This is a genomic window from Micromonospora sp. 050-3 (assembly GCF_046549335.1).
Taxonomy (GTDB): Bacteria; Actinomycetota; Actinomycetes; order Mycobacteriales; family Micromonosporaceae; genus Micromonospora; species Micromonospora trifolii.
Map to the genome: position 1 here is coordinate 2,102,372 of NZ_JAJPVX010000002.1, position 54,609 is coordinate 2,156,980.

57 protein-coding genes, 1 tRNA gene and 3 pseudogenes (1 of these 61 running past the window's edge) are annotated in these 54,609 nt (G+C 70.1%); 34 read left to right on the forward strand and 27 right to left on the reverse strand.

Annotation, left to right across the window (positions count from 1 at the left end; translation table 11 throughout):
* Window positions 1-28 precede the first annotated feature (28 nt).
* Window positions 29-991: a TIGR03557 family F420-dependent LLM class oxidoreductase gene (locus tag ACLJOK_RS24740; protein ID WP_410820985.1), complete on the reverse strand. Its 963-nt coding sequence runs from the start codon at window positions 989-991 to the stop codon at window positions 29-31.
* 375 nt (window positions 992-1,366) lie between these two features.
* Between ACLJOK_RS24740 and ACLJOK_RS24745 the strand changes: the two genes are divergently transcribed.
* Window positions 1,367-2,728, forward strand: a complete 1,362-nt coding sequence (locus ACLJOK_RS24745; RefSeq protein ID WP_410820986.1) for a cellulase family glycosylhydrolase — start codon at window positions 1,367-1,369, stop codon at window positions 2,726-2,728.
* A gap of 55 nt (window positions 2,729-2,783) precedes the next feature.
* Here ACLJOK_RS24745 and ACLJOK_RS24750 read toward each other — a convergent pair whose 3' ends face one another.
* The 7 genes from ACLJOK_RS24750 to ACLJOK_RS24780 all read right to left on the reverse strand — a co-directional run bounded on the left by ACLJOK_RS24750 (window position 2,784) and on the right by ACLJOK_RS24780 (window position 10,312).
* Complete coding sequence (locus ACLJOK_RS24750; RefSeq protein WP_112620797.1) at window positions 2,784-3,104, reverse strand: DMT family transporter; 321 nt, start codon at window positions 3,102-3,104, stop codon at window positions 2,784-2,786.
* A gap of 86 nt (window positions 3,105-3,190) precedes the next feature.
* The gene (locus ACLJOK_RS24755) at window positions 3,191-4,393 is read right to left on the reverse strand and encodes an RNA polymerase sigma factor (protein WP_410820987.1); all 1,203 of its coding nucleotides are present in this window, start codon (window positions 4,391-4,393) and stop codon (window positions 3,191-3,193) included.
* Window positions 4,394-4,456: 63 nt separating this feature from the next.
* Window positions 4,457-4,858 carry a YciI family protein gene (locus ACLJOK_RS24760; RefSeq protein ID WP_410820988.1) on the reverse strand — a complete coding sequence of 134 codons (402 nt, stop codon included), beginning with the start codon at window positions 4,856-4,858 and terminating at the stop codon, window positions 4,457-4,459.
* 104 nt (window positions 4,859-4,962) lie between these two features.
* Entirely contained in the window at window positions 4,963-7,098 is a 2,136-nt protein-coding gene (locus ACLJOK_RS24765) for an alpha-galactosidase (RefSeq protein ID WP_410820989.1), read from the reverse strand.
* Complete coding sequence (locus ACLJOK_RS24770; protein WP_410820990.1) at window positions 7,095-8,009, reverse strand: carbohydrate ABC transporter permease; 915 nt, start codon at window positions 8,007-8,009, stop codon at window positions 7,095-7,097. The genes ACLJOK_RS24765 and ACLJOK_RS24770 overlap by 4 nt, the downstream gene beginning before the upstream one ends.
* Window positions 8,006-8,962: a carbohydrate ABC transporter permease gene (locus ACLJOK_RS24775; protein ID WP_410820991.1), complete on the reverse strand. Its 957-nt coding sequence runs from the start codon at window positions 8,960-8,962 to the stop codon at window positions 8,006-8,008. Before ACLJOK_RS24775 ends, ACLJOK_RS24770 begins: the two co-directional genes overlap by 4 nt.
* Window positions 8,963-8,983: 21 nt before the next feature.
* Window positions 8,984-10,312 (reverse strand): ABC transporter substrate-binding protein, encoded by a 1,329-nt coding sequence (locus ACLJOK_RS24780; protein ID WP_410820992.1) that lies wholly within the window; start codon window positions 10,310-10,312, stop codon window positions 8,984-8,986.
* A 282-nt stretch (window positions 10,313-10,594) separates the two neighbouring features.
* On the opposite strand from ACLJOK_RS24780, the gene ACLJOK_RS24785 reads away from it, so the two are divergent.
* The 4 genes from ACLJOK_RS24785 (at window position 10,595) to ACLJOK_RS24800 (ending at window position 15,169) form a co-directional block, all read left to right on the forward strand.
* Complete coding sequence (locus ACLJOK_RS24785) at window positions 10,595-12,586, forward strand: beta-galactosidase (protein ID WP_410820993.1); 1,992 nt, start codon at window positions 10,595-10,597, stop codon at window positions 12,584-12,586.
* Between the two features lie 37 nt (window positions 12,587-12,623).
* Window positions 12,624-13,400, forward strand: coding sequence for a DeoR/GlpR family DNA-binding transcription regulator (locus ACLJOK_RS24790; RefSeq protein ID WP_112603873.1), 777 nt, complete (start codon window positions 12,624-12,626; stop codon window positions 13,398-13,400).
* Between the two features lie 73 nt (window positions 13,401-13,473).
* Window positions 13,474-13,962, forward strand: coding sequence for a hypothetical protein (locus ACLJOK_RS24795; RefSeq protein ID WP_410820994.1), 489 nt, complete (start codon window positions 13,474-13,476; stop codon window positions 13,960-13,962).
* Window positions 13,963-14,224: 262 nt separating this feature from the next.
* A complete protein-coding gene (locus ACLJOK_RS24800; RefSeq protein WP_410820995.1) occupies window positions 14,225-15,169 on the forward strand; it encodes a sporulation protein in 945 nt (314 codons plus the stop codon).
* A 64-nt stretch (window positions 15,170-15,233) separates the two neighbouring features.
* On the opposite strand, the gene ACLJOK_RS24805 is transcribed toward ACLJOK_RS24800, so the two are convergent.
* Window positions 15,234-15,611 carry a hypothetical protein gene (locus tag ACLJOK_RS24805; RefSeq protein ID WP_112603907.1) on the reverse strand — a complete coding sequence of 126 codons (378 nt, stop codon included), beginning with the start codon at window positions 15,609-15,611 and terminating at the stop codon, window positions 15,234-15,236.
* Window positions 15,612-15,789: 178 nt separating this feature from the next.
* Window positions 15,790-17,832 (reverse strand): glycerophosphodiester phosphodiesterase family protein, encoded by a 2,043-nt coding sequence (locus tag ACLJOK_RS24810; protein WP_410820996.1) that lies wholly within the window; start codon window positions 17,830-17,832, stop codon window positions 15,790-15,792.
* A 191-nt stretch (window positions 17,833-18,023) separates the two neighbouring features.
* On the opposite strand from ACLJOK_RS24810, the gene ACLJOK_RS24815 reads away from it, so the two are divergent.
* Window positions 18,024-18,443: a hypothetical protein gene (locus tag ACLJOK_RS24815; RefSeq protein WP_210787040.1), complete on the forward strand. Its 420-nt coding sequence runs from the start codon at window positions 18,024-18,026 to the stop codon at window positions 18,441-18,443.
* Window positions 18,444-18,498: 55 nt separating this feature from the next.
* Here the strand turns inward: ACLJOK_RS24815 and ACLJOK_RS24820 are convergent, their stop codons facing one another.
* Window positions 18,499-20,793, reverse strand: coding sequence for a HelD family protein (locus ACLJOK_RS24820; RefSeq protein WP_410820997.1), 2,295 nt, complete (start codon window positions 20,791-20,793; stop codon window positions 18,499-18,501).
* Between the two features lie 146 nt (window positions 20,794-20,939).
* Between ACLJOK_RS24820 and ACLJOK_RS24825 the strand changes: the two genes are divergently transcribed.
* Window positions 20,940-21,566 carry an SGNH/GDSL hydrolase family protein gene (locus ACLJOK_RS24825; protein ID WP_410820998.1) on the forward strand — a complete coding sequence of 209 codons (627 nt, stop codon included), beginning with the start codon at window positions 20,940-20,942 and terminating at the stop codon, window positions 21,564-21,566.
* Window positions 21,567-21,634: 68 nt separating this feature from the next.
* Here the strand turns inward: ACLJOK_RS24825 and ACLJOK_RS24830 are convergent, their stop codons facing one another.
* The gene (locus ACLJOK_RS24830) at window positions 21,635-22,762 is read right to left on the reverse strand and encodes a LolA family protein (RefSeq protein WP_410820999.1); all 1,128 of its coding nucleotides are present in this window, start codon (window positions 22,760-22,762) and stop codon (window positions 21,635-21,637) included.
* Between the two features lie 95 nt (window positions 22,763-22,857).
* Between ACLJOK_RS24830 and ACLJOK_RS24835 the strand changes: the two genes are divergently transcribed.
* Together ACLJOK_RS24835 and ACLJOK_RS24840 are read left to right on the forward strand one after the other, a co-directional pair.
* Window positions 22,858-23,514 carry a response regulator transcription factor gene (locus ACLJOK_RS24835; protein ID WP_410821000.1) on the forward strand — a complete coding sequence of 219 codons (657 nt, stop codon included), beginning with the start codon at window positions 22,858-22,860 and terminating at the stop codon, window positions 23,512-23,514.
* Between the two features lie 74 nt (window positions 23,515-23,588).
* Entirely contained in the window at window positions 23,589-24,956 is a 1,368-nt protein-coding gene (locus ACLJOK_RS24840) for an ATP-binding protein (RefSeq protein ID WP_410821586.1), read from the forward strand.
* 42 nt (window positions 24,957-24,998) lie between these two features.
* On the opposite strand, the gene ACLJOK_RS24845 is transcribed toward ACLJOK_RS24840, so the two are convergent.
* Window positions 24,999-26,591: a tetratricopeptide repeat protein gene (locus tag ACLJOK_RS24845; protein ID WP_410821001.1), complete on the reverse strand. Its 1,593-nt coding sequence runs from the start codon at window positions 26,589-26,591 to the stop codon at window positions 24,999-25,001.
* Window positions 26,592-26,648: 57 nt separating this feature from the next.
* Complete coding sequence (locus tag ACLJOK_RS24850) at window positions 26,649-27,110, reverse strand: MarR family winged helix-turn-helix transcriptional regulator (RefSeq protein WP_410821587.1); 462 nt, start codon at window positions 27,108-27,110, stop codon at window positions 26,649-26,651.
* A 49-nt stretch (window positions 27,111-27,159) separates the two neighbouring features.
* Here ACLJOK_RS24850 and ACLJOK_RS24855 point away from each other — a divergent pair, with 49 nt between their 5' ends.
* Both ACLJOK_RS24855 and ACLJOK_RS24860 read left to right on the forward strand, forming a co-directional pair.
* Window positions 27,160-27,681, forward strand: coding sequence for a VOC family protein (locus ACLJOK_RS24855; protein WP_196927721.1), 522 nt, complete (start codon window positions 27,160-27,162; stop codon window positions 27,679-27,681).
* Between the two features lie 24 nt (window positions 27,682-27,705).
* Complete coding sequence (locus ACLJOK_RS24860; RefSeq protein ID WP_410821002.1) at window positions 27,706-28,590, forward strand: hypothetical protein; 885 nt, start codon at window positions 27,706-27,708, stop codon at window positions 28,588-28,590.
* 66 nt (window positions 28,591-28,656) lie between these two features.
* Here the strand turns inward: ACLJOK_RS24860 and ACLJOK_RS24865 are convergent, their stop codons facing one another.
* Window positions 28,657-28,836 (reverse strand): DUF4236 domain-containing protein, encoded by a 180-nt coding sequence (locus ACLJOK_RS24865; protein ID WP_030333600.1) that lies wholly within the window; start codon window positions 28,834-28,836, stop codon window positions 28,657-28,659.
* A 248-nt stretch (window positions 28,837-29,084) separates the two neighbouring features.
* Here ACLJOK_RS24865 and ACLJOK_RS24870 point away from each other — a divergent pair, with 248 nt between their 5' ends.
* From ACLJOK_RS24870 to ACLJOK_RS24900, 7 genes are all read left to right on the forward strand, one after another.
* Window positions 29,085-29,162 (forward strand): putative leader peptide, encoded by a 78-nt coding sequence (locus ACLJOK_RS24870; RefSeq protein WP_349881247.1) that lies wholly within the window; start codon window positions 29,085-29,087, stop codon window positions 29,160-29,162.
* A gap of 131 nt (window positions 29,163-29,293) precedes the next feature.
* Window positions 29,294-30,325 carry an ABC transporter substrate-binding protein gene (locus tag ACLJOK_RS24875; protein ID WP_410821003.1) on the forward strand — a complete coding sequence of 344 codons (1,032 nt, stop codon included), beginning with the start codon at window positions 29,294-29,296 and terminating at the stop codon, window positions 30,323-30,325.
* Window positions 30,322-31,167 (forward strand): ABC transporter ATP-binding protein, encoded by an 846-nt coding sequence (locus tag ACLJOK_RS24880; RefSeq protein ID WP_410821004.1) that lies wholly within the window; start codon window positions 30,322-30,324, stop codon window positions 31,165-31,167. The genes ACLJOK_RS24875 and ACLJOK_RS24880 overlap by 4 nt, the downstream gene beginning before the upstream one ends.
* Window positions 31,160-32,026, forward strand: a complete 867-nt coding sequence (locus tag ACLJOK_RS24885) for an ABC transporter permease (protein ID WP_410821005.1) — start codon at window positions 31,160-31,162, stop codon at window positions 32,024-32,026. The genes ACLJOK_RS24880 and ACLJOK_RS24885 overlap by 8 nt, the downstream gene beginning before the upstream one ends.
* 11 nt (window positions 32,027-32,037) lie before the next feature.
* On the forward strand, window positions 32,038-33,372 hold the full coding sequence (locus ACLJOK_RS24890; protein WP_410821006.1) for an LLM class flavin-dependent oxidoreductase: 1,335 nt from the start codon (window positions 32,038-32,040) through the stop codon (window positions 33,370-33,372).
* Complete coding sequence (locus ACLJOK_RS24895) at window positions 33,369-33,929, forward strand: flavin reductase family protein (RefSeq protein WP_410821007.1); 561 nt, start codon at window positions 33,369-33,371, stop codon at window positions 33,927-33,929. Before ACLJOK_RS24890 ends, ACLJOK_RS24895 begins: the two co-directional genes overlap by 4 nt.
* A gap of 70 nt (window positions 33,930-33,999) precedes the next feature.
* A complete protein-coding gene (locus ACLJOK_RS24900; RefSeq protein ID WP_410821008.1) occupies window positions 34,000-34,614 on the forward strand; it encodes a malonic semialdehyde reductase in 615 nt (204 codons plus the stop codon).
* A gap of 12 nt (window positions 34,615-34,626) precedes the next feature.
* Here ACLJOK_RS24900 and ACLJOK_RS24905 read toward each other — a convergent pair whose 3' ends face one another.
* On the reverse strand, window positions 34,627-35,082 hold the full coding sequence (locus ACLJOK_RS24905) for an RrF2 family transcriptional regulator (RefSeq protein WP_030333674.1): 456 nt from the start codon (window positions 35,080-35,082) through the stop codon (window positions 34,627-34,629).
* A 7-nt stretch (window positions 35,083-35,089) separates the two neighbouring features.
* Window positions 35,090-36,082, reverse strand: a complete 993-nt coding sequence (locus ACLJOK_RS24910; RefSeq protein ID WP_410821009.1) for a helix-turn-helix transcriptional regulator — start codon at window positions 36,080-36,082, stop codon at window positions 35,090-35,092.
* Between the two features lie 202 nt (window positions 36,083-36,284).
* Here ACLJOK_RS24910 and ACLJOK_RS24915 point away from each other — a divergent pair, with 202 nt between their 5' ends.
* Complete coding sequence (locus ACLJOK_RS24915; protein ID WP_410821010.1) at window positions 36,285-37,061, forward strand: glucose 1-dehydrogenase; 777 nt, start codon at window positions 36,285-36,287, stop codon at window positions 37,059-37,061.
* A 114-nt stretch (window positions 37,062-37,175) separates the two neighbouring features.
* Here the strand turns inward: ACLJOK_RS24915 and ACLJOK_RS24920 are convergent, their stop codons facing one another.
* Window positions 37,176-37,607: an SsgA family sporulation/cell division regulator gene (locus ACLJOK_RS24920; RefSeq protein ID WP_053653619.1), complete on the reverse strand. Its 432-nt coding sequence runs from the start codon at window positions 37,605-37,607 to the stop codon at window positions 37,176-37,178.
* Window positions 37,608-37,901: 294 nt separating this feature from the next.
* Between ACLJOK_RS24920 and ACLJOK_RS24925 the strand changes: the two genes are divergently transcribed.
* Complete coding sequence (locus ACLJOK_RS24925; RefSeq protein WP_410821588.1) at window positions 37,902-38,528, forward strand: TIGR02611 family protein; 627 nt, start codon at window positions 37,902-37,904, stop codon at window positions 38,526-38,528.
* A gap of 50 nt (window positions 38,529-38,578) precedes the next feature.
* Window positions 38,579-38,650 (forward strand) — tRNA-Val (locus ACLJOK_RS24930).
* A gap of 87 nt (window positions 38,651-38,737) precedes the next feature.
* Here the strand turns inward: ACLJOK_RS24930 and ACLJOK_RS24935 are convergent.
* Window positions 38,738-38,890: pseudogene (locus ACLJOK_RS24935) on the reverse strand (site-specific integrase); the annotation flags it as partial.
* Between the two features lie 70 nt (window positions 38,891-38,960).
* Here ACLJOK_RS24935 and ACLJOK_RS24940 point away from each other — a divergent pair.
* Window positions 38,961-39,074 (forward strand): annotated as a pseudogene (locus ACLJOK_RS24940) (IS3 family transposase); the annotation flags it as partial.
* A gap of 48 nt (window positions 39,075-39,122) precedes the next feature.
* On the opposite strand, the gene ACLJOK_RS24945 reads toward ACLJOK_RS24940, so the two are convergent.
* Genes ACLJOK_RS24945 through ACLJOK_RS24965 form a run of 5 tightly spaced genes read right to left on the reverse strand, consistent with a single transcriptional unit; the run spans window position 39,123 to window position 41,491 of the window.
* Complete coding sequence (locus ACLJOK_RS24945; RefSeq protein ID WP_410821617.1) at window positions 39,123-39,380, reverse strand: hypothetical protein; 258 nt, start codon at window positions 39,378-39,380, stop codon at window positions 39,123-39,125.
* A gap of 22 nt (window positions 39,381-39,402) precedes the next feature.
* Complete coding sequence (locus ACLJOK_RS24950) at window positions 39,403-40,029, reverse strand: EndoU domain-containing protein (RefSeq protein WP_410821011.1); 627 nt, start codon at window positions 40,027-40,029, stop codon at window positions 39,403-39,405.
* A 10-nt stretch (window positions 40,030-40,039) separates the two neighbouring features.
* Window positions 40,040-40,765: a WXG100 family type VII secretion target gene (locus ACLJOK_RS24955; RefSeq protein WP_410821012.1), complete on the reverse strand. Its 726-nt coding sequence runs from the start codon at window positions 40,763-40,765 to the stop codon at window positions 40,040-40,042.
* Window positions 40,766-40,784: 19 nt separating this feature from the next.
* Window positions 40,785-41,099, reverse strand: a complete 315-nt coding sequence (locus tag ACLJOK_RS24960) for a hypothetical protein (RefSeq protein ID WP_410821013.1) — start codon at window positions 41,097-41,099, stop codon at window positions 40,785-40,787.
* Entirely contained in the window at window positions 41,099-41,491 is a 393-nt protein-coding gene (locus tag ACLJOK_RS24965) for a YbaB/EbfC family nucleoid-associated protein (RefSeq protein WP_112601591.1), read from the reverse strand. The genes ACLJOK_RS24960 and ACLJOK_RS24965 overlap by 1 nt, the downstream gene beginning before the upstream one ends.
* Before the next feature lie 482 nt (window positions 41,492-41,973).
* On the opposite strand from ACLJOK_RS24965, the gene ACLJOK_RS24970 reads away from it, so the two are divergent.
* From ACLJOK_RS24970 to ACLJOK_RS24980, 3 genes and pseudogenes are all read left to right on the forward strand, one after another.
* Entirely contained in the window at window positions 41,974-42,519 is a 546-nt protein-coding gene (locus tag ACLJOK_RS24970) for a DinB family protein (protein ID WP_410821589.1), read from the forward strand.
* Window positions 42,520-42,587: 68 nt separating this feature from the next.
* On the forward strand, window positions 42,588-43,304 hold the full coding sequence (locus ACLJOK_RS24975) for an HAD family hydrolase (RefSeq protein ID WP_410821014.1): 717 nt from the start codon (window positions 42,588-42,590) through the stop codon (window positions 43,302-43,304).
* 339 nt (window positions 43,305-43,643) lie between these two features.
* A pseudogene (locus ACLJOK_RS24980) lies at window positions 43,644-43,794 on the forward strand (helix-turn-helix domain-containing protein); the annotation flags it as partial.
* On the opposite strand, the gene ACLJOK_RS24985 reads toward ACLJOK_RS24980, so the two are convergent.
* A complete protein-coding gene (locus tag ACLJOK_RS24985) occupies window positions 43,790-44,242 on the reverse strand; it encodes a PH domain-containing protein (protein ID WP_410821015.1) in 453 nt (150 codons plus the stop codon). The pseudogene ACLJOK_RS24980 and the gene ACLJOK_RS24985 overlap by 5 nt on opposite strands.
* A gap of 86 nt (window positions 44,243-44,328) precedes the next feature.
* Between ACLJOK_RS24985 and ACLJOK_RS24990 the strand changes: the two genes are divergently transcribed.
* From ACLJOK_RS24990 to ACLJOK_RS25000, 3 genes are all read left to right on the forward strand, one after another.
* Entirely contained in the window at window positions 44,329-45,000 is a 672-nt protein-coding gene (locus ACLJOK_RS24990) for a DNA polymerase beta superfamily protein (protein WP_410821016.1), read from the forward strand.
* Window positions 45,000-45,803: a DNA polymerase beta superfamily protein gene (locus tag ACLJOK_RS24995; protein WP_410821017.1), complete on the forward strand. Its 804-nt coding sequence runs from the start codon at window positions 45,000-45,002 to the stop codon at window positions 45,801-45,803. Before ACLJOK_RS24990 ends, ACLJOK_RS24995 begins: the two co-directional genes overlap by 1 nt.
* Window positions 45,804-45,911: 108 nt before the next feature.
* Complete coding sequence (locus ACLJOK_RS25000; protein WP_410821018.1) at window positions 45,912-46,622, forward strand: SDR family oxidoreductase; 711 nt, start codon at window positions 45,912-45,914, stop codon at window positions 46,620-46,622.
* A 141-nt stretch (window positions 46,623-46,763) separates the two neighbouring features.
* Here the strand turns inward: ACLJOK_RS25000 and ACLJOK_RS25005 are convergent, their stop codons facing one another.
* Window positions 46,764-47,750, reverse strand: a complete 987-nt coding sequence (locus ACLJOK_RS25005) for a hypothetical protein (protein ID WP_410821019.1) — start codon at window positions 47,748-47,750, stop codon at window positions 46,764-46,766.
* Window positions 47,751-47,820: 70 nt separating this feature from the next.
* On the opposite strand from ACLJOK_RS25005, the gene ACLJOK_RS25010 reads away from it, so the two are divergent.
* The 3 genes from ACLJOK_RS25010 to ACLJOK_RS25020 all read left to right on the forward strand — a co-directional run bounded on the left by ACLJOK_RS25010 (window position 47,821) and on the right by ACLJOK_RS25020 (window position 51,150).
* On the forward strand, window positions 47,821-48,429 hold the full coding sequence (locus tag ACLJOK_RS25010; RefSeq protein WP_410821020.1) for a TetR/AcrR family transcriptional regulator: 609 nt from the start codon (window positions 47,821-47,823) through the stop codon (window positions 48,427-48,429).
* An 834-nt stretch (window positions 48,430-49,263) separates the two neighbouring features.
* The gene (locus ACLJOK_RS25015) at window positions 49,264-50,475 is read left to right on the forward strand and encodes a helix-turn-helix domain-containing protein (protein WP_410821021.1); all 1,212 of its coding nucleotides are present in this window, start codon (window positions 49,264-49,266) and stop codon (window positions 50,473-50,475) included.
* Between the two features lie 387 nt (window positions 50,476-50,862).
* Window positions 50,863-51,150: a hypothetical protein gene (locus ACLJOK_RS25020; RefSeq protein ID WP_410821590.1), complete on the forward strand. Its 288-nt coding sequence runs from the start codon at window positions 50,863-50,865 to the stop codon at window positions 51,148-51,150.
* Window positions 51,151-51,235: 85 nt separating this feature from the next.
* Here ACLJOK_RS25020 and ACLJOK_RS25025 read toward each other — a convergent pair whose 3' ends face one another.
* Window positions 51,236-51,664, reverse strand: coding sequence for a DUF4279 domain-containing protein (locus tag ACLJOK_RS25025; protein ID WP_410821022.1), 429 nt, complete (start codon window positions 51,662-51,664; stop codon window positions 51,236-51,238).
* A 157-nt stretch (window positions 51,665-51,821) separates the two neighbouring features.
* Between ACLJOK_RS25025 and ACLJOK_RS25030 the strand changes: the two genes are divergently transcribed.
* The 3 genes from ACLJOK_RS25030 to ACLJOK_RS25040 form a co-directional block, all read left to right on the forward strand.
* Window positions 51,822-53,822 carry an NACHT domain-containing protein gene (locus ACLJOK_RS25030; RefSeq protein WP_410821023.1) on the forward strand — a complete coding sequence of 667 codons (2,001 nt, stop codon included), beginning with the start codon at window positions 51,822-51,824 and terminating at the stop codon, window positions 53,820-53,822.
* Between the two features lie 230 nt (window positions 53,823-54,052).
* Window positions 54,053-54,355, forward strand: coding sequence for a hypothetical protein (locus tag ACLJOK_RS25035; RefSeq protein ID WP_410821024.1), 303 nt, complete (start codon window positions 54,053-54,055; stop codon window positions 54,353-54,355).
* A 67-nt stretch (window positions 54,356-54,422) separates the two neighbouring features.
* On the forward strand, window positions 54,423-54,609 hold the 5' portion of the coding sequence (locus tag ACLJOK_RS25040; protein WP_410821025.1) for a nitroreductase family deazaflavin-dependent oxidoreductase. It continues 221 nt past the right edge of the window; 187 of the gene's 408 nt are visible here — the first part of the coding sequence; it begins with the start codon at window positions 54,423-54,425; its stop codon lies off the right edge, out of view.

Consider the following 54,609-nt stretch of genomic DNA (forward strand, 5'->3'; position numbering starts at 1 on the left):
CGGTGCCTCGGATGGGTCGCGGTTCGTTTCACAGTTGGCGCAGTCGGGGCAGCAGCTGCTCCTGCGCCCAGTCCAGGAACATCGGCTGGGTCTCCCCACCGACCTGGATGATCGCCACGTGGGTGAAGCCGGCGTCGACGAACTTGCGGAACGCCTCGACGTGCGCGTCCAGGTCCGGACCGCAGGGGATGCCCTCGGCGACGTCCTCCTCGCGGACGAACTGGGTGGCGGCGGCGAAGGACTCCGGGCCGGGCAGGTCGGCGTTGACCTTCCAACCCATTCCGAACCAGCGGAACTGGTCGTGCACGATCTTGCGGCACTCCGCCTCGTCGGGGCCGTAGCAGATGGCCACCTGGCCGTAGCGGGGCTGGCCGACGCCCCCGGCGTCGTCGTACATCTCGATGATGTGCCGGTCGGGTTCGGTGGAGATGAGGCCGTTGCCGTACTCGGCGGCCAGCGTCGCGGACTGTCGACCGGACGCGGCGATCGCCATCGGCACCGGCCGTTCCGGGCGGTCCCAGACGTAGGCGTCGGGCACGTCGAAGTGATTGCCGGAGAAGGTCAGCGTCTCCCCGTTGAGCAACGGCCGGATGATCTGCAACGCCTCCTCGAACATCTCGTGCCGCTGCTGGACGTGCGGCCAGCCGCCGACCACGTGCTCGTTCAGGTTCTCCCCGGCGCCCAGGCCCAGGGTGAACCGGCCGTCCGAGAGCGCCCCGATGGTGCTGGCCTTCTGCGCGACCACGGCCGGGTGGTAGCGGCGGATCGGGCAGGTCACGAAGGACATCAGCTGCGCGCGGGAGGTGGCGTGGGCGACCGCGCCGAGCACCGACCAGGCGTACGGAGAGTGGCCCTGGGAGTCCAGCCAGGGGTAGTAGTGGTCGGACATCACCAGCTGGTCGAAACCAGCCGCCTCGGCGCGTACCGCATGGTCCACCAGCTGTTTGGGCCCGGCCTGCTCGCTCATCAGGGTGTAGCCGACGCTGACCATCCTGGTATCCCCTCTCGCTGACGGATCGTTCCCGGGATACCCCGGTGCACGGCGGTCAACCCTCCCGTCCGGTTCGGCCGCCGCGGTGCTTGACGGATCCCCGCCGCCTGCCTACCGTCGCTCTTAACCGGTTAAGAGCCGGGTGTGGCGCACATCCTGTGGTGGGGATGACCGCCCCGCGACGGCCCGCGTCCGCGCGGGCCGTTGCGGCTGTCTGGGCTGCGGGCCCGTCAACTGAACCGGTTGCGAAGACCAATCCATCGTCCTACGCTGATGCCTGCGCCGAGAGCCGGGCGCGGCTGCCGGGCTGCAGCCGCCTTCCCCTGTTACATCCCCACCCCTGTCGGGCACCGGGGGTCCTCCCTGAGGAAGGCCATGAAGACTCGACTCTCCGCCGCCGGCGCGACTCTGCTCGCGTTGCTCGTCACCGTCTTGGCGTTCGGCCAGCCGGCACACGCCGCGGCTGGTTTCTCCGTCGCAGGCGGCAAGTTGTACGACGCCAACGGCGCCGAATTCATCATGCGCGGCGTCAACCACGCGCACACCTGGTACCCGCAGCAGACCAGCTCGTTCGTCGACGTGAAGGCGCTCGGCGCGAACACCGTGCGGGTGGTGCTCTCCAGCGGCGACCGGTGGACCCGCAACACCAACGCCGACGTCGCCAACGTCATCTCGCTCTGCAAGGCCAACCGGCTGATCTGCGTGCTGGAGGTGCACGACACCACCGGGTACGGCGAGCAGAGCGGCGCGATCACCCTCGACCGTGCGGTCGACTACTGGCTCAGCCTCGCCGACGTCCTCGCCGGCCAGGAGAGGTACGTCATCGTCAACATCGGCAACGAGCCGTACGGCAACCAGAACTACGCCTCGTGGGCCACCGACAACGCCAATGCGATCAAGCGCCTGCGGGCCGGCGGGTTGACCCACACGATCATGGTGGACGCCCCGAACTGGGGGCAGGACTGGTCGTTCACCATGCGCGACAACGCCGCTTCGGTCTTCGCCGCCGACCCGGCCCGCAACACGGTGTTCTCCATCCACATGTACGGGGTGTTCGACACCGCCGCGGAGATCAGCGACTACCTGGGCCGGTTCCGCACCGCCGGGCTGCCCATCGTGGTCGGTGAGTTCGGCTTCAACCACTCCGATGGGAACCCGGACGAGGACGCCATCCTCGCGTACAGCCAGGCCAACGGGATCGGCTGGCTGGGCTGGTCGTGGAGCGGCAACGGCGGCGGCGTCGAGTATCTCGACCTGGCCACCAACTTCAACCCGGCGAGCCTCACCGACTGGGGTCAGCGCCTCTTCAACGGCGTCAACGGCATCCGGCAGACCGCCCGCGAGGCCAGCGTCTTCAGCGGCACCCCACCGCCGACCACGCCGCCGCCGACCACCCCACCCCCGACGACGCCTCCGCCCACCACGCCCCCGCCGAACGGTGGCTGCACGGCGACGTACACGGTGACCAACCAGTGGCAGGGCGGCTTCCAGGGTGAGGTACGGGTGACCGCCGGCGCGAGGGCGATCACCGGCTGGACAGCCGGGTGGACCTTCGCCAACGGCCAGCGCGTCACCCAGTCCTGGAATGTGGCCCTCACCAGCAGCGGAACCACCGTGACCGCCCGCAACACCGACTACAACGGACGGCTGGCCGCCGGGGCCAGCGCCAGCTTCGGCTTCCTCGGCAGTTGGACCGGCACCAACAGCCTGCCGGTGGTGAGCTGCACGGCGAGCTGATCGTCGGACCGGTGGCCGGGTCCGCGCCGGACCCGGCCACCGGAAACCGTCCCGGTCAGTGCTCCCCGGCCAGGTTCACGACGACCACCCCGGCGATGATCAATGCGATGCCGGTGAGCTTGGCGAGCCCCACCGACTCGCCCAGGAACACCGCCCCGATCGCCACGATGGCCGCGGTGCCCAGACCCGACCAGAGGGCGTACGCCACCCCCACTGGGATCTCCTTCACGGCCTGGGCCAGCAGGAGGAACGCCAGCGCGTAGCCGCCGAGGCACGCCACCGTCGGCCAGAGCCGACTGAACCCGGCGGTGCTCTTGATCAGGCTGGTCGCCACCACCTCGGCGAGGATGGCGATCCCCAGCAGCACGTACGCCATGGTTCCTTTGCTCCTTCGTGGTCGATGAAGCCCGTCGCAGCAGTTGCCGGGGTCGAGCCGCGCCGGAAGACCAGTGACCCCTGTTGTTACGAAAGATCGACGGACTGGGCGGCCAGTCGGGCAGCCCGCATGGTCAGGTAGAGCTGCTCGGGGCGGCTGCTCGTGCGGGCGGCGGCGATCCGGTAGTCGGCGATCGCCTGGGCCTGATCGCCGGCCATCTCGTGCAGGTGGGCGCGGGCGGCGGCGAGCCGGTGGTTTCCGGCCAACTGCGGGTCGTGGGTCAACGCGTCGAGGGCGGCCAGGCCGGCGGCCGGCCCGTGCACCATGGCCGTCGCCACGGCCCGGTTGAGGGCCACCACCGGGCTGCCGGCCATGCGTTCCAGCACCTCGTACAGTGCCTGGATCTGCGGCCAGTCGGTCTGCTCGGTGCTCGACGCCTCGTCGTGCAGGGCGGCGATGGCGGCCTGCACCTGGTACGGACCGACCGGCCCGCGCGGCAAGGCCCGGGTCACCAGTGCGACGCCCTCGGCGATCGCCGTCGCGTCCCAGCGGCTGCGGTCCTGATCGGCCAGTGAGATCAGCTCGCCGGAGGGCCCGGTCCGCGCCGGGCCGCGTGCCTCGGTGAGCAGCATCAGCGCCAGCAGCCCGGCCGACTCGCTGTCGTTCGGCAGCAGCGTGTGCAGCGCGCGGGTCAGCCGGATCGCCTCCGCCGCGAGGTCGACGCGGCGCAGGTCCGGGCCGGTGGTGCTGGTGTGCCCCTCGGTGAAGACCAGGTAGAGCACCTGCCGTACGGCGATCAACCGGTCCGCCCGCTCCGCCGGCTCGGGCATTCGGAACGGAAGCCCGGATGCCCGGATGCGCTGCTTGGCCCGGCTGATCCGCTGCGCCATCGTCGCCTCGGGCACCAGGAACGCGCGGGCGATCTCGGCGGTGCTCAACCCACCGACGGCGCGCAGGGTCAGCGCCACCGCCGACGTCGGCGCGAGCGCCGGGTGGCAGCAGAGGAAGAGCAGCACCAGCGTGTCGTCCCGCTCGGCGGTCAACTCCTCGTCCGAGGCTGGCGCGTACCGCTGGTCGTCCGGGTCCCGGCGGGCGACCAGGTCCTCCCGGCGGCGTCGGGCCTGCTCGCCGCGGACCAGCTCGATCATCCGCCGGTAACCGACCTGGATCAGCCAGCCCCTGGGGTTCGCCGGCAGCCCCTCGGTCGGCCACTGGGTGGCGGCGGCCAGCAGCGCCTCCTGCACCGCGTCCTCCGCCGTGGCGAAGTCACCGAAGCGGCGGCTGAGCACGCCGAGGACCTGCGGCGCCAGCTCGCGCAGCAGGTCCTCGAGGCGGGGATCGGTGTTCAGCCCTCACAGCTCCTGCGGTGGGGCGGACATCACCGGGTGCACCTCGATCGGCATGTTCAACGGCCGGCCGCCGGGGCCGGGCGCCGTGGAGATGTGGGCGGCCAACTCCACGGCCCGCTGCGGGCTCTCGCAGTCGACGATCCAGAAGCCGGCCAGGAACTCCTTCGTCTCGGCGAACGGCCCCTCGGTGACCACCGGCGCCCCGCCCTCACCGGCGCGGACGATCCGGGCCTGCTGCGGGCCGCCGAGGCCCTGCCCGTCGACCCACTCGCCGGCGGCGGTGAGCTTGGCGTTGACCTCGCCCATGAACGCGATGTGCGCCCGGACCTCGTCCTGGGTCCAGGTGTCGACGCTCGGGAAGTCGGTCCCGGCGGCGCTGAACTGCATCAGCAGCATGTACTTCATGGTTGGCTCCTCACACCCGTGCACCGTCGTCGATGCTCTCACCCTGAGGTAGAAGCAGGCCCCGCCGTTCTCGACACCCCGGCCGAAGATTCTCCAGAATCTTTTCAGTCGACGGCGTCGACCTCCAACACCAGGCTCTGCTCCGGGTGCAGGGCGGGCAGCTGCACACCCACCCGGGCCAGCGCCGCCCCGCTGAGGGTGAGACCACTCGAGAGCCAGGCGGGCGGGGACCTGTCGATGCTCGCCGGGGCCGGTACGCCGGACACCTGTCGCACCCGGTACCGCCGGCCCGGGTCGAGGCCGGGCAGCCGCACCGCGCCGGGCACCTGCGTCACCGAGGTGGTCAGCCGGGCCACCGCGTACACCGCTCGGGTGTTGTCGTGGTCGACCACGCCGTGCGCCCAGACGGCCGGGTCCGGGTGGTCGACCCGGACCACCCGCCCAGCGTGCAGCAGCGGGCGCAGCCGCTTGTGCAGTGCCACCCAGGCGGCCAGCTCGGTCTGCTCGGCGGCGCTGATCGACGCGATGTCCCACTCGATGCCGTGGTGGCCGAAGAGCGCGGTCGCCGCCCGGAAACCCAGGTCGTGCACGCGGTTGGTGGTGTGCGAGCGTTCCGGGCCGACGTGGGTGCCGATCAGCTCCGGTGGCAGCAGCAGCCCCGTCCAGCGTTGGATGCTGAGGCGCTCCAGTGCGTCGTTGCAGTCGCTGGCCCAGACCCGGTCGGTGCGCGCCAGGATGGCCAGGTCAACCCGGGCCCCGCCGGACGAGCAGCTCTCGATCTCCAGCCCCGGGTGCCGATCGCGCAGCTCGTCGAAGAGCCGGTAGACCGCCACTGTCTGCCCGTGCACCCCGGGGCGGCCGTGGTGACCGGCCTCGGTGAGGTCCCGGTTCTGGTCCCACTTGAGGTACCGGATGCCGGGGTGGTCGGTGAGCAGCGTGTCGAGGCGTTCCAGCACATGGTCGTACGCCTCGGGGCGACCCAGGTCGAGCACCTGCTGGTGACGCCAGGCCGGCGGCAGCCGCCCCGGCACGGCGAGCACCCAGTCCGGGTGCGCGCGGAACAGGTCCGAGTCGGGGTTGACCATCTCCGGCTCGACCCAGAGGCCGAACTGGAGGCCCTGGCCGGTGACGTGCTCGATCAGCGGTTGCAGGCCGTCCGGCCAGACGCCCTCGTCGACGTACCAGTCGCCGAGCCCGGCGGTGTCGTCGCGCCGGCCGCGGAACCAGCCGTCGTCGAGCACGAACCGCTCCACGCCGATCTGCGCGGCCCGGTCGGCGAGCGCCCGCAGCCGGTCCAGGTCGTGGTCGAAGTAGACCGCCTCCCAGACGTTGAGGGTGACCGGGCGGGGGGAGCGTGGGTGTCCGGGGCGGGCCCGGAGGTGGGTGTGCAGCACGTCGCTGAGCCCGTCCAGCCCGACGTCGGACCAGACCGCGTAGAGCAGTGGAGTTTCGTACGCCTCGCCGGGGCCGAGCCGGACCTCCCCGGGGGCCAGCAGCTCGCCGCCACCGAGGGTGGACTCGCCGGTGGGCCGACGCTCGGCGAACGTGACGTGGTCGCCGCTCCAGGCGGTGTGCACCGCCCAGACCTCACCGTGGCCGAAGCCGAACCCGGCGGTGCCGGCCACCAGCAGCAGCGTGGCGTCGTGCCCGGTACGGCCGTGTCGGCCCTCGCGGACCCAGGCGCCGTGCTGCCACGGATGCCGCTGCGGGGACCGTTCCCGACACCACCGGCCGGTCAGGTCGAGCAGTTCGGTGGCGACCGCCGGCACCGGCAGCACCGGCGTCAGCTCCCGCAGCTCGTACGCGCTGTCGCCGTCGTTGCGCAGCCGGTGCCGAACGGTCAGCAGGCCGTACGGGTCGAGTGTGATCTCGATGGTCAGGGCCAGCCCGGCGGCCGGGTCCGACGCCCGGACGGTCACCCGCGCCGGTCCGTCGGCGGGCTGGTCGACGTCGAGACCGTCCAGCCGGAACGCTGTGGACCAGTCGGCCCTGTCGCGGTGCCCGGCCAGACCGGGCCGTCCACTCCAGCCGGCGCTGGCCTCCGGCAGCACTGACAGCACTGTCGGCTCGTCGAAGCTGCTCGGCACCACCGGCGGTACTGTCGCGTCGGTGAGCTGGCGCAGGCCGTCGTCGTCGAGGTCGCCGACGTCGCCGCCCCAGTGCACGACCCGGGGCAGCCCCGGGCCGCGCGCGTCGAGCACCAGGCTGGTCCGCGCGCGGCGCAGGTGCAGGATCGTCATCCTTTGGAGGCTCCCAAGGTCAGGCCCCGAACGAAGTGCCGCTGGAGCATAAAGAAGATCACCAGGGTGGGGATCGCGACGAGCACGCTGCCCGCCGAGACCAGGTTGTTGTCGGTGAAGAACTCACCGCGCAGGTTGTTCAGCGAGCTGGTCACCGGGAACTTGTCGCCGGTGCGCATGAGGACGGTGGCCCAGAAGAACTCGTTGTAGATCCAGGTCACCTCCAGCGTCGCCAGCGCGGCCAGAGCCGGCCGGCACAGCGGCATGGTGACCTGCCAGTACTGCCGCCAGATACTCGCCCCGTCGACCATCGCCGCCTCGTACAGGTCACGGGGCAGCGCCTTCATGTAGTTGCTGAGCACGAAGACACAGAACCCACACTGGAAGGCCACGTTGATCAGAATCAGGCCCCAGTAGCTGTCGTAGAGCAACTCCGAGTCGCTCATGAACTCCGGCAGCGGCACCTCGGTGAAGAGCCGGAACAGCGGGATGAGCAGCGCCTGCTGGGGCAGCAGGTTGGCAGCGGTGAAGATCCCGAGCAGCACGAGGTTGAGCTTCCAACTGAACCGGGCGATGACGAACGCCACGCAGGAGGCGAGGAAGAGCGTCAACAGCACCGCCGGCACGGTGATGTACACCGAGTTGAGGAAGTGCTGCCCGAACTCCGCCGTCCGCCAGGCGGTGACGTAGTTGTCGAAGGTCCAGCCGCCGAAGGAGACGTAGCCGTTCGCGGCGGTGTAGTCGTACGAGCGCAGCGAGGTCAGCACCGCCCAGGCGATAGGAAAGAGCCAGGCCAGCGAGACGACGATGAGGAAGCCGTGCAGCAGGATCCGTAACGGGGTGAGTTTTTTGCGGCGCGGCGGCGCGTCGGGCCCGCCCTCGGTACGCCGGGTGATGGTCGTGGTGCTCATTCCCGGTTCTCCCTCATCACGGTCGCCAGGTAGATGGTGATGAAGACCAGCGAGACGACCAGCATGATCGTCGCCAGCGCCGAGCCGAAGCCGATCCGGCTCGCCTCACCCACCACGTTCTGGGTGACCAGCGCGGAGATCAGCTCCAGCCCGTTGCGGCCCTTGTTGACCACCCAGACCAGGTCGAACGCGCGCAGCGACTCGATCACGGTCACCACCAGCACGATGATGTTGATGGGCCGTATGACCGGGAACACGACCCGGAAGAACGTCCGGCTCTCCGAGGCGCCGTCGACCGCCGCCGCCTCACGCAGCGACGGGTCGACGCCCTTCAGGCCGGCCAGGTAGAGCAGCATGATGTACCCGACGTGCCGCCACCCGGAGGCGACCATGACCGCCCAGATGTTGACGCTGGAGTCGCCGTACCAGTCGATGCTGCTGCCGAAGACGGCGTTGATCAGGCCCTGGTCCCGGGAGTAGAGCAGCTGCCAGACGAAGCCGATGAGCGCCAGCGAGAGCACCACCGGCAGGTAGAGCGCGGTCTGGTAGAAGCGGCTGCCGCGCAGCTCCTTGTCCAACAGCACGGCCAGGAACATGCCGAACGGGGTGGCGACCACGAAGAGCGCCGCGAGCCAGAGCAGGTTGTGCTGGACCGCCGGCACGAACGGCGGGTAGATGTTCACGACGTCGCTGTAGTTGCGCGCGCCGACGAACTCGATCTCGTTGAGTGGGCCGATGCCGTCCCAGTTGGTGGCGGAGAGCAGCACGGTGGCCGCCGCCGGCAACCAGACGAACCCGGTGACGAGCAGCAGTGGGACGAGCACCATCAGCGTGATGACCACGCGGTCGGTGCGGGACAGGAGCCGTAGCCGCCGGCGACGACCACCAGTGGAGGTGGTCGCGGCCGGCGGCGGCACGGCGCGATCCGCTTGGATCAGGGGCAGGTCGGACACGATGTCCTCCCCCTTCCGCCGTCAGTCAGTGAAGATCGACTTTTTCTGGTTCTCGATGGACGAGGTGAGCCCGCCGATGTCCTTGGGGTCCTTGATGAACTGCTGGAGCGCCGGGATGATCACCGTCGAGGCGAAGTCCGGCCGGGTGTCCCGGTCGAGGAACTGGGCGATCTCGGTGGCCGACCCGACCAGTTCGGCCGCCTTCTTCTGCAGCGCTGTGTAGCCGCTGACGTCGGCGCTGCCGTTGGCAACCAGGGTGGCCGGGTCGTTCTTGACCGTGATGTTCGCAGCGTCCTTGCCACCGAAGTACTCCAGCAGCTTGCGCGCGTTGTCCTCGCTCTTGGGCTTGCGGGCCATCATGTAGCCGTCGATCGGGGCGTCCAGCGCCTTGGCGCCGATGGCCGGGTCGATCTCGGGGAAGGTGAAGAAGTCGAGGTCGCTCTGCTCCTCGTTGCTGAACTGCTGACCGACGAAGAGGCCGAGCAGGTACATGCCGCTCTTCTTCTGCTGCAACGACTGCGCGGCCTCCTGCCAGGTGCGGCCGAGGCTGTCCGGCTGGTGCAGGGGGAGCAGGCCGGCCCAGGTGTCGAAGACCTTCTTGACCTTGTCGGAGGTCCAGGTCTCCTTGCCGGCCATCAGGTCGATGTGGAACTGGTAGCCGTTGATGCGCAGGTTGAGGATGTCGAAGGTGCCCATCGCCGGCCAGCCGTCCTTGTCGGCGAAGGCGATGGGGGTGAGGCCGTCCTTCTTCATCTGTGCGCTGAGCGCGGTGAGCTGGTCCAGGGTGGTGGGCACCTGGTAGCCGTGCTGCTGCCACACCGACTTGCGGTAGAAGACCGCCCACGGGTAGTAGGACGCCGGTACGAAGTACTGTTTGCCGTCGTCGCCGGTGGATGCCTTCTTGAAGGCGTCGGAGTAGCCGGAGAGCTTGCCCCACACGTCGCTGATGTCGCTGGCCAGGCCCTTCTGCGCGAAGAAGCGCATCCGGTAGCCGGCGAACCAGGTGAACACGTCGTCCGGCTTGCCCTGTAGGTAATTGTTGATGTTCTCCTGGAACGTGTTGTGGTCGACCGTATTGACGGCGACCTGCACCCCTGACGAGGTCTTGAAGCCGTCGGTGACCTTGACCAGGACGTCCTTCGGCTTCGGGTCGGACTGGTTCGAGCCGAGCGACACGTCCTTGCTGGACCCGCCGGAGCCGGAGTCGTCGCCGCAGCCGGCGAGCAGGCCGGTGCCGAGCAGCGCGCCCGTGCCGGCCGCGCCGGCCAGCAGCGATCGTCGGTTGATGCCGGCGACTGAGGGCGGTACGAGCCGAGCCAGGTACTCGGCTTGGGATTGGGGACGGGACATCTGTGCCTCCTGCGGATGAGAAGGAGCTACGCCCAAGGGCCTCAGGGTGGTGAGGGCAGGTCCGGCGTCGTGATCACACATTGAGATCCACCGAGAATCCACATTGGCGAACACGAACGGCCATTGGGGCCTCAAGCTACCCTGCGGTCGGGCGCTGTCAAGAGGGCAGTTCGCCTCTGATAACCCAGTCGTGACACGGCCGTTACCTGGTAAACGTTGGAAAGAAGCTCGATGTTGGAACCTGTTGACTTCCCTGGGCCAGCGGGTGCACCCTCAGCTGTCATGCGGCGATGGCAGGGTGACAGCATCTATTTCGGCGGCGACTACAACCCCGAACAGTGGCCCGAGGAAACCTGGTCCGAGGACGTCGACCTGATGCGCCAGGCCGGGGTCAACCTGGTCTCCGTCGGCATCTTCTCCTGGGCGTTGCTGGAGCCCACCCAGGGGCGGTTCGAGTTCGGCTGGCTGGACCGCGTGCTGGATCTGCTGCACGACGGCGGCATCCAGGTCGACCTGGCCACCGCCACGGCCAGCCCTCCACCGTGGTTGACCCGCGCGCACCCGGAGACCCTGCCCCGCCGGGCCGACGGCGCGATCCTCTGGCCGGGCGGACGACAGGCGTACTGCCCCAGCTCACCGGTGTTCCGCGAACGGTCGCTGGAGCTGGTACGCGCGGTCGCCAGCCGATACGCCGAGCACCCCGCCGTGGTCATGTGGCACATCTCCAACGAGCTGGGCTGCCACAACGCGCACTGCTACTGCGACGTCAGCGCCGAGGCGTTCCGTGGCTGGCTGCGGGAGCGCTACGGCGACCTGAACCGGCTCAACGACGCCTGGGGCACCGCGTTCTGGAGTCAGCGCTACGGCGACTGGGCCGAGATCAACCCGCCGCGCGCCGCGCTGGCCTTCGCCAACCCCACCCAGCAGCTGGACTTCCTGCGCTTCTCCTCCGACGAGCTGCGCGCCCAACTGCGCGCCGAACGCGAGGTGCTGAAGACCCTGGTCGGTCAGCCGATCACCACCAACTTCATGATCGGCATGGGCGTCAAGCACATGGACTACCAGTCCTGGGCGTCCGACGTGGACCTGGTGTCCAACGACCACTACCTGACCGCCGCCGACCCGCAGGCGCACCTCGGGCTGGCGCTCGCCGCCGATCACACCCGAGGCGTCGCCGGCGGCGATCCGTGGCTGCTGATGGAGCACTCCACCAGCGCCGTCCAATGGCAGCCGCGCAACGTGGCCAAGCTGCCCGGGCAGCTGCGCCGCAACAGTCTGGCGCACGTCGCCCGCGGGGCCGACGGCGTGCTGTTCTTCCAGTGGCGCGCGTCCCGGGCCGGCGCGGAGAAGTTCCACTCCGCGCTGGTGCCGCACGCCGGGCCGGACACCAAGGTGTTCCGCGAGGTCTGCCAGCTCGGCGCGGACCTCAAGGCCCTCGCGGAGGTACGCGGCAGCCGGGTGGACGCCGACGTGGCGATCCTGTTCGACTGGGAGGCGTGGTGGGGTGTCGAGCTGGATTCGCACCCCAGCGTCGACGTCACCTACGCCGACCGGCTGAACGCCCTGTACGGCTCGCTCTGGCGGGCCGGCGTGACCGCCGACATCGTCCACCCGTCGACCGACCTCAGCGGCTACCGACTGGTCCTGGTGCCGACCCTCTACCTGGTCCGGGACGCCGACGTCGACGCGCTGCACGCGTACGTCGCGGCCGGTGGCACGGCGGCGATCACCTACTTCAGCGGCATCGTCGACGCCGACGACCACATCCGGCTGGGCGGCTACCCGGGCGCGTTCCGGGAGTTGCTCGGCGTCCGGACCGAGGAGTTCTTCCCGCTGCGCGAGGGCGAGCAGGTCCACCTCGACGACGGCAGCACCGCCGACGTGTGGACCGAGTGGGTGCACCCCGACGGCGCCGAGGTGCTCGCGTCGTACACCGATGGGCCCTTGCCGGGCGTGCCGGCGCTGACCCGCCACCGGGTGGGCGACGGCGCCGCCTGGTATGTCGGCACCCGGCTGGACGAACCGGCCACCGATCGGCTGGTGGCCCGACTGCTCGCCGAGGCCGGCGTCCGCCCGGCGGTGTCGGCGCCGTCCGGGGTGGAGGTGGTCCGCCGCCGCGACGGCGACCGGACCTGGCTGTTCGCGATCAACCACACCGACACCGAGGTACGCCTGCCGGCGCACGGCGTCGAGCTGCTCACCGGAGGACACTGCGCCGGTGAGCTGGCACTGCCGGCCGGTGAGGTGGCGGTCGTCCGTGAGGATCGGACCTGATTCCGACGGCAGTCACGGCGCGAAGGAGGTTCCCCCCATGCTCGCCCAGCAGCGGCAGACCGCCATCCTCGATCTGATCCGCCAACGTGGCGGGGTACGGGTGAGTCACCTGGTCAGTCGGTTCGGCGTCTCCGACATGACGATCCGACGTGACCTGGAGGTGTTGGCCGAACGTGGCCTGGTCGACAAGGTGCACGGCGGCGCGACCCTCGCCGGACCAGGCTCGGCCGAGGAACCCGGCTTCGCCGCGAAGTCGATCCGCCAGCAGGCGGAGAAGCGGGCCATCGCCGAGCGGGCCGCGACGATGGTGGAGCCGGGGATGGCCATCGCGCTCTCCGCCGGCACCACCACCGCCGCGCTGGCCACGCTGCTCTCCGACGTACGCGGGCTGACCGTGGTGACCAACTCGATCCCGGTGGCCGACGCGCTCTACCAGAACCCGCGCGCCGACCAGACCGTCGTGTTGACCGGTGGCATCCGCACCCCGTCGGACGCGTTGACCGGGCCGGTGGCCGAGGCGGCGATCAGCGCGCTCAACGTCGACCTGCTCTTCCTCGGCGTGCACGGCCTCAGCCCACGGACCGGCTTCACCACGCCCAACCTGCTGGAGGCCGGCGTCAACCGCTGCCTCATCGGGGCTGCCCGCCGGTTGGTGGTGCTCGCCGACCACACCAAGTGGGAGACGATCGGCATCGCCACCATCGCCCCACTGGAGGCCGCCGACGTGCTGATCACCGACCGAGGGCTGCCGCCCGAGGCACGTACCACGATCGGCGAACAGGTAGGCGAGCTGGTGATCGTGGAGCCCGACTGACAATGCATCCTCGCCGGACGGCCCGCACGCCCACCCGTCCGGCAGACCAGGACTCGAACAAGGGAGCACGGCCATGAGCGCGGTCACTGCGCGATGGGCTGCGATCGTCGTCGTGGGCCTGGCCCTCGTCGGGATGCTGAGTTGGGTGGCCGGCTCGTGGCCCGCCGACCAGACCCGGGCGACCGTCGATCACTGCTATGTGACCCACGATCGGCTGGAGGCCATGCACAGCCGGTGCGTCGGCAACTGGACCCGCGGCGGACGCGGGCGACAGGGGCCGATCCACGGCGTCGACGTTCAGGAGTCCTGGAAGATCATCGACGGCGAGCCCAGCAGCGCGTACGAGTGGGAGGTGGCCGTCCCGGCCTCGGCTCGACAGCCACGCGTACTCGCTGACACCCGGCAGGCATGGACGCTGTCGCCGCGTGCCCTGCCCTGGGGTCTGGTCCCCGCCGGCCTCGTGGCGCTGCTGGCCGCGCTCGCCTGGTTGATCACCGCGTCGGTCAGAGCGCCGAGGTCGGCGCCGAGCGCGCCGGCCGGGTCGAGCGCCACGCCCACCTGACATCCGCCCCTCCGCTGACGTCGAACGGGAGGCGGACATCGGGCGGCCGAGCTGATGATGTGCGGCGCTGATCGACTCGGATTCAAGGAAGTCGGGGTGTCCTGGTCGCCGGGAGGCCCCGCTTTCCAGGAACCCGAGTTGATCAAACGCCGACCCCGACGCGGGGCGCTTCACAGCCACCTCACAGGGGTGCTGGATAGGGTGCCGTTCGAGTCAACGTCCGACTCCAACCTGGAGCGGTCGGCGTCGCACAGGAGTTCCGATGGTCTTCAAGAAGATGTTGAGCGCGTTCGGTGTGGGCGGTCCCAGCGTGGACACCGTGCTGACCAACCCCAACACCCGGCCCGGCCTGACCCTCGACGGGCAGGTCAACCTCGTCGGCGGCGACGCTGAGGCAGCCATCGAGCAGGTGGTGATCGGCCTGGTCACCCGGGTCGAGGTCGAGGGACACGACACCGAGTACGCGGGCACTATGGAGTTCCACCGCATGGCGGTCAGCGGTCCGCTCAAGCTCGCCCCGAAGCAGCAGCTCTCGATCCCGTTCCAGCTGCCGGTGCCGTGGGAGACCCCGATCACCGACGTGTACGGCCAGCGCCTGCACGGCATGACAATGGGTCTGCGCACCGAGTTGGCGATCGCCCGAGCGGTCGACAAGAGCGACCTGGACCAGGTGGCGGTGCACCCGCTGCCGGTGCACGAGCGGATCCTGGAGGCGTTCCAGCGGCTCGGCTTCCGGTTCAAGCACGCCGACCTGGAGCGTGGTCACATCCGGGGCGTGCAGCAGACGCTGCCGTTCTACCAGGAGATCGAGTTCTTCGCCTCCCCGCAGTACGCGAGCACGATCCGGGAGGTCGAGCTGACCTTCGTGACCAGCCAGCGCGGTGTGGAGGTCATCCTGGAGTGCGACAAGCGCGGTGGGTTCCTCAGCGCCGGTCACGACGCGTTCGGTCGCTTCCAGGTGTCGCACGCCGACGTCGACCGGGTGGACTGGGCGCAGGTCGTCGACGGTTGGCTGCGCGAGACCACGACCCGCTACGGCAGCCTGCGTTCCCAGTACGGCGCGAGCCACGGTCACCGGGGCGGGCACGGCATGGGCGGCATGGTGGCCGGGGCGGCGCTCGGCGTCGCCGGTGGCATGATCGCCGGCGACATGATCGGGGACGCGTTCGAGGGTGACTTCGGCGGTGACTTCGGCGGCGACGAGTAGTCGCGCACAGACGACGGTGGCCTCCGGGAGGTTCTCCCGGAGGCCACCGTGCACTGTGAACCGGTCAGTGCCGGGCCTTGCGCTCCTCGCCGCTGCGCCAGTTGCTGCCGGCCTTCGAGAGGCCACGGCTACCGAGGTAGCCCAGCGTCAGCAGGGTGATCAGGAACCAGGCGTTGTCGGCCCGGAAGATGTCCACCCCTGCGGAGTTCTGACCAACGACCTGCGACGCGCCCAGTACGGCGGCCACCGCGATCAGGTAGATCCAGAACTCGGTGGTCTTGAACGCCTGCTTGGTCTCCGTACCGGGTGCCTGCATGTCGTTGCGGCGCCCGTCATGCATGACCGGCATCTGCTGGGTCTGCATGTCCCGCATCTGAGCGGGGTTCTGCGGATCGTTCATGGGCCGGTTCATCGGCCGGGTGGAAGCAGCCTGCGTGCTCATCTGGTCCTCCTCAGGATGCGATGAGTCGTACCTGCATTCCCTCGCCCCGCTACCGCGTTTCGGCCACGGCACGGTTCGCTTTCGTGGCGAGGACAACCCCCGACTACCCGAGGCCCCGGAGCAGGTAACACCGATCGCCGGCCGGAAAAATCCGGCCGGCGATCGGGTGGTCGACGGGTCAGCGCAGACCGTTGCGGATCGCCACGCTCACCAGAAGGCCCGGGTCGTCGGTGATGATGCCGTCGACGCCCAGGTCGATGACCCGCTGCATCACCGTCGCGTCATCGACGGTGTACGGGATCACCTTCAGGTCGTAGCGCGTCTGCAGGGTCCGAACGTCCGGTCCGTGGAAGTATGCCGGGTTCTCCCGCAGGTACCAGTCGGTCGAGGCGACAGTGCCCTGCTTCGGGTCGTGCACCTGCCAGTTGGCGGACACCGTGCCAGCGCCCGCAGCCCGGGTCAGCTTGCCGAGGTCCTGGTACTTCCACCAGTCCAGTCCACCGGTCCACGGGCTCTTCACCGACGGGTTGCCGTAGACCGCCTCCAGCGAGCACTCGTCGGCGAGGGTCGCGCACTCGGCCGGACCGTACTGCCAGACCAGGCCGACAGTGCCGATCCGCCGGTCGAGCTGCCGGGCGTACGTGATGGTGCGCCAGTCGAACGACTGGATGGTGGCCCGGCTGGTGAAGCCGGCCCGCTGGATCGCGTCGACGAGCTTGCGGGTGAAGCTGCGGTACGGCTCGGTGTCGTTCACCACCGGGCTGATCTTCGTCTCGATGTTCATTCCGATGTCGGTGCGGCCACTCGCCTTCACCAGGGCGAATACCTCGTCCAGGGTCGGGATCCGGGCACCGGGCGCGGGCACCTGGGCGGGCAGCTCGGGCAGTGTCTTCGTGCCGCAGTCCACGGTCTTGAGCTGCGCCACTGTCAACTCGTGCACCGGCTTGCCCACGTACGGGAACTTCCGGTCGCCCGGGCGCACCGGGGCGGTGTCGACGCAGTGCGACCCGTTGACGGTGCGATCGTGCAGCACCACGAGCTTGCCGTCGGCGGTCACGTTGGTGTCCAGCTCCAGGGTGGAGATGGCCCGGTTGGACAGCGCGTTCGCGAACGCCGGCAGTGTGTTCTCCGGCCGGGTGGCCCGACCGCCCCGGTGTGCCTGGATGTCGAACGGCGCGGTGTACGCCTTCGGCAGCCGGTAACCGCGCTGCGCCAACACGCCCCGCAACCGGTCCGGGTAGTCGGTGATCAGGCCGTCCACCCCGTCGTCGATCAGCTTGGTCATGGTCGGCACGTCGTCGACCGTCCACGGGATCACCTTGATCCCGTAGCGGTGCGCCTGGGCGACCATCTCCTTCGTGACGTACGGCTTGTAGCCCGGGTCGGTGACTGTGCCGTTCTGCGGCATCCCGTGCACCGGCGAGAAGGCGCTGGCGCCGAAGCTGCGGATCGCCTTGATCGGGTCGCCGCCGAAGTCGTCGATGTCCAGCCCGCCCAGCCACGGCGAGGCTCCCGGCTGACCGGTCTGAAGGAAGTCGTAGTTGGTCAGGGCGACCAGCGGCAGCTTCGGCTCGACCTGACGCATGCGCATCAGCGCGCCCCAGTCGAAGCTCTGGATGGTGACCTGCTTGAGCAGCCCGGCGGCGCGGATCTCGCCCGCGGTGACCCGGACGAACTGCTCACGGGGGGCGGTCTCGGTCGGCGCGCCGGCCTCGACCTTGGTCTCGACGTTGAGCTTCACGTCCTTCGCCCGGTAGCGGTTGACCAGCGCGAAGACCTCACGCAGCAGCGGCATCCGGGCACCGGGGACGGCGAGCTGGCCGGGCTTGTCCGACAGCGTCTTCGAGCCGCAGTCGAGCGAGCGCACCTGGGCCAGGCTGAGCGTGTTGATGTACTTCCCGACGTACGGGAACTCCGGGTCGCCGGGCGTCACCGGTGTGGTGTCGACGCACTTGGTGCCGGTCACCTTGCGGTCGTGGGTGACGACGGCCTGGCCGTCCTCGGTGATCTGCACGTCCAGTTCGAGGGTGCTCACCCCGAGCTGGAGGGCGTTGCCGAAGGAGGCGAGGGTGTTCTCCACCCGCAGGCCGAGGCCACCCCGGTGGGCCTGCACGTCGAATGTCCGGTCCGGTCGTGGCTTCGCCTGGGCGGGCACCGCGAGCCCGGTCGTCACCGTCGCGGCCACCAGGGCCGCGACGGCGGTACGGCGTACTGTGCGCACGCTGTCATCCCCTCCTGCCGGCGGGCATCTCCCACCGGTCGCGGGACAGCATGGACATCTCGGGCTGCGGGCAGGCGGCCAGCGGGCGGCGTGACGGTGAACCGCCGTGGACGACCTCCCGGTCAGGCCGGGTTTGGTCGGCCGGTGGCCGGGCACGCAGTCAGTTCCACAGCTTCTGCGAGGTGATGGACGTGCGTGAGGACGACATGCGGCAGGATGCCGCCCGCGAGGCCGAGGATCGGATCGCCGGCGGCGTGTACGGCAAGGGCGCCCTCGACGAGGTGACTGTGCCCCGCACCGATGTGGAGAGTCAGATCCAGCGCGATGACCCGTTCGATCCGGCGAAGGAACGGATCGACCCACAGGTGCTGCGCGACGGTGGCCCCGTCGGCGGGCAGGGCGCGGTGACCACCACCGGTGGCACTGCCGGGCCGGCGAGCGTACGCCGGGTGGCCCGACAGCCGGAGCGACACCCGGGCACTGTCGCGCCGACCACCACCGGCGATGCCACCACCGGTGGCCTCAGCACCCCGATGGGCGGTGGCACCAGCGACCAGTCCACCTCCGCAACGGGCCCGGCAAAGTCCATCAGGGACAAATCCAACGACTAACCTCACCCGCCGTCCCCGCCGAGCGACAACTCGGTGGGGACGGCGGGCTTCGTGGTCAGCTCGCCGGGCGGAGGACGCCGAGGCGTTGGGTGGCACGGGTCAGGGCCACGTACAGGTCGCTGCGTCCGCGCGGGGACTCGGCCACCATCCGGTCCGGGTCGACCACCAGCACCGAGTCGAACTCCAACCCCTTGGCCTGCGCGACTGTCAACACCACAACCCGGCTCTCCAGCTCCGGATGCTCGCCGACGGCGGCCTCGGGCAGGGCGGCGGTCACCGCCGCGCCCAACTCGCCCACCCGGCCGGCCGGCACGAGCACCCCGAGCCGGCCCTCGGTCAGCCCGGCAGCCTCCCGGGCGGCCTCGGCGACCAACTCCGCCGCCAACCGCCCGTCGGGCACCGTCCGGTCCCACGGCGGTACGCCGCTCTCCCGCACCGAGCGCGGCGGCCGCAGCGCCGGATCGATCTCGGCCAGTACGTCGGCGGCGACCGCCATGATCTCGGCGGGGGTGCGGTAGCTGACCGTCAGCTCGGTGAGCCGCCACCGCTGCTCGACGTACGGGGCCAGGGCGTCCGCCCAGGACGGCGTGCCGCTGAGCGCGCCGGTCTGCGCCACGTCCCCGACGATCGTCATCGACCGGCTCGGGCAGCGGCGCATCAGCAGTCGCCAGGCCATCGGCGAAAGCTCCTGCGCCTCGTCCACGATGACGTGGCCGAACGCCCAGGTGCGGTCGGCGGCGGCCCGCTGCGCGGTGGTCAGCCGATCGGCCTCCTCCTGCCGCTCCAGCAGCCGATCCGCGTCGATCAGGTCGGTCACGCCGAGGATCTCACCGCCCTCGGCCTCGTCCTCGACGTCGATCGAGCGGGAACCCCGGGCGATCTCCAGCACGCCCTCGGCGTACTCCCGTTCCATCGTCCGGATGCGGTCCCGCCGGGCGGCGGCGGCGCGTTCGTCCTCGCCGAGCAGTTCGGCGGCCTCGTCCAGCAGCGGGACGTCAGCCGGCGTCCAGCCACCGGGCTCGCGGCGCAGCAGCCCCCGCTCGTCCTCGCTGAGCATCGGCGCGGCGGCGGCGATCCGGTAGGGGTCGGCGTACAGGTCGGCGAGCAGTCGCTGCGGGGTGAGCACCGGCCACAACCGGTCGAGGGCGGCCTGGATCTCCGTTTCCTCGCGCAGCTCGCGGCGGATCTCGGCCCGGTCCGCCTCGTCGAGGAGGTTGTCACCGCCGAGCGGGTCGGCGCCGATGCGTTCGGCCACCTGGTCGGCGAGCGCGTGCACGATCTCCACGTCGAACAACGCGCGGGCCAGGTTGTGCGGTCGGTCGACGCGGCGGACCCGGTCCCGGGCCGCCCGCACGATCTCCGGGTCGAGGGTCAGCGTCTCCCGCTCGACCTCGATCTCCAGCGGTTCGTCCGGCACCCACTGCCGGTCCCGTACGGCCAGCGCCAACACCTCGGCGAGCACCGCCCGGCCCTTGAGCGCCGCGGTCTCGGCCGGCTCGGTCCGTTGGGCGCTCACTCCGGGAAAGAGATCACCCTGGGTACGCAGCAGCACGCCGGTCTCGGCCAGCGTCGGCAGCACCTGGGAGATGTAGCGCAGGAAGGTCGCGTTCGGGCCGACCAGCAGCACGCCACGGCTGGAGAGTTCCCGGCGGTGCGTGTAGAGCAGGTACGCCGCCCGGTGCAGCGCGACTGCGGTCTTGCCGGTGCCGGGGCCGCCCTGGACCACCATCACGCCCGGAAGCTCCGCGCGGATGATCTCGTCCTGTTCGGCCTGGATGGTCTCGACGATGTCGCGCATCCGGCCGGTGCGGCCCGCGTTGAGCGCGGCGAGCAGCGACGCCTCACCGGTCAGCTCCTCGTGGGCGCCGGGGGAGGCGGTGTCGATGTCGAGCACCTCGTCGTTGAGCCCGGTCACCTTGCGCTGCCGGGTACGCAGGTGCCGGCGACGGCGTACGCCCTGCGGGTTCGCGGCGGTGGCGAGGTAGAACGGGCGGGCGGCGGGTGCCCGCCAGTCCATCAGCAGCGGGTCGTAGTCACCACTGGTGTCGAAGATGCCGATCCGGCCGATGTAGCGGCGGGAGTCGTCGTCGCCGTCGAGACGGCCGAAGCAGAGCCCGTTCTCCACGGCGGAGAACTGTTCGACCTGATCGGCGTACATCGCTACCGAGCTGTCGCGCTGCGAGCGGTCCTGGAGGGTGCCGCCGGTGTTGTGCAGCTCGGCGGTGAGCCGGTGGGCGGCCTGCTCACGCAGCTGGTCCAGCCGGTTGTAGAGCATCGAGACGTACTCCTGCTCGCGACCGATCTCGTCGTCGAGCGGCAATTCGCCGGAACCGCCGGAGTGCCTTGACAAGCCGTCTCCCTAAAGATTAGAATCCCTTGCAGGAACGGCTTTTAGCCGTTCTTTTTTGTGCCTTCGAACTGTTGAAGATAGCGCGTTCCGCCGGTTCTCACCAAGCCGGGCGGTCCGGCGCGCCGGTGATCGCGAGGTGGCGGCGGATGATCCTGCGGACCGGGCAACGGGTGGTCTTCATCGGGGACAGCATCACCGATTGTGGTCGACGCGACGTCGCCGCGCCCTACGGCAGCGGATATGTGAGCCTCGTGCGCGCCCTGGTCGACGCGCGGCACCCCGAGTTGGAGCTGGAGTGGGTCAACCGGGGTGTGAGCGGCAACACGGTGCGTGACCTCGCCGCCCGCTGGGACGACGACGCGATCGCCGAGCGCCCCGACTGGCTCGCGGTGATGATCGGCATCAACGACATCTGGCGGCACTACGGTGACCGGCCGGATGAGGCAGTCGGCATCGAGGAGTACGAGCGCACCCTGCGTGACCTGCTCCGTCGGGCGGTCGCCGCCACCGGCTGCCGACTGATCCTCGGCGACCCGTTCTTCATCGAGGCCGACCGGAGCGTCCCGCAACGCGCCGACACGGACCGGTACGCGGCGGTGGTGGCGGGGCTGGCCACCGAGTTCGACGCGGTGCACGTGCCCAACCAGGCGGCGTTCGACCGGGTGTTGGCGGTGAGTCCGGCGACGCGTTGGGCCGACGACCGGGTCCACCCGTACCTGCCCGGCCACGCGGTCCTCGCCGACGCGTACCTCAGCGCGCTCGGCGCCTCCTGACCTCGGCCTGACCCACAGCGAAGCGCCGGGCCGACCGTCAGGTCGACCCGGCGCGAACACCGTGGAGATCAGCCGCGGGCAGCCTGGTAGAGCCGCTCCGGCGTCACCGCTCCGGCGAGCACCCGGCCGTCGTCGGTGAGCAGCACGCTGAACAGTTTGCTGGTGAGGAGCCGACCGCTGCCCCAGTCACCACTGACCGCCGGCAGCCCGCCGAGCAGCTTCGACATGTCCAGGTCCGGGCCGGCGCCGGCCGGCGGAGCGGCCGGCTTCGTGGCGGGCTTGCGGCCCACATCGGCCCCGTCGAGGCGGCCGACCAGCACTGTCGTCCAGCCCTCGCCCACGGCGCGGACCTGCGGGTCACCCGCCGGCTCGACGTGACCGGGCTTGCCCGTCGGGCGCTCGGCCTTCTCCTCGTTGACCGTCACGCCGGGCGGCGGGTTGAAACGGAACTGGTCGGCGTCCGGGCGGCGGTAGTCGACCTGGGTGAAGGCCACCTCGAACGCCGGCCGGTCGCTGCCCTTCGCGAGCACCTCGAAGCGCAGCGGCACGTGCTGCTTGGCGTCGATGGCGATCCGCAGCTGGTGCACCAGGGAGTCCTGGTCGCGCGGCTGGAGCACCAACTCGTACGCGTCCCGGCCGGCGACCGTGGCCGACCGGCCGACGCTGACCTCGGTGCTCGGGTCGATCGCGCCCAACGCCAGGTCGGCGGCCTGCTGCGGGGTGGCCGGCAGGCTCGCTGCCGGTTCGGGGGCGGGCTTCCAGGCCCCGGCGTCGCCGCCCAGCGTGCGGTGGGTGGCGGTGTTGCTGCGGCTCTGCCACGTCCACAGGTCCCGGCCGTTGCGGATGATGTCCTGTTCGCCCAGGGTGTCCACCAGGGCGACCCGCTGCTTGTCCGGCCCGGAATACCAGACCCGCAGGGTGTGGGTGCCGGTCAGCAGTGTGGTCAGCTCGTTGCCGGGAACCAGCCCGACGAGGGGCGGCAGGCCGAGATCGGCGCGTTGCACCAGGGTCCCGGACAACCCCTCCAGCCGGGACGTCTGTAGGTCGACCAGGAGCTGAGCGGCGGTTCGGGGCGGCAGGCTCGGCTCGGCCTCGGCGGCGAACGTGCCGATCGCCGCGCCGCCGCCGATGACGGCGACGGCCGCGGTGGCCGGGACCAGCCAACGAAGGACGGGACGGCTTCTCAGGACGGACATGGTGGCACCTCCTGCGGCCATCTTGCCCCCTCCGTGCTGTGAACGGGCTGAGGACACCGAACCGCGCCGATTGACCCGGGTGGCACCCTTGAGCTGTGCGGGTGCTGGTGGTGGAGGACGAGGCCCGGTTGGCGGCTGCCCTGCAACGCGGTCTCCAGGCGGAGGGGTTCGCGGTGGACGTGGCGGCGACCGGCCCTGCGGGCCTGGACGCGGCGCGGCACGGCGGGTACGACGCGATGATCCTCGACGTGATGCTGCCCGGCCTCTCCGGGTACGAGCTGGTCCGGCGGCTGCGCGCGGAGCAGCACTGGTTGCCGGTGCTGATGCTCTCCGCCAAGGACGGCGAGTACGACCAGGCCGACGGCCTCGACTGCGGCGCCGACGACTACCTGACCAAACCCTTCTCGTACGTGGTGCTGCTGGCCCGGCTGCGGGCGCTGCTGCGTCGGGGCGCGCCGGAGCGCCCGACCGTGCTGGCGGTCGGTGACCTGCGGCTGGACCCGGCCGGTCGGCGGGTGACCCGGGCGGACGCCGAGGTGGCGCTGACCGCGCGGGAGTTCGCGCTGCTGGACTACCTGATGCGCCGACCGGGCCAGGTCATCTCCAAGATCGAGTTGTTGGACCACGTCTGGGACGCGAGCCTGGAGACGGCGCCGAACGCCGTCGAGGTGTACGTCGGCTACCTGCGCCGCAAGCTCGGCCGGGATCGGCTGGAGACGGTCCGGGGTGCCGGCTATCGGCTGGCGACGTGACCGCCGACGGCCCGGCACCCACCCGTCGGGCCCGGCCCGGGCGACTTCCGGTCCTGGGGCTGCGCGGGCGGCTCATGGCGCTCGGTGTGGTCGGTCTCACCATCGGGCTGGCAGTGGGCGGGGTGGTGCTGCTCGGTGCGCTCGGCTTCGTGCTCCAGCGCACTGTCGACACCGAGGCGTTCCGCACCGCTGACGCGGTCGCCCTGCTCGCCGCCGAGGACGCGCTGCCCGACCCGCTGCCGGTGGCCGGGGGGCAGGTCCGCGTGCAGGTCGTCGACGGGCAGGGACGGATCCGTGCGGCTTCGATCGACGCCGACCGCCTGGTGCCGATGGTCCGCCCGGAGCGCCTGAACCGCGACGGTCGGCAGCGGTTGGAGGTGCCGGCCGAGCGGGTCGGGCTCGTCGGCCCGGTCCGGGTGGTCGCCGTACCCGCCGGCACGGCGGCTGACCCGCTCACAGTGCTGGTCGCCCGCTCGATGGCCGACGTGCGGCACAGCACCCACGTGGTCCGGACCATTCTGCTGGTGGCGTTCCCGCTGCTGGTTGCCGTGCTGGCCGGGGTGGCGTGGCGGGTGGTGGGCGCGACCCTGCGGCCGGTCGAGGCGTTACGTCGAGGCGCCGAGGAGATCACCGGCAGGGCGGGCGCCGGCCGGCTGCCGGTGCCGGCGTCGGCTGACGAGATCCACCGCCTGGCGGTCACCCTCAACGGCATGCTGGGCCGGTTGGAGTCCGCCCGCGTCCGGCAGCGGGCCTTCGTCTCCGACGCCGCGCACGAGCTGCGCAGCCCGTTGACCAACATCCGGACGGAGCTGGAGGTGGCCCAGCGCCTCGCCGACCGGACGGACTGGACGGCGGTGACCGCCAACCTGCTCGCCGACACCGACCGGCTGAGTCGCCTGGTCGACGATCTCCTGCTGTTGGCCCGCCTGGACGAGACGCCGGCGGCCCGGGGGACCGGCCCGGTGGAGCTGGGCGCGTTGCTGACCGAGGTCGCCGCCCGCTACCCGTCGCCGCCGGTGCGGGTGACGCCGCCGGAGGGCCCGCTCTGGACGATCGGCAGCGTCGAGGAGTTGCGTCGCGTGCTGGCCAACCTGGTCGACAACGCGGTACGGCACGCGCACGGCAGTGTCGTGCTCGCGGCCGAGACGACGGTGGCGGGCTCTACGGTCGGGCCCGGCGTCGGGGCGTACCACCTGGTGACGGTGACCGACGACGGCCCGGGGGTCGCGGTGGCGGACCGGGAGCGGGTCTTCGACCGGTTCACCCGGCTGGATGACGGACGGGCCCGCGACGACGGGGGCGCCGGCCTGGGGCTGGCCATCGTCCGGGAGTTGGTCCGACGCGCGGGCGGCAGCATCACCCTGGCCGACGCGCCGGAGCAGCGAGGCCTACGGGTGTGCCTGCTGCTGCCAGCGTCACCGGCCGAGGACGGCCAGAGGTAGACGGCGGCTGGTGGGCGTGGCTGTCGGGTCGTGGCGGCCGGGTCAGCGGCGGCGGGTGCAGACCTGCTTGGAACGGGCCACCGTGTCGGTGGACCAGGCGACGGCGACGGTGAAGCAGAAGTCGTTGGTGCGGTTGAGCGCGTAGATGACGAAGCTGGTGGTGCCGGCGGGCAGCGTCGCGAAGATGTTGTGGGTCTGGCCGGTGCGGCCGCCCGCGATGACCACCGGGCCCTCGCCGCCGGCCGGGTAGGTCCAGTTCAGCGCGATGCTGTCCCGGGTGTCGCGCAGGGTCACCGCGCTGGGCGGAGTGCCGGGCGGCGCCGCAGCGGCAGCCGACGTGGGTGCCGTGCCGCCCGGGGCCGGCGCGGTGCTGGCCGGCGCGCCGGCGGTGGGGGAGGCGCTGGCCGGCGGCGGGGTCGGCTCGTCGTCGCCGTCGACCCGGGCCACCCCGGCGATCACCGCTGCCGCGCCGAGGAGCACCACGACCACGCCGGCCACCAGCACCGGCACCAGCCGATTGCGCTGCTCCGGCGACGCGCGGTGCACGGGCACCGGCAGCAGCCGCGACGGCGTGTACGGCTCCACCTGCGCGTACGGGTCCGGGCGGGCGTACGGGTCCGGCCGCGCGTACGGGTCGGCGGGTCGGTGCAGCCGGTACACCCCGGGCTGCTCCTCCGTGCCGCCGGCCAGCCCGACCACCGACGGGGGCACCGGAGGGTCGGCGGGGTGCGGCGAGGGCTCGTCCACCGGTTCGGTCGACCATCTGCTGCCCGTCGATCCGACCCCTTCGTCGGAGGGCAGCCGGGGGTTCGGCACCGCCCCGGCGTGGTGGGTCGCGGTTGCCGGCGGGTGGTAACCGGATTCGGCCGGCCCGTCGCCGTGCGGTGGGACGCGGGCGGCCGGCACGACCGGAGTGTCCCGAGCCGTGGGCGGGTTGTCCGCGCAGGCATGGTCGGGATTGGCCGCCGCCCGGGCCAGGGCCGCCACCTGGGTGGCCAGCGGGTCGTCGGCGGGCAGGTGCTGCCGGCACAGCTCACGGGCGAGCGCCAGGTTGTCGTGTCCCTCGGTGAACTGCCCGCAGTCGCGCTGCATCCCCCCGAGCCGCGCCAGCATCTTGATGCCGCTGGGGTGCCCGTCGCCGTACACCTCGCGGTGCAGCTCCCAGGCGTCCTGGAGGCGGTCGCGGGCCACCACGCACTGGCCGCGCGCGTACTCGACGGTGGCCAGGTCGGCGTGCGCGGCGAGCACCCGCAACGACTCCGGGCCGTCCTGCGCGGTCAGCTCGATGATGACTTCCTGATAGAGCCGCGCCGCCCGGGAGTGGCTGCCGACCCGGTGCAGCACCGCGGCCAGGGTCGCCGCCGCGGCCACGGTGCGCGGGTCGGCACGGCCGTGCAGGCGGGTGGTGGCCGCGTACGCGAAGGCGGCCCACCCCCGGGCCGAGTGCGGCTCACCGAGGGCGATCAGCACCCGCGCCTGGAGGCTGGCCGCCTCGGCCAGTTCGGGGGTGGCGTTGGCCGGGCGGGGGTCGGCGTCGGTGAGCGCGTCGGACAGCAGTTGTTGCGCGCCGGCCAGATCGCCGGAGGACACGAGGTGGTGCGCCTGATCAGTCAGTTCACCGAAGCCGGAAGACACGCCCCATCGTGCTCATCCGACGACGGTAAGTACAAGACCCGCGCCGGTGTCGATTGGTCAGGATCCGGTCAGGTGCTCGGCCAGGGTCTCGCTGATCCGGCGTAGCTGGTCGACCTGGGCGGGGCTCAACGCGTCGAACAGGTGTCGGCGTACCCCCTCGACGTGGCCGGGTGCGGCGGCCGCGAGGACGGCGAAACCCTCGTCAGTGAGCAGCGCGACCTGCCCGCGCCGGTCGGTGGGGCAGTCCTCGCGGCGCACCCAGCCGGCGGCCTCCAGCCGAGCCACGGCGTGCGAGAGCCGGCTGCGCGACGACCCGGCGGCCTGGGCCAACTGGCTCATCCGCAGTTGACGACCGGGGGCCTCGGAGAGCTGGACCAGGATCTCGTAGTACGCGTGCGGCATGCCCGCCTCGCGTTGCAGCTCGCGGTCGAGAGTGTCCATCAGCACCCGGGAGGCGGTGAGGTACGCGCGCCAGGTGCGCTGCTCGTCGGGGTCCAACCAGCGGGTCATGGCCGCCATCATACTCCCGATGGTTGAATGTTCAACTAAACCGCGCTAGCCTCGGGTCATGGGTATCCACCGGCTCAACCACGCGGTCCTCTACGTCAGTGACCTCGCCCGCAGCGTCGCGTTCTACAGCGACGTGCTGGGCTTCCGCCCGGTGGCGATGACCCCGGACGGCTTCCGGGGCGCCACCTTCCTCCAGGCCCCCGACTCCACCAACGACCATGACCTCGGCCTCTTCGAGATCGGCGCGGGCGCCGGTCGGTCGACAGCAGGTCGGTCCACCGTCGGCCTCTACCACCTCGCCTGGGAGGTGGACACGCTCGACGAGCTGGCCGCCACCGCCGAGCGCCTCGTCGCGGCCGGCGCACTGGTCGGCACCTCCGACCACGGCACGACAAAGAGCCTCTACGGCAAGGACCCGGACGGCCTGGAGTTCGAGGTGGTCTGGCTGATCCCGGCCGACCTGCTCGACGACACCGCGCTGGCCGCCCGCAAGCAGATCGGTCGGCTCGACCTGGACGCCGAGCGGCAGCGTTACGGCGGGCAGACCCGGGGCGGGGTGGGGATCTCCGTCCCGGCCTGACCGGCCGTACGGTAGAACGGACCGATGCCGACCGACCGGACCAATGATTTCCTCCGCGAGCTGCTGGTCCGCCAGTTGACGACCTGGCTGCCCGCGGCCCTGCACCGCTCCCGGCGGGCCACCATAGCCCTCGCGGGCGCCGACGCGGGCAGCGCGGAGGCCGCGCTGCGCCTGGTCGCCACGCACGGCGACCAGGTCCGCGGCCGGCAGGTGACGGTGCTGGTGCTGGCCGACGCCGCCGCCGACCTGCCGGCCCGACTCGGCCCGATCGAGGCGGAGCTGCCCGCCGAGGTCACAGTGCATCTGCTGCCCGGCGAGCCGTACCGGCTGCCGGTCGCTGTGAAGGCCGCCGGGGCGGCCGGCGCGCCGCTGTTCTCCTTCGTGGACCTGCCCGGCGCGGTGACGCCGAAGCTGCTCAGCGCCGCGACCAACGGCCGGACCGGAGAGCTGCTGCTGCACACCGCCGACAGTGCCCGAGACGTGCTCGTCTCCGCCGGCTTCCCCCTGGTCGCCGAGGTGGCACCGGTGCTGCCCGGCGGCGAGTCCGCCGGGGTGATCGCGTTCGGCAGCCGCTCCGACCGGAGCCTGGAGGCGGTCCGTGACGCGCTCTGGGCGGTCGGCGCGGACCTCGACGTGCGCTACCGCGACCCGCTCGACCCGACCGGCACGACTGTCGACGTGGTCGACGATCCCGACCTCGAACCGCTGGCCCACGAGCTGCTGGCCGAGTTACGGGCGGGTGGGCCACGGGCCGTCACCGAGCTACGCCGGCACACCCTCACCGCGACCGTCTACCGGGCCGCCGACGCCAACCAGGCGCTCGTCGACCTCATCGACGCCGGCGCCCTGCGACGCGATCGCGAATCCGGGCGGCTGGCCGGCGACGAAATCATCACCGTGGCCCGCTGAGCGCCCCCGCAGACGCCGAGCGGGGTGCCGGTGAATCACCGGCACCCCGCTCGACTCCCGGGATGCTTACGACCGGGACTTGTCCTGCTTCCAGCTCAGCGGACCCGGCAGGTCGACCCGGTGCGCACGGGCCTTGGAGTTCCAGGACCAGCGACCGATCTTGATGCTCCACGAGGAGAAGCCGTTCTCGGTGAAGTTCAGGATGATCGGACCGTACTTCTTGCGCTTGCGAAACATGAGGCCCATCGGAGGTCTCCCCTCGTCACCGTTCCCTGCCGTGTCGAGATCGAACATGCCCGAACCGACGACTTTTGAAACCCTCTCGCTGTCCGCCCTGGACGGTCGCCCACCGGGCACCGCAATCTCTATTCAACAGATAGGTGTTGCGGCACGGTAAACGCTGGTCGGGGCGGTCCGTAACATCGGCAGCGATAGAAGTCTCATCTTTTGGAAGGCCGTTGACCGCTCGTTCCGATCCCGGGCAGCATGGGGTCATGTCGCAGCGGGATGAGCTTCTCCTCACCGCTCGTGTGCACGTCGACCTGGTCCGGCACGCGAGCGCGCTCTGTTGAGCTGACCGGTCCATCCGGCTCGGCTCCAGCGCCGCACTCTCACCGCCCGCCCGCTCAACGCGGAGCAGCGTGCCCGCACGCCCTCATCCGGGCGTCCCCGCTCCCATCGTGGACAGATCAGGAGACTCCTCATGTCCCCACCCCGTCGTGCCATTCTGCGTACGCTCGCCGCCGTTACCGCCCTGGTCGTGCTCACCGCCATCGCCGGCTGCGGCGGTGACGCGGCAGCCGGCGGCGCCCAGGCCAGCGAGCTGCGCTACCAGGGCTCGGTCGGCCAGGTCACCCTCCCCGAACTCGCCGCCGACCTCGGCTACCTCGGCGACGTCAAGCTCAAGTGGATCGGCAACGTCACAGGTGGCCCGCAGGACATCCAGGCCACCGCCACCGGTCAGAGCGACTTCGGCGGCGCGTTCAACGGCGCCATCGTCAAGCTCGCCGCCGCCAACGCCCCGATCACCGCCGTGGTCAGCTACTACGGCTCGGACGCGCAGACGTTCCAGGGCTACTACGTGCTCGACGACAGCCCGATCCGCAGCCCCCGTGACCTGATCGGCAAGAAGATCGGCATGAACACCCTCGGAGCGCACGCCGAGGCCGTGCTCAAGACCTGGCTCGCCCGCGGCGGTCTCACCCCCGCCGAGATCAAGCAGGTCGAGCTGGTCGCCCTGCCACCGGTCAACACCGAGCAGTCGCTGCGGCAGCGGCAGATCGACGTCGCGGTGCTCGGCGGGGTGATCCGCGACAAGGCGGTCGCCAGCGGCGGCATCCGCACCATCTTCACCGACTACGAGTTGCTCGGCGCCTTCAGCGGCGGCACCTACGTCTTCCGCGACGACTTCATCAAGCGCAACCCGGAGACCGTCAAGGCGTTCGTCACCGGGGTCGGCAAGGCCATCGAGTGGGCCCGCACCCAACCCCGGGAGACAGTGGTCACCCGGATGCGCGACATCATCGGCAAGCGCGGTCGCAACGAGGACCCGTCGCTTGTCGCCTACTGGAAGAGCAGTGGCGTCGCCGGCCGCGGCGGAGTGATCGACGAGCAGGAGTTCGGCACCTGGATCGACTGGCTCGCCGGCGAGGGCGAGCTCAAGGGCGACCGTCCGAAGCCCGGCGACGTCTACACCAACCGGTTCAACCCCTTCGTGGACGGGGGGAACGCGTGAGCACCGACAAGATCCTCTTTGATCGCGTGAGCAAGACCTTCCCGGTCCGCGCCAGCCGGCGTGGCGGCGCCGGCGCGGTCACCGCGCTGGACGAGGTCACCCTCGGGGTACGCCCCGGCGAGTTCCTGGTCGTCGTCGGCCCCAGCGGTTGCGGCAAGTCCACGCTGCTCGACCTGCTCGGCGGGCTCACCGAGCCGACCGCGGGGCGGGTGCTCGTCGACGGTCGGCCCGTCACCGGTCCCGGTCTGGACCGGGGCATCGTCTTCCAGCAGTACGCGCTGCTGCCCTGGCGCACCGCTGCCGGCAACGTCGCGTTCGGTCTGGAAGCGAAGGGGGTGCCCCGCGCCGAACGCGCCGCCCTGATCGAGCACCACCTCGACCTGGTGGGCCTGCGCGGGTTCGCCGACCGCTACCCGCACGAGCTGTCCGGCGGGATGAAGCAGCGGGTGGCCATCGCCCGCAGCCTCGCGTACGACCCGGACGTGCTGCTGATGGACGAGCCGTTCGCCGCCCTGGACGCGCAGACCCGTGACTCGTTGCAGGACGAGCTGGTGCGGATCTGGGCCCGTACCGGCAAGACCATCGTGTTCATCACCCACGGCATCGACGAGGCGGTCTACCTGGGTCAGCGGGTGGCGGTGCTGACGTCCCGGCCCGGGCGGCTCAAGCAGGTCATCGACATCGACCTCGGCGACCGGGACGCGGTCGAGGACGTTCGCTCCACCGACGCGTTCCGCCACCACCGCCACGAGATCTGGACCCTGCTGCGTGACGAGGTGCGGGCCGCCCAGGCGGCCGAGGGCGCTGGCGTCCGCCACACCGAGGAGGCCCGCGTTGGTTGACATCGCCGAACGTCCCACCCGACTCGTCGGCCCACCCACAGTGCCCCACGCTGCGGCCGACAGTGCCGTTCCCGGTCGCGCCGGTCGGCTGCTCGGCATCGGCGCCAAGGTGCTGCACCGCACCGTCGCCATCGCCGCGCTGGCCGCGATCTGGGAGGGCGCACCCCGGCTCGGGCTGGTGGACCGGGTGTTCCTGCCGCCGCTGTCGGAGGTGCTGGTGGCCTGGTGGGAGTTGCTGCGCAGCGGGCAGCTCGCCGAGCACGTGGGCGCGAGCCTGACCCGGTCGTTGGCCGGGCTCGGCTTGGCGGTGCTCACCGCCATCCCGCTCGGGTTGCTGATCGGCTGGTACCGGCCGCTCGCCGAGCTGCTCAGCCCGCTGCTGGAGGTGTTCCGCAACACCGCCGCGCTGGCCCTGCTGCCGGTGTTCGTGCTCATCCTCGGCCTGGGGGAAACCTCCAAGATCGCCCTGGTGCTGTACGCGTGCTCCTGGCCGATCCTGCTGAACACCATCGCCGGGGTGAAGGGCGTCGACCCACTGCTGATCCGGTCGGCCCGCTCAATGGGGCTCAACCACCTGCGGTTGTTCCAGAAGGTGATCCTGCCGGCCGCGGTGCCGACCATCTTCACCGGCGTCCGGCTGGCCGGGGCGTACTCGATCCTGGTGCTGGTCGCGGCCGAGATGGTCGGCGCGAAGGCCGGGCTCGGCTACCTCATCAACTACGCGCAGTACAACTTCGCGATCGCCGACATGTACTCCGGGATCATCACGATCTCCGCCATCGGCCTGGTCGTCAACCAGCTCCTCGTCGCCCTCGAACGTCGCTTCTCCACCTGGCGCGTCGACGTCTCTGCCGGATAGGACGGACACCAATGACCCGCACCCTGCACCTCAACGCGTTCCTGATGGGCGTCGGCCACCACGAGGCCGCCTGGCGGCACCCCCGCACCGACCCGCGTCGGGTCACCGATGTACGGCACTTCCAGGAGTTGGCCCGGATCGCCGAACGCGGCACCCTCGACTCGCTCTTCCTCGCCGACGGTCTCTCGGTCGGGCCGAACCCCCGACACAACATCCAGGCCGTCTTCGAGCCGCTGACCCTGCTCGCGTCGCTCGCCGCGGTGACCGAACACATCGGTCTCATCGCGACCGTCTCCACCACCTACAACGAGCCGTTCCACGTCGCCCGCAAGTTCGCCTCGCTGGACCACCTCAGCGGCGGCCGGGCCGGCTGGAACATCGTCACCTCCGCCCAGGAGCGGGAGGCTGTCAACTTTAACCGGGACAGCCACCCCGAACACGCCGACCGGTACCGGCGGGCCGCCGAGTTCGTCGATGTGGCGATCAAGCTCTGGGACAGCTGGGAGGACGACGCGCTGGTCTTCGACACCACGGCCGGGGTGTTCGCCGACACCGACCGGGTGCACGAGGTGGCGCACCGCGGGCCGGAGTTCCAGGTCCGTGGCCCGCTGAACATCCCCCGGGGGCCGCAGGGCCGACCGCTGCTGGTGCAGGCCGGCTCGTCGCCGGACGGGATCGCCTTCGCCGCCCGCTACGCCGAGGCGGTCTTCACCGCGCAGCAGACCCTCGCCGACGGGCAGAGCTTCTACGCCGAGCTGCGCCGGCAGGTCACCGCCGCCGGCCGGAACCCGGACCTGGTGAAGGTCCTGCCCGGCATCGCGCCGGTGCTCGGCGGCACCGAGGCCGAGGCGCAGGCGCTCGCCGCCGAGCTGGAGGAGCTGATCGTCCCCGACTACGCCCTTGCTCAGCTCTCCGGGATGCTCGGCATCGACCTGACCGGCCTGCCGCTCGACGGGCCGCTGCCGGAGCTGCCGGCCGCCGGCACCGTGCAGGCCCACCAGAGCCGCTACCAGCTCGTCACCGAGCTGGCCCGCCGGGAACAGCTCACCATCCGCCAGCTGATCGGCCGGCTCGGCGGCGGCCGGGGTCACCGGGTCGTCGCCGGTACGCCGGAGCAGGTCGCCGACCAGATCGAGCTGTGGTTCACCCAGGGCGCCGCCGACGGGTTCAACATCATGCCGCCGCACCTGCCCGGCGGGCTCGCCGACTTCGTCGACCACGTGGTGCCGGTGCTGCGCTCCCGTGGGCTGTTCCGCACCGAGTACACCGGTCGGACGCTGCGCGAGCACTACGGCCTGCCCCGACCGGCCAGCGCGTACGCCACGTCGGCCCTGGTGCCGGCGTGACCACCGTGGAGCGCCCCTCGGCGGACATCGCCGAGCTGCGACCGGTCAACGCGGACCTGTTCCGCGCACTGCTGCGGCGGCAGGCCAGCAGCGTCACAGTGGTCACCGCTGTCGCCCGCGCCACCGACCCCGCCTGCCTCGGTGGGATCGGCGCGCCCATCCGGGCGGGCTTCACCGCTACCTCGTTCACATCGGTGTCGCTGGACCCACCGCTGGTCTCGTTCTGCCTCGGGGTGGCGTCGTCGAGCTGGCCGGTGCTCGCCCGCGCCGAGCACGTCGCCGTGCACCTGCTGAACGCCGGGCAGCGGGAGGCCGCCACTGTCTTCGCGACCAGCGGCATCGACCGGTTCGCCGCGTACCCGGACTGGACGTCCGGACCGTTCGGGGTGCCGCTGCTCGACGGGGTACTGGCCCGGCTGCTCTGCCGGGTGGTGCACCGGGTCCCGGCGGGCGACCACACGCTGGTGATCGCCGAACCGCTGGCGCTCGGCGACGGCGTCGACGGCGCGCCACTGGTCCACCACCGGGGCGGCTACACGACCGCCGTCTCGCCGTGAGCGAGCGCAGCGAACGAACCATCGGGCACGTGGCACGTCGCGGCGGCACGCAGCGAAGCGGAGTGCCGACGTGACAGCACCGACCACTGCCGACCTGCTCGCGTTGGACCGGGCCGCCCAGGACCTGCTGTTCCGGGTGGCCCGCACGGCCAACACGTTCACCGACGAGCCGGTCACCGACGCCCAGGTCGCGGCGATCCACGACCTGATCCGGTACGGGCCGACCGCGTACAACGGTCAGCCACTGCGGGTGCTGCTGCTCCGTTCGGCGGCGGCGCGGGCGCGGCTCCTGCCGTACGTCTCGTCGAGCAACCGGGCGAAGACGGCCAGCGCGCCACTGGTGGCGGTGCTCGCCGCCGACGTGGACTTCCACGAGCGGCTGCCCGAGCTGTACCCGCACCGGCCGCAGGCCCGCGACTGGCTGAGCGACCGTCCGGCCCGCGCCGAGCAGGCCCGGTTCAGCGCGACCCTCCAGATCGGGTATCTGCTGGTGGGCGTACGCGCCGCCGGGCTGGCCGCCGGCCCGATGGCCGGGTTCGACGCGACCGGGGTGACCCGAGAGTTCTTCCCCGACGGCCGGCACGAGGCGCTGCTGCTGCTCAACCTGGGCCACCCCGGCCCGGACGCGTGGGCGGAGCAGCGGCTGCCCCGACTCAGCACCGAGGAGGTGGTGTGGACGCTGTGAGCCGGCCCAGAGTCAGCGGGGCTCCCACGCGTCGGGCAGCGCGGTGAGCTTGCGGACGTGCGCGGGCAGTCGACCGCTGACGATCTCGGCGAGGCTCACCTCGTCGACGACCCGCCGCACGGCGGCGCGGACCGCCACCCACAGGCCGGGCAGGTTCTCCGCCGAGCCCTCGTACCGGGTTTCCTCGGGGCGCAGCCCGCGTACCCCGGCCAGCGGACCCTCGACGGCGCGCAGCACCGCGCCGACGGTCACCTCGCGTGGCGGGCGGGCCAGCGTGTAGCCGCCCTCAGCACCGCGCTGGGCGCGAACGATGCCGGCCCGGCGCAGATCCGCCAGGACCGCCTCCAGGAACTTGCGGGGCATGTCCTGCTCCGCGGCGATGGCCTGGGTGGACAGCAGCGAGGGGTACGCGGTGGCGAGGCTCAACGCCGCCCGTACCGCATAGTCGCCGCGCGCGGAGATCTGCACAGTGCCATCATGCCCGCCCGGTGCCGCCCGGCCCTCCGGTGGGCGGCCCGGGTCTCGTGGCGTGCCCGCCATTCATGGGTTCGCCGGGGGTGCCGGGGCGGAACCGACCGCCGTTGGCGCCCGTCGACTCGGCCGGCGGTCGAGGTCGGACGACCCGGCCGGCCGCCGGTTGGTCCCGGGCGGCCCGGAACGCGCCGGGGCTGACCCCTACCTCGCGGGTGAAGAAACGGCCGAAGTTCGTGGGTTCGGAGAAGCCGAGGCGCCGGCCGATCTGGGCGATCGGCTGATCCGTCGCGGCCAGTAACCGGCCGGCCTGCAACGCGACCCGCTCGTCGATGACCTGTTTGGCGCTGCGACCGGTGACGGCCAGGCAGGCCCGGGTCAGGGTCCGCACCGAGCAGCCGAGCGCGGCCGCGTAGTCCTCCACCCGCCGGGTGTGCGGGTAGCCGTGCTCCACCTCGCGGCGGAACCGGTGGAACGTCTCGTCCTCGGGCCGGGACGGCGACCGGTCGGCGTGGGCCACGGCCAGCCGCAGCAGCAGCACGGCCAGTTGGTGCCGGAGCAGCGCGCGGGCGGTGGGGCCGTCGGGGTGCCGCCGGCAGTCCACCACCAACTGGCTCACCTCGCTGATCACCGCGTCCTCGTCCTCGCCGGCCAACTGCCGCCAGGTCGCGGTCGTGGTCAGGTCGACGTCGAAGCCGCGCAGCGCCTCGGGATCCCAGGCGACCACTGTGGCGTCGAACTGGGGGCCGGCGCAGCGAAGCACCTGGCCGGGGCGGACCCGCAGCAGCGTGCCGGGCCGGCACGGCAGCAGATGAAAGTCGAGTTCCGCGTCGCCGTGCCCACGCGTGGTGAGAATCAGCAGCTCCCGCTCGACGATCACCGGACGACGCCAGCCCGGGGCGCCGGCAAGATCGGCCAGCGCGAACGTGGCTATCTCGTCGGTGACGGGAGACGCCGTTCCGATCGATGGCGCGGGGGAGGGATCGGTGGGGACCATCGCCTGCGACGGTAGCCCGAACCGCAGGTCACCGCATCCCGATCGACGTTCGTAGCGGAATCCGCGGCGCGCCACGGGCTTGTCCCGGTCCCGGCGGCCGGGCTACGTTACCCGGCGGTAGCGCCGTCGGTCCGCGGTCCACCCGGCATCCGCCGGCCACCCGACCGGCCGGCGGCCCCCGCCGACTTACGATGGGATGGGCATGACGCAGCTGTTCTCGGTCGAAGGTAAGACGGTCCTGGTCACCGGCGGCTCGCGGGGGATCGGGCTGATGATCGCCCAGGGCTTCGTCCGGGCCGGCGCACACGTGATCATCTCGTCGCGCAAGGCGGACGTGTGCGAGGCGGTCGCCACCACCCTCTCCGCCGAGGGTCGCTGCGAGGCCATCCCCGCCGACCTCAGCGACGATGCCGGCGCCGAGACGCTGGCCGCCGCCGTGCGCGAGCACTTCGACCGCCTCGACGTGCTGGTCAACAACGCCGGCGCGACCTGGGGCGCACCGCTGGAGGACTACCCCGAGGCCGCGTTCGACAAGCTCTGGGCGGTCAACGTCAAGGCCGTCTTCCGGCTCACCACAGCGCTGCTACCGGCGCTGCGCGCCGCCGCCAGCGCCGACGACCCGGCCCGCGTGATCAACATCGGGTCGATCGACGGCATCCGGGTGCCGATGATGGAGGTGTACGCGTACTCGGCCACCAAGGCGGCCGTGCACATGCTCACCCGCAGTCTCGCCCATCAACTCGCCGGTGAGCAGATCACCGTCAACGCGATCGCCCCCGGCCCGTTCGAGAGCAAGATGATGGCGTTCGCGCTCGACGACCCGGCGAGCAGGGCCGCCATCGAGCAGCAGGTGCCGCTGGGCCGCATCGGGCGCCCCGACGACATGGCCGGCACTGCCATCTACCTCTCGTCGCGTGCCGGCGCATACCTCACCGGGGCGGTCATTCCCGTCGACGGCGGCATCACCACGCACGGCTGAGCACCGGCCGACCCGGGCGGACTGCCCGCGTACATCCCTGGGTGTGTGCCGGGGCCGCGCGAACTCGGCAGATCCGCGCGGCCCCGGTGTGGCCGGTGTTGCAGGTTCAGGCGGTCAGCGACCGGCGAGCAGCCGGGTCACCGCCGTGTCGACGTCCAGGTGCTCGGCCTCACGGCCGCGCGGGACGACGACGTACGTCCGTCGAAGGAAACGCACCAGGACGCTGCGCGGCACCTCGAAGAGGGCGTTGCCGTCCGGTGACGAGAGGGCCAGCGCGACGAAATCGCCGCGCGGTGTGGCCCAGGGCCAGACCCGCACATCCCCGATGCCGGCCGGCTCGTCCAGGCCGGTGACCAGAAGTTCGCGAGCGAACGACCAACTCACCGCCTCGCCCCCTGCCGATTCGGCATGGAACAGGACATGGACCGCATACGGGTCAGCAGGGTCGTAACGCAGACTGGCACGCACCGGCAAGGCGGTGGCGTCAGGTGCGACGAGCCTTAGCGACGTCTCGACCTCTACGGTCGTCGGTCGGATGACACTCATGGACGTTCTCCCCCCGGCACCGCTGCGGAACGCGCGTGTCCCGCTTTTCCCATACTCAGGTGCTACCTCTGGCTACGCTCCGCCATACGCTGACTTCACCCAGTGGTGGGAAGGGGGACGGAAAGGCTGCGTGAATGTGACCATTCATGTAGAATTTCCGGTTCTGCCCAGTGCGTGATCCCGCCCGGTATCGGGTGGCTCAGTCGTCGACTTACTCCGGTAACGTCCAGTCGGCCGTTGCAGTGACGGGCCCGAGCGACACTGGGGGGTGAAATGGTGACGAAGCAATCCTCAGTGGATCCGGCGTCGGCGCCCGGCCCGCCGAAAGTCGCGGTCCGAGCAGCCGAGAAGCGGGGGTACGGAGTGCCGATGGAGCAGCCCGAACGGACCGGTCGGCCGGCGTCCGACGCCGGTCGTCCCGGCGGCGATGGTGCCGGTGATGGTGGCGGCATCGGTGCTGGTGGCGATAGCGGCGCTGGTGCGGGTGGTGGTGGCGGAGTCGCCGTGCAGGATCGGCCGCACCGTCCCCGCTGGCGCGAGCGGATCTCGCTGACCCTCGAGCTCATCCGCGCCAACCCCACCGGCCGGATCGCACTCAAGATCTTCATCGCCATTGCCGGGGCGCTGGTGGTGACCATCGGCATCGCCCTCATCCCGCTCCCCGGGCCGGGCTGGCTGCTGGTGATCGCCGGCCTGGGCATCTGGGCCGTCGAATACCACTGGGCGCGCCGGCTGCTCGGCTTCACCCGCCGCCACGTCCACGGATGGACACGCTGGGTAACCAGACAGTCGCTGCTGGTGCGAATCGTGCTCGGGTCCGTCGGCCTGGTCTTCGTGGCCACGGTGGTCTGGCTGTCCCTCAAGTACAGTCTCGGCATCGACGTGGTGGCCGAGGCGATGCACTACCTCGCGACGCACTGACCCCGGATTTCCGGTCCGGTTCCACGATCGGGTAGAGTCAGTGGCGCTGAGGGCGATTAGCTCAGTGGGAGAGCGCTTCGTTCACACCGAAGAGGTCGCTGGTTCGATACCAGCATCGCCCACTCTCAGTTCCGCAGGTCAGAGGCCGCTTCCCGAGTTCGGGAGGTGGCCTTTCTGCTGTCGTACAGCAGCTAAGTACAGCAACGGCGTCATCGGCCCAGTGAATCGCCAAGGCGTTGGAGGGCGTCTCTGGTCGCCTTGTTGGATACCTGGGTATAGATCTCCATCGTCACGGCGAAGCGGGCGTGCCTCAGCACCTGCATGGCGGCTCTGGGGTGGACGTCGAGATCAGCGGGCGCAGTCCGGCGTAGGCGATCGGTTGGCCGTCAAGGCTGCCTTGACGGTGGTCGGCCGTCGTGGCGCCGCTGCCCGCGGCCGCACACCAGCAACGACAACCCGCACAGCGAAGCGCACTTCAAGACACTGAAGTACCGGCCCGGCTTCCCCGACCGCTTCGACAACATCGAACAGGCCCGAACCTTCTGCTGGTCGACGCGGTGCAGGGTTCGAGGGGCCCGATCCACGCTTCGGCCGTCAGTCCGAGGTCCGGATCTGCTCCAGGCGCGTCAGAGGCTCCTGGAGGTACTCCATGAGCTCCCGCAGCGCGTCCTTCTCCGCCGTGGTGATCACAACGCCCTCCTCCCACACGGCGCCGACGAGCGTCGTGATCGCCAGGTCCCAGGCCCCGGCGCCGGCGGCGTCCCGGACGATCGGCAGGTACTTCGGGCTGATCTTGGGTGCGAGCTGGTCGATGATCCGGAGGATGCGCCGGATGTAATCGTTGACTTCCATGGGTCTCCCGTGGGTGCGGTGGTTAGGCCAGCGGGTTGGTGCGGACGCCCTCGCCGCTGACGGGGTGGCCGCCGGAGATGCTGCCGTCCTTGTCCAGGGTAACCTTGCAGGTGATGCCGTCGCGAGTGCCGCTGACGACCCAGCCGTCGCCGCCAGGACGCGCCTGAGGGCGGCTGTCGGGGTTGGCGGCGATGCTCTTGAACCAGCCCTCGACCTGCTCCTTGGTGGTGCCGGGCGGGAAGACCGTCTTGCCGGGCTCGGTGGACGAGGGCTTGTGGTTGCCATTGTTCCTGCCGTCGCCGTCCCAGATCTTGTCCATCGCCCCGTCGCCCATCTGACCGAAGCGGTCCATGTCGTACATGGCGTCGGCGAACTCGGGGTCGTCCCAGGGGTTGGTCCTCTTGGGCGCCTCGGGCTCGGATGTGTCGGCGTCCTTCGGGCGGCCCTCCCGGACGCGATCGAGGCCGTGCTGCTGGGCTGCTCCCACGCGCTTGGGCATCATTGCCGGGTTGAACTTTTTAGGCTTGGGGCCATCGTCGCCACCGCCGTGCGGTGGGGTGGGGCCTGAGGGGTGCTTGTGGAGGCCCGCCACAGCGAACAGGACCACCAGGACGGCGGTGGTCCGCAGAGCCGCCATGAGTTGTCGCATCGTGGGCCGCCTAGACGTCGAGGAGTGCGCGAAGGGCGGAGAGGCTGCTGATCAGGCCCATCAGCCAGCCGAAGATGCGGCCGGTCCAGCGGACGACGGCGACCGCGAGCTGGGAGGCAACCAGCGGTGTGGCGAAGCCGAGAGAGAAGACCACCTCGGCCAGCCACACCACGACCTTGGCGATGCAGTCGGCGATGAAGGCGCGCACGACCTCCCGCACCGTCTGCACCAGGATTCCCGCGCCACGGGTCGCGGCACCCATGCCGGCGGCCGTGCCCGCGAAGATCCCGGCGACGTCGATGTTGATGGTCAGGATGTCGCGGTAGGCGTCGGCGGCCGCGCCCTGCCATCCGTCGAGGTCGCCGACCAGCCGCGCCTTGAGGTCCTCGGCGATGGAGAACAACTCACTGGCCATGTTGTCCCAGGTCAAGGCGTGCGTCTCGATGGTCTCGGGGTCGCCGGCCAGCCAGTCGAGTGCCTGCTTCAGTGGCTCGACCTGCTCGATGGCCCACTCGATGCCCATCGACAGGAGCGTGCTGAACGGGTCGATGACGATGGACGCCCCGTCGAGAGCGGCGCCCAAGCCCGCGACTGAGCCGTCGATCCAGCTGCCGGAGTCGATGGCGTCCTTGATGCCCATGTAGTCGTCGGCGAGCGGCAGGCCGGTCCAGCCGTCGCGGTGCGCGGCGCTTGTCGAAGCGATGTCGGAGGTCGTGGCGACCAGTGGGTTGCTCATGAGAGGGCGCCGGGCCGGCTCAGGTCGCGGAGTGGAAGGAGTTGAAGCCGTCGGTGGTCGACTCCTCGGTCCGCTCGTAGGCGTCGGCGTTTTTCTTGATTCCCGCGGCAAGCAGCTCGATGTTCTCGGCGAGCATCCCCACGCCCTTGTCCTGGTCCCGGTGGCGTCCCTCCAGGATGGGCGGTAAGAACTGGCAGAGCTGACCGTACGCCTCGTCGGCCTGGAAGATGGTGCCGCTCGCGGCCATCACGGCGGCGAAGCGGTCGTGAATGGCCAACATAGCCGTGGCGTGCGCGCGCAGCGCCTCGACGTTGACCTCGAACCCCCCGTGCATCAGTAACGCCCCTCTTCGTCCTCGGTGTCGGCGGTCCGGAATCCGGCCAGCAGGGCCCGACCGGTCGCCGAGTCGGCGCCGACCGTCTCCCGCACGACCTCGGCGGCGGCCTCGGCGAGCTTGACCCGCGCGTTGCGATAGGCGCCCATGATCGCCTGCTGCGTCTGCTCCAGACTCACGCGCTGCACCCGCGCGGAGAGCCGGACGTCGGCCATCGCCCCCGTGGAGTCGACGGTGACCTCGACGATCCCGTGGGCGTCGCTGGCCGTGACCCGCAGCGCGCGCAAGCCGGCAGCGGCGGCCTGCGTGTCGGCGGCCCGGCGCGAGGCATTGGCCTGCCATGCCTCCAGGCGTTCCCGCGCATCCTCGGCGTCCAACAGCGGATTACCCATCGCGCCTCCGTTTCGGTTGCCGAGCAGGGAATTTAGAGGCGTCAGTGTAGCCGCGGCCCGCCACACCAAGATTGCCGAGCGAATGCGGCGTGATCTGATCAATCTGGATCTCGGCGACGTGGGTGCTGATGATCGCCTTCTTCGGGCCTGCTCGACCTGGCGGCGGAGTTCGGCCCAGGGAGCGCCCACCACCCGGGCGGCCAGGTGTGATGAGCCCGGTCAGCGCCTCCCGGAGGTCCGCAAGCGCAGCTTTCCTGCGTGTCACCCTCGCCGAGCGCTCCCAGACTGGCCGCAATCGCGCGTGAGCACACCACACGCCATCTTCGTGGCGGTGGCCAGTGCGTTCAGTGTGGACGGCCGAGTAGTTGCGCGATCCGTCGGGGTGTGGTGTCGTCCGCGTTCAGTTCTGGCCAGGACTCGCGGTGGGCAGGCCGCCGCCTTGGCAGCGTCGAGCAGACGCCGGTCGTGAGTGACGAGGGCAACTGACTCCACGCTGGACTCGCTGGGACCCCAGGACCTTCGGTCAGCCCGTCGGCGAAAAGGCGACCTCCCGGGAGTACCTCGGCAACTACCGTCTGACCATAGAGATGAAGTGCGACGGACTGGACGCCGAGCAGCTCGGCCGACGCTCGGTACCGCCCAGCACCCTGAGCTTGCTCGGCCTGGTCCGCCATCTGGCTCAGATGGAGAACCACTGGTTCCAGCATGTGCTGCAAGGGCGGACCGACGCATCGCGCCTTTGCAAGCACGAGGACGACCCGGATTGGGACTTCGGGGGCGGGGTCCCCGACCCAGCGGTGGTGAAGGACGCCTTTGCAACCTGGAAGGCCGAGATCGCCAGGGCGGACGAATGGCTCGACGCCCTCGAGGAGGCCGACCTGGGCCGCGAGGTGCCGGTCGACGGTGGCAGCCACGCCATGCGCGACGTGCTTGTTCACGTGATCGAGGAGTATGCGCGGCACGCGCCCCGGCATTCTGCGGTTACTGGCCCATCTCGACCTTCCAGCAGTTCGCCTGTCGGAGACTGAAGGAGTATGGCTCGTGGATGTCCCACTTCGAGGGCCTCGACCGTGCTGCAGCTCAATAGGATGCGGAAATGTATCGGCCAGTGATCTTCGACCTTTTCCATACCCTGGTTCATGGTGCCGATGACGAGCGTGACCGGGTCGTTGGCGAGATGGCGCTGGTGGTCGGGGTGGCTCCGGCCGCGCTGGTCGCTGCGTACCACGCCACCTGGCGTGACCGGCTGGTCCGGTGGGACGTGGAGGAGACCGTCCGCATTCTCGCCGGACGCCTTGGCGGCACACCAACCGACGAACAGGTGACACAGGCCGGTGGACATCGGCGAGCTCTCGCGTCCCGGGTGCTGGGCACTGCCTCGACCGCCACCCTGGACGTGCTTGACGCGCTACGCGACGACGGGCATCCGCTGGCCCTCATCAGCAACGCCACCTCGGAGACCGCCGAGGCGTGGCCACAGAGCCCGCTCGCCCGCTGCTTCGACGTCACGGTCTTCTCCTGCGAAGTCGGGCTGGCCAAACCCGACCCGGCGATCTTCCGCATTGCCGCTGAGCGGTTGGGCGTCGCGCCGGAAGACTGCGTCTTCGTCGGTGACGGCGCAGACGGCGAGCTGGCCGGCGCGGCAGCGGTCGGTATGACCGTCTTCCGGACCACGGAGCACAACGACACCGACCCGGGTTGGGGCGGGCCGGCTCTCGCTACCCTTGGCGACCTGCCCGCCATTCTTCGAGCAGCGACCAATGATGTGAGCCCAATACGTGACATGAGCAGCACGGCGACCAGGCTGCGGTAGGGCACGGGGAGGCGCACCTCAGTTCCGCTTCAACTCAGCGGCTCCTAGCCGTGGACGGGGCATCCGGACCATGGCTGGGCCGTCTGACAGCCGTAGGGTGCGGAAGAAGCCTGAGGAAGTTGTTCTTCGCCTTGACCGACCGACAGCCACGTCGCTCGCGGACCTGATCTACCACATCGGCGAGTACCAGGCCGCCGGCATACCTATCGCTCAGTTGTCGGGTGACGACAGCGAAAGGCTCGGGCGGGTGCTCCACGACCTCTGGCGAGCCTTGGGCGTCTCGCTCCCGTACGGCGATGTTCTTGGGAAGCAACCTCGTCGCCGGATCTCGCGCAGCGGTTGAAGGTCTACCGGGAGCGGTCCGGGTAGACCCGTGCGGTGCTCGGGGGGGTTGGCGGGTCGCAGCGCCGAGTGGGTCAGGGCAGTGGAGACCGATCGCTTCCTGCCGCCGCGCAGTCACATGCTGGACCGCCTCTGCATCTCGATCAGGACTGCGCGGCGCCGGCCTTGAAGCTTCGCAGCTGTTCGACCTTGCGATCGGCGTCCTGGCGCAAATAGGAGCCGAGCGCCGAGAGAGGCGTGGACCCAGCTTCGTCACTGAGCCGGAGAACGGGAGCGTAGAGCGGCAAGCCTCCTCGTACGTCAATCTGCACGCAGTCGACCGCCTGGATCGCGCTCCACGGTGTGACCTGGTCACGGCTGTCGAAGCCGCGGAGCCGGACACCCTCTGCGTCGATGACCACGCCGAGTCGGCCAGCCCGCCAGATCCCGGCCACGCCGCTCGTCACGAGCACGCATCCCAGCACGATGCCGAACCAGTCGCGCTCGGCCACTACGTCCCCCGAGGTGAGGTAGGTGACGCCCACCAGGGTCCAGGCAGTGAAGATCACGACCAGGATCGGGATCTGGATGCGGGGCCTGACGACGATGCGGCTCATGGCGCGACAGGCTACGGAGGGACGCCGGGCCGGTTTGCTTGGAAAGCATGGCGCGTGCAGGGCGGTGATTGGGTAGCGTCCCGGGCGTGATCGAGCTTGTCGAGCGGCATACGGTTCTCGCCGTGGTGGTCGGGTCGCGGGCGTACGGGCTGCATGACAAGGACTCCGACTACGACCGGCGTGGTGTGTATGCGGCACCCACCCGGGCGTTCTGGCACCTCGACAAGCCGCCCACCCACCTCGACGGCCCAGCGGTGGAGCAGTTCTCCTGGGAGTTCGAACGCTTCTGCGTGCTGGCCCTGCAGGGCAACCCGACAGTCCTGGAGGTGCTCTGGTCCCCGCTGGTTGAGTCGATCACCGTCGACGGGAAACGGCTGCTGGCGGCACGGCAGGCGTTCCTATCGAGGCGGGTCGCTGAAACCTATGGCAACTATGCCCGGGATCAGCTCAATCGAGTGGCGGCCCGCCGCGAGCGCACCGGCGAGACGAATCACAAGCAGGCCATGCATATGATCCGGCTGCTGGTCGCCGGGGCGCACGTGCTGCGTACCGGGGAGGTGCTGGTCGACGTTCGTCACTTGCGTGATCGGCTGCTCGCGGTGCGGCGCGGCGAGGTGCCCTGGGATGAGGTCGCCGCCTGGGCGGCGGACCTACTTGCTGAGCTCGATGAGGCAGCAGCCGCCACCGAGCTGCCGGACCAGCCCGACCGGGTTGATGTGGATCGGCTGCTCACGGCTGTGCGGGAGAGGAACCTGTAGTGACCACCGAGGTGCCGCCGTGGGCCGCTGAGCAAGCCTGCGCCCTGCCCCGTCCGCTGCTGTTCGCCACCGTCAGCGGTGCGCATCTGTACGGATTCGCGTCCATCGACTCCGATCTGGATCTGCGGGCCGTGCACCTGCTTCCGGCCGAGGAGGTTGTCGGGTTGCGCACCGGTCCGCAGACTCTGCAGCACCTGGGCGTGCGCGACGGTGTCGAGTTGGACGTGGTCAGCCACGATCTGCTGAAGTTCGTCACCCTGTTGAGCAGCCGCAACGGGTACGTTCTGGAGCAGCTGCTGTCGCCGCTGGTGGTCGTGACCACTGAGGTGCACGCCGAACTCATTTCCGTGGCCCCGCGACTGGTCACCCGTCACCACGCGCACCACTACCTCGGATTCGCGGCCACCCAGGAGAAGTTGTCCGCCAAAACCGGGCAGCTCAAGCCTGCGCTGTACACGCTGCGAGTCCTGCTCACCGGGATCCACCTGATGCGGACCGGCCGTGTAGAGACGAACCTTGGTGTGCTCGGAACGAGATTGGCGTACGTACCGGATCTCATTGCCGCCAAACGGGAAGCCGAGCACGGCCCGCTTCCCGCGGGCGTTGCAGGGCGGCTCGCCACTGACGTGCCGCGGCTGCGCGCCGAGCTGGAGACGGCCCGCGACATCTCGGTGCTGCCCGAGCGCGCGGATCCGGCAGCCGTGGAGGCCCTGCACGACCTGGTGGTGCGTACCCGACTGCATGGGCTCCCAGCCAGCGTCGTGACTCAGCGGGCTGAGGTCCGCCGCAGGTCCGTCATCTGAGACACCGATCTCACGGGCTGCGTATGGGTCGCCGGGTCCCCGATCCGCACAGTGACCCACCTCGCAATACTTGCCTCTGACGCCAGCGTGAGGTTTTAGTCTGGCGGCATGCAGATCAACGGCAAGAAAGCCCTCGTAACAGGCGCCAACCGTGGCCTCGGCAAGGCCTTTGCCGAGGCTCTCCTCGCCCGCGGCGCCACCACCGTCTACGCCACCGCCCGACGCCCCGACCGCATCAACATCCCCGGCGTCGTCCCCCTCCAGCTGGACATCACCGACCCAACATCCGTCGACGCCGCGGCAGCCGAGGTGGGCGACCTTGATGTCCTCATCAACAATGCTGGCATCTCCACAAACGCGCCCCTGCTCGGGCCCTCTACGGAAAACGTCCGCCGCGAGTTCGACACCAACTTCTGGGGCACCCTCAACGTCACCCGCGCCTTCGCCCCCAGGCTTGCCGGGGGCGCCATTCTCAACGTCATCTCGGCGCTGAGCTGGTACACCTTCGCCCCCGCCAGCAACGGCTACGCCGCCTCCAAGGCTGCGGAATGGTCTCTCACCAACGGCATCAGACTCGAGCTGGCCGACCAGAACACTCAGGTCACCGCCCTGGCCCTGGCCATAGCCGACACCGACATGATGGCCGCCTACGACATCCCTAAACTCCCACCCCACGAGGTGGTCGCCATGGCACTCGACGGCCTGGAAGCGGGCAAGCTCGAAGTGATCGCCGACAGTCCCACCGCCAATGTCAAGGCCTCGCTTTCCCGCGATCCCGCCCTCTTCTACGCCGACATCGCCGCCGCCCTCTTCGGCTGACACCACCACCACGTCGCATGCCTCGCCATCGATGATGGATCCGGCCCGCTCGCTGCCCGTCCGATGCCCCAATTGTCAGCCGCGTTATCCGTCGCTGAAAAAGGCGGCACCACCAGGCGTTCCGCCAGCACAACGCGCTTTTCAGAGGCGGAAGATCCGAACTATCAACCCGGTGTCGTGCATCGTGTGCGGCGCGAGGGCGTGGTAGGCCCACGCGTGCACCCAGGCGTTGCCGGTCCGTACGGTGAGCCAGGTCTTGAATGCGCCGGGCAGCGTGTAGATGAGAAGCACGAACAGGATCGTCAGCGTGGCCTCGCGCGGCGACCCGAACCTGCCCCAGCCCTCGAACACGTGCATTGCCGCATACGTCAGGCCGCCGAGAACGAGGGTCGCGGTGGTGGAGCCGGTCAGACGGGCGTATCGGGGGACGAGGACGCCCTGAACGAAGATGACTGTGGGCAGCACCGTGCCAGCCAAGTACAGCAGGAATGTCAGTGGCACTCCGACGGCGAGCTGACCCGGGGCCAGGCCGGCGAACGCATGGCCGAGCACCACCCATTGCGCGAGCGATTCGAGGACCAACACGACGAGGATGAGGATGGCATCGCCGCGCCGATCCGCCGAGCGCAGACACATCTGGTGGGCGGTGTAACGCCGCCGGAACCACAGGAGTGGCACCAGCGCGTAGACCACAACGTTGTACGTGGCCCAGCCGAGCGCCTCGGCGGGCCCGACCGGATCGGTGGCACCGACGAGCGTACCGGCCAGGTGGAAGCCGATCGGGTGCCAGCCGAGCCCTCGGGCGATGAGCAGGCCACCGAGTTGGGCGAGGACGCCGTACGCCAGGACGAGTCCTGTTTCACGACGAGCGGTCGGGAGCGTCGGTGCGCGCTCGGCGATCACCGGTGCGGGTCGACCACGGGTAAGCGCGTATGCGATGGCGGCGAGCAGTACCAACTCGACGAGGGTGGCCTGAGCGGCGATCACCTGGCCGTGCCCGGTTGGCGGGTCGTGCTGCGCCGGCCAGTCGAAGGCGGCGTCGCCGGGCGCGAGGAGCAGTACCGCGCCGTTGAGTGCGATCCAGCCGACCACCGCTGCCGTGAGCCAGGCGCGTTCTCGACGTGACACAGACGCCTCCGCTTGTCTAGCACAGTTGTGTTAGCAACAGGAAGCTAGCACGAGTGTGTTATAAAGGGTAGTGCCGAAGCTGGTGGATGCGCAGGCCCGACGGACCGAGCTCGCCGAAGCGGTCTGGCGGATCGTGATACGGGACGGGCTGGAGCAGGCATCGGTGCGGAACGTGGCGCGCGAAGCCGGCTTGTCCATGGGTTCGTTGCGTCATTTCTTCACCACACAGTCCGAACTCCTCGGATTCGCCCTACGGTTGGTGGGAGAACGGATCGAGGAGCGGATCCGAGCCGTGGACACCACAGGCGACCAGCGTGCGGTGGTCCGGTCGATGATCGACGAGATGCTGCCGCTGGACCGGCTACGGCGCGGCGAGTGCGAAGTGTGGCTCGCGTTCACGGCACGCGCCGTCGTAGAACCGACCATGGCCAACCTGCGCAAGGAAATCGACAGACGCCTTACCGACGCCTTCACCACAATGATCCGGCGACTGGCCGACGCCGGTGCGCTCCGGCCCGGGCTCGATCAGAAGGTCGAGGCAGAGCGTCTCTACGCCCTCGTCGACGGCGTGATCCTGCACGCCCTCCTGCGCCCCGGCCGGACCTCGAACGCAACCGCCAAGGCCACCGTCGGCGCACACCTCGACCAGATCGCGCCAGCCGCCGCGGATGAACGCTGATCAGCCGTACGGCGGCAGCGGATCACCCGGACCACGAAGCCCCCGACGACGTTGATACTCGCTAAGCGCCGGATGACTGGTCTCGCCGCCGACTCACCGGAGTTCCTCGACGTCTACGCCGAGCAGCTACGTCGTGTCATCGCCCGTCTCGCCGACCCGGTCTGACACCCACTCGTAGGGCCCATCTCAAGCGCAGACCATGCTCATGCGCGCAAATCTGCTGCCGATCCGGCGGCGATCGTGAGGAATTCGTCGCCACCTGGACGGTCAGCTCCCTGTTCCTCGCATCGGTCGGTGATGCCCTCGGCGGATACCAGATAGGTGGTTTCGCGTACGACGCAGGGATTGACCAAGAATCTGCAGGCCACCGACGCGTACCTGGACGCCGTCGCCCAGAGGTGGCTCAGCCCAAGTCGTCGTGGCTGCGGCACTCGTGGCTGCGGCCCTCCCGGGCGGCGAAACGAGTCGCTGTTGGTGGGGGTCCTGGAAGCTGAGACTCAATTCCACCGGCAACCTTCCGGCCAGTGCTTCTTGCTGGGAGACCTCGTAGTCTCGGTAAGCCCCAAGTGACACCTGCCGATTCGAAGGAAGCCCGGCATGAGTAGCGAAGGCTGGTCGACGGAGTTCGTAGGCTTCGCCGAGGTCGCGGTTCCGAGTGGACCCCGTCGGACGGAGCGCCCGACTTGCATGCTAGGGGCCCGGGGACTTGGGTGTCGGCGTGAGAGGCGGCGCGCGGCGTGTGTGGGGTTATAAGGCGGCAGGCAGGCCGGTAGCGTTGGGTGGCAAGGCGGCCTGGGCGCCGACGATGCGTCCCGCGCTACGAGGAGGTCCGGGATGGATTCCATGCCGGAGTTGACTTTCGGGCAGCGATTGAAGGTCTACCGGGAGCGGTCCGGGAAGACCCGTGCGGTGCTCGGCGGGTTGGTGGGGCGCAGCGCCGAGTGGGTCAAGGCGGTGGAGACCGATCGCATCCTACCGCCGCGCATTCACATGCTCGATCGCATCGCGCGTGCTCTCAAGGTCGAGGTGTCTGCCTTGGTCGGGGAGTTGAGCGCCCGGTCTGCTGTGGTCAACGGGCCGGAGCATCCGGCGCTAGCCTCCGTTCGGGACGCGGTGAACCGCTTCGCCATTTCCGACGAGGCTTCCCCGGAGTCGTTGACGAGCCTGAGAGAGCGGCTTGCGATGGCATGGCGGGCACGCCATCAGGCGTCGGATCACCGCACGGTGCTGGGCGGGTTGTTGCCGCCGCTGCTGCGCGACGTGCAGCGCGCCGCATTGGCGTACGAGGGTGATGAGCGTCGGCAGGCTCAGGCCCTGTTGGCCGAGACGTTCGGGCTGACGCAGATGTTCCTTGCCTACCAACCCGCAGCCGAGTTGTTGTGGCGGGTCGCGGACCGAGCGATGGTGGCGGCGCAGGAGTCCGGCGAGCCGGAGGCGGTGGCGTGCGCGGGATGGTTCCTGTGCCAGGTGCATCGGGATGCCGGTGACTGGGACACCGCGATGGCGGTGACCCTGGACCTTCTGTCGGCGCTGGAGCCGCGTACGGCCGACGGGAACACGAACCTGTTGGCGCTCTGGGGCGCGTTGCACTTCGAGGCTGCCTACACCGCCGCCCGTGCTGGTGAGGAAGGCCGGGCCTGGCGGTACTGGGACCGCGCGGACCGGGTGGCGCAACGCTTGCCGCAGGGCTTCTATCAGCCGCAGACATCGTTCTCACAGGTCATCATGGGCGCTCACGCGGTGACCGTGGCGGTGGAGTTGCAGAAGTCCGGCGAGGCGGTGCGGCAGGCACGCCGTCATGATTCCGCGGCGATCCCGTCGAGGCCGCGCCGGGCACGCCACCTCATCGAGGTCGCGCGGGCGCACTACGGCAAGGACGACACGGAAGCGGCCGTGATGACCCTCCGGCAGGCGTACGAGTCGGCCCCGGAGACGATCCGCTTCAACGGGTACGCCCGGCAGATCACCTTGGACCTGCTCGACGGCCCGCGTTCCACTCGTGACGACGCCCGTGACCTTGCGATCAAGGTCGGGCTGCTCTCGTGATCCAGGGGTAGGAACCTTACCCATTCCGCTCCGCGACTCACCGTAGCTTCTTGCTCACGGGACGCGGCGGGCGGTGCGGGTATCGCCTGGTCGCCGCGTCCCTCAGGTTCAAGGGCGGGAAGCCGTCCTCGTGCTCGAACGAGGGAGGGTCCGTGCGGCGCGTCTCGTATGACGAATATCTGTCGGCCACCGCGCTGACTCTCGCCCGCAGGCATCGGCCGGTGTGGTCGTGGCAACTCTGGCGGCATATCTGCCGCTGCGGAGCCGACCTGCCCTGCCATGCCCGGCACCGGATTCCGATCAATCGTGGCCACTGGCCACAGGAAGGTGAGCAGTGAGCAGCTGGCAGGCATGGGCGATCACCGCTCGTTTCCTGGCGGGTGTGCGGTGACCGTCCACGGCCCGGTCATGCCGATCTGGAGCTGCGGTGGCTGTGGCCTGCCCTGGCCCTGCTCGACCCGGAGGCGCGAGTTGCGGACTGAGTATGCGGATGCTCCGGTGTCGCTGGCTCTCTACCTGGGGTCCTACCTCGTCCAGGCAACCGAGGACATGCCCTGGACATCGGCAGGCGTGCTGCACAGCCGGTTCCTCGGATGGACCAGGGAGGCCGAGCTGTCCAAGCCAGCAGTACAGCAGCCAAGTACAGCCACCGTTTCAGCCGAACCGAGCCGATAGACCCGTCGGCAGACCGCCTGACCTCGCATCAAGCCTGGCCGGACCGCCTTGTGGAGATTTGACACCGAAGCGCGCTAGCCATGCTTCAGTCATCTCCGTATTCGTCCACGTCCAGCTCGGCCTTGGTGTGGTGAAGGAACTCCAGGGCCCGGCGATCGAGGTGCCAGCCGAGTCGTTGATGCTGGTCGCCATCTTCGTCATTGATGTAGCGCACCACCTGCAGTGTCGAGGTGATGCCCTCCCCCTCCAACTCATCGATCACTCTCACCAGGTCCGCGATCTGATCAGCGATGGGCTCAAGGCGGTCGATGATGCGGTCAATCTGCTCATCGACCGTGAAGCCGCTGTCACGACACACAACCCTCCACGAGTGGACGCGCGGCACCGGAGGGTTCTCCCGCTTGCTCCCCTTGATGCTGACCTCGTCTGGCTCCATGCCTAACCGCGTCGCCATCTCGCGCGCAGGGAAGTGATCCGAACGCAACGAGAAATACACGTACTGGTGTACTCGCATGGCTCGATCATGGCAGCGCACCGGCGCAACAAACCAGCTTCACCCTGGCGATGCAAATTCGCCGTGCAGCCGTCAGTTATCGTCGGAGAACGACCTGAGAGGGAATCGACATGCCTCCGTCTCCATCGCTGCGATGACCCGGTCCGGACGACATCAGATGCTGCGTTGGACGGCCGCTGTGCTCACAGTGCTCGTCGGCGTGGTCCTCATGGTCAGCGTTGTCCGGTTCATTCCGGCCTACCGGGCCGAGCCGACGCTTTCCGGCCAGTCCGGCTACCTGGGCACGATCCTTGGCGCGGTGGCTCTGCTTGTCGTGATGGTGCAGTGCCTGCGCTGGCTGGCCCGTCGAGAGGAGCCACTCGGGCTGCTCGCGCGACTGCAATTGAAGGTCGCCAGCGACGTCGCCGCCCGGACCGCGCAGATGCGCCGGACCGCCGAGGACATCGAGCTGGCGTATGGGGCAGGCGGCGAACCCGATACGACGCTGCACACGCTCGCCGGAAGTCTGCGGCACCGGCAGACACGGGTCGTCCTGGTCGCCCACCCCGGCCGCGGAAAGTCGTACAGCACGCTGCGGATCGCGCTGGAGTTGGTCAACGACGATCCGCGGGTGCTTCCACTGGTCGTGCCGCTGAGTCGCTGGACCGGTCAGAACGACATCACGACCTGGCTGGCCGGCTTCGTCGCGGTCGAACTCAACGGGTCCCGCCGGTCCGCCCGGGAGCTGATCGAGTCGGGTGACGTGCTGCCCCTGCTCGACGGACTCGACGAGCTCTGCAGCACGGAGGAGGCCGTGGAGCCGGCCGAGTGGTTCCTCCAGCGGCTCGTCGACTGGCGGCTGCGCGGCAAGCGGGCGCCGTTCCTACTCACCTGTCGTCAGGCCACCTGGCGGGCGATCCGGGCGGACCTGCGCGAACATCACACCTTGACCGCGTACACGGTTCGGCCGGTCGGCTACGTTGACGCCGCAACCTACCTGTCGCGCTCCATCGGCGGCACCGACCGCTGCTCCGTGGCGGAAAGCCTGGCCGAGTCGTTGCGGGACGCAGGCCAGGTGAGAGCGCTGAAAAGCCCATGGCAGCTCAGCATGGTGGCGGAGCTAGCCCGCAACCGGCGGGCGGTCGGCGGTTCCTCTGAGCAACTGGTCACCGGCGCTGAGGCGGCTGATGTCAGGTCGCTGGTGGCACGGTACGTGGAGTCAGTCGTCCTGACCGGCTCGATCTGGCGCCGTCTCCGCAGCGTCGCCGACCTGTACTGGCTGTCGCGGTGCGCGCGCTACTTGGAACACAATCGTACGAACCAGGCCAACTTCGCAGGACGGACCTTGCCGTCCCACGACATCGTGCTGCACCGACTTTGGCCGATCGCCGGCCGCCGGGCGCCCCGCTTCGTGGACCTCGCCATGTGCGTGCTGCTGTCCGCGCCCGGCTTCGCCTGGCTGACTCTGTTCCTGTGGCCACGCGGGTGGCTCGGCCGCGGTGTCCTGCTTGTCGGCGCTCTGGCCTGGGTGGCGATGCTGGCGCGGACGAGCACGAAGCCGTGGGTGCCTGCGGCCACCCCAGACTGGTCCCGACTGGGCAATCCCCGGTTCTTCGTGCCGCAGGCAGCAACGGCCCTGCTCATCGGCGCGGCTGCCTGGTTGCTCCTTGGCCCGTTGGTCGGGCTGATCGGATTCGTCACGTCGTGGCTCGCGATCGGGCTGACCGTGGGGTTCGGACAGACCCTGGCTACCGATGCCCGCCCGGAGATCGTTGGTCCGCTCGGCGTCCTGCGCCACGAGCGCACGGTATCCCGGCTCTCCGCGGCGGTCGTCTGCCCGGCAGTTGTGTGGAGCTTCAGCTACACATGGGGGTTGTGGCCCGGCGCCGTGCTGGGTGTTGCCTACTGCGTGATCGTAGGCGAGACGGTCGCCTGCGCGCTCTGGCGGCGCTACCTCGCGATGATCGTCGCCTCGGCGTTCCGGATGCCTCCGGCACCGGCCCGCTGCCTGCAGCGCATGTGCGCCTTCGGCTTCCTGCGCCCAGCTGGAATCTCGTATCAGTTCCGCCACGACGACCTGCTGTGGCATTTTGCCCACCGGCACGACGCCCGTGAACACCTACGTCGCGTGAGAGCCCGGACGGGCGCTCGTCAACAGGTCAGACCGACAGTCGAGTGAGCCAGCGTAAGTTCAAGCCCGTTCCTGCAGCGAGGGTGTGAGCCAGACGAGCGATCCGGCGGACAGGCCGCGTTGGAATGCGCGACGAGCGCCGGCTACCGGCATGTCAACCCGCCGTGAGCCGGCAACCCGCAGCGGAGATGGGACCAGCGGGGAATCGAAGGTGATGGCAAGATCGGTCGGTCGCTCGGTGCTTCCCCTGGCAGCCGAGCAAGCCTCTTGGAGGAATCGTGCCGAACGCGCTGGACTTTCTGGCGGGCCCGGTCTGCCTCGGATTCGGCGTGGTGTTCGTGCTGCAAGCAGTTCGACGCTTGCGGACAGAAAGACGGCAGGGCCAGCAGCCGCCTCGCAGAGAACTTCTCAGTGGGCGCGAGTTGCTGTGGGAGGGTCTCGCGGTCGCCCTGCTCGGGACCGCCAACCTGCTCGATAGACCTTGGACTCTTCTGGCCATTCCAGCCGTGGTCGTGATCGTGGTGCTCGCTATGCGCATCTTCTTGCGTTTGATCCAGGACCGGTCACGCCGAGCGCATTGAACAAGTGGGCGCCTGGGACTGTCAGAATCTTGTTGACGGAGCCGGTGCGCGGAGACGAGGAGAAGGCATGAGCGACTTTAACGACAAGATCATCGCGGAGTTCCGCGCCAACGCTGGGCAGGTCGGCGGTCAGTTCGCCGGCGCACCGCTGCTGCTGTTGCACACGGTCGGTGCCAAGAGCGGCCAGCTTCGCGTGAACCCGATGATGTACCAGAAGGTGGACGGCGGTTATGCCGTGTTCGCGTCCAAGGGCG

Bases quoted from the DNA above. Each gene is read 5' to 3' on its own strand.
- ACLJOK_RS24945 (WP_410821617.1), bottom strand. From the start codon at position 39,380: ATGGAAGTCAACGATTACATCCGGCGCATCCTCCGGATCATCGACCAG.
- ACLJOK_RS24910 (WP_410821009.1), bottom strand. From the start codon at position 36,082: ATGGTCCCCACCGATCCCTCCCCCGCGCCATCGATCGGAACGGCGTCT.
- ACLJOK_RS24745 (WP_410820986.1), top strand. From the start codon at position 1,367: ATGAAGACTCGACTCTCCGCCGCCGGCGCGACTCTGCTCGCGTTGCTC.
- ACLJOK_RS24765 (WP_410820989.1), bottom strand. From the start codon at position 7,098: ATGACGATCCTGCACCTGCGCCGCGCGCGGACCAGCCTGGTGCTCGAC.
- ACLJOK_RS24915 (WP_410821010.1), top strand. From the start codon at position 36,285: ATGACGCAGCTGTTCTCGGTCGAAGGTAAGACGGTCCTGGTCACCGGC.
- ACLJOK_RS24770 (WP_410820990.1), bottom strand. From the start codon at position 8,009: ATGAGCACCACGACCATCACCCGGCGTACCGAGGGCGGGCCCGACGCG.
- ACLJOK_RS24790 (WP_112603873.1), top strand. From the start codon at position 12,624: ATGCTCGCCCAGCAGCGGCAGACCGCCATCCTCGATCTGATCCGCCAA.
- ACLJOK_RS24825 (WP_410820998.1), top strand. From the start codon at position 20,940: ATGATCCTGCGGACCGGGCAACGGGTGGTCTTCATCGGGGACAGCATC.
- ACLJOK_RS24870 (WP_349881247.1), top strand. From the start codon at position 29,085: ATGTCGCAGCGGGATGAGCTTCTCCTCACCGCTCGTGTGCACGTCGAC.
- ACLJOK_RS24760 (WP_410820988.1), bottom strand. From the start codon at position 4,858: ATGAAGTACATGCTGCTGATGCAGTTCAGCGCCGCCGGGACCGACTTC.
- ACLJOK_RS24950 (WP_410821011.1), bottom strand. From the start codon at position 40,029: ATGCGACAACTCATGGCGGCTCTGCGGACCACCGCCGTCCTGGTGGTC.
- ACLJOK_RS24865 (WP_030333600.1), bottom strand. From the start codon at position 28,836: ATGGGCCTCATGTTTCGCAAGCGCAAGAAGTACGGTCCGATCATCCTG.
- ACLJOK_RS24975 (WP_410821014.1), top strand. From the start codon at position 42,588: ATGTATCGGCCAGTGATCTTCGACCTTTTCCATACCCTGGTTCATGGT.
- ACLJOK_RS24960 (WP_410821013.1), bottom strand. From the start codon at position 41,099: ATGCACGGGGGGTTCGAGGTCAACGTCGAGGCGCTGCGCGCGCACGCC.
- ACLJOK_RS24785 (WP_410820993.1), top strand. From the start codon at position 10,595: ATGCGGCGATGGCAGGGTGACAGCATCTATTTCGGCGGCGACTACAAC.
- ACLJOK_RS25000 (WP_410821018.1), top strand. From the start codon at position 45,912: ATGCAGATCAACGGCAAGAAAGCCCTCGTAACAGGCGCCAACCGTGGC.
- ACLJOK_RS25025 (WP_410821022.1), bottom strand. From the start codon at position 51,664: ATGCGAGTACACCAGTACGTGTATTTCTCGTTGCGTTCGGATCACTTC.
- ACLJOK_RS24890 (WP_410821006.1), top strand. From the start codon at position 32,038: ATGACCCGCACCCTGCACCTCAACGCGTTCCTGATGGGCGTCGGCCAC.
- ACLJOK_RS24800 (WP_410820995.1), top strand. From the start codon at position 14,225: ATGGTCTTCAAGAAGATGTTGAGCGCGTTCGGTGTGGGCGGTCCCAGC.
- ACLJOK_RS25015 (WP_410821021.1), top strand. From the start codon at position 49,264: ATGGATTCCATGCCGGAGTTGACTTTCGGGCAGCGATTGAAGGTCTAC.
- ACLJOK_RS24830 (WP_410820999.1), bottom strand. From the start codon at position 22,762: ATGTCCGTCCTGAGAAGCCGTCCCGTCCTTCGTTGGCTGGTCCCGGCC.
- ACLJOK_RS24875 (WP_410821003.1), top strand. From the start codon at position 29,294: ATGTCCCCACCCCGTCGTGCCATTCTGCGTACGCTCGCCGCCGTTACC.
- ACLJOK_RS24955 (WP_410821012.1), bottom strand. From the start codon at position 40,765: ATGAGCAACCCACTGGTCGCCACGACCTCCGACATCGCTTCGACAAGC.
- ACLJOK_RS24855 (WP_196927721.1), top strand. From the start codon at position 27,160: ATGGGTATCCACCGGCTCAACCACGCGGTCCTCTACGTCAGTGACCTC.
- ACLJOK_RS24850 (WP_410821587.1), bottom strand. From the start codon at position 27,110: ATGGCGGCCATGACCCGCTGGTTGGACCCCGACGAGCAGCGCACCTGG.
- ACLJOK_RS24805 (WP_112603907.1), bottom strand. From the start codon at position 15,611: ATGAGCACGCAGGCTGCTTCCACCCGGCCGATGAACCGGCCCATGAAC.
- ACLJOK_RS24780 (WP_410820992.1), bottom strand. From the start codon at position 10,312: ATGTCCCGTCCCCAATCCCAAGCCGAGTACCTGGCTCGGCTCGTACCG.
- ACLJOK_RS24920 (WP_053653619.1), bottom strand. From the start codon at position 37,607: ATGAGTGTCATCCGACCGACGACCGTAGAGGTCGAGACGTCGCTAAGG.
- ACLJOK_RS24860 (WP_410821002.1), top strand. From the start codon at position 27,706: ATGCCGACCGACCGGACCAATGATTTCCTCCGCGAGCTGCTGGTCCGC.
- ACLJOK_RS24750 (WP_112620797.1), bottom strand. From the start codon at position 3,104: ATGGCGTACGTGCTGCTGGGGATCGCCATCCTCGCCGAGGTGGTGGCG.
- ACLJOK_RS25030 (WP_410821023.1), top strand. From the start codon at position 51,822: ATGCTGCGTTGGACGGCCGCTGTGCTCACAGTGCTCGTCGGCGTGGTC.
- ACLJOK_RS24965 (WP_112601591.1), bottom strand. From the start codon at position 41,491: ATGGGTAATCCGCTGTTGGACGCCGAGGATGCGCGGGAACGCCTGGAG.
- ACLJOK_RS24795 (WP_410820994.1), top strand. From the start codon at position 13,474: ATGAGCGCGGTCACTGCGCGATGGGCTGCGATCGTCGTCGTGGGCCTG.
- ACLJOK_RS24840 (WP_410821586.1), top strand. From the start codon at position 23,589: ATGGCGCTCGGTGTGGTCGGTCTCACCATCGGGCTGGCAGTGGGCGGG.
- ACLJOK_RS24985 (WP_410821015.1), bottom strand. From the start codon at position 44,242: ATGAGCCGCATCGTCGTCAGGCCCCGCATCCAGATCCCGATCCTGGTC.
- ACLJOK_RS24740 (WP_410820985.1), bottom strand. From the start codon at position 991: ATGGTCAGCGTCGGCTACACCCTGATGAGCGAGCAGGCCGGGCCCAAA.